At 47.2% G+C, this 56,863-nt stretch carries 57 protein-coding genes and 2 pseudogenes (2 of these 59 running past the window's edge); 34 read left to right on the top strand and 25 right to left on the bottom strand.

The window, feature by feature from the left end; translation table 11 throughout:
- From UNITIG_RS17875 to UNITIG_RS24575, 3 genes and pseudogenes are all read right to left on the bottom strand, one after another.
- On the bottom strand, positions 1–1,661 hold the 5' portion of the coding sequence (locus UNITIG_RS17875; protein ID WP_101760323.1) for an EAL domain-containing protein. It extends 475 nt beyond the left edge of the window; only the first 1,661 of its 2,136 coding nucleotides appear in the window; its start codon is at positions 1,659–1,661; its stop codon lies beyond the left edge, outside the window.
- A gap of 22 nt (positions 1,662–1,683) precedes the next feature.
- Positions 1,684–2,268, bottom strand: coding sequence for an ATP-binding protein (locus tag UNITIG_RS24580; protein WP_235015549.1), 585 nt, complete (start codon positions 2,266–2,268; stop codon positions 1,684–1,686).
- Positions 2,269–3,210: 942 nt separating this feature from the next.
- Positions 3,211–3,770 (bottom strand): annotated as a pseudogene (locus tag UNITIG_RS24575) (HDOD domain-containing protein); the annotation flags it as partial.
- A 426-nt stretch (positions 3,771–4,196) separates the two neighbouring features.
- Between UNITIG_RS24575 and UNITIG_RS17865 the strand changes: the two are divergent.
- Together UNITIG_RS17865 and UNITIG_RS17860 are read left to right on the top strand one after the other, a co-directional pair.
- Positions 4,197–5,699, top strand: a complete 1,503-nt coding sequence (locus UNITIG_RS17865; protein WP_235015486.1) for a MinD/ParA family protein — start codon at positions 4,197–4,199, stop codon at positions 5,697–5,699.
- A gap of 102 nt (positions 5,700–5,801) precedes the next feature.
- A complete protein-coding gene (locus UNITIG_RS17860) occupies positions 5,802–6,959 on the top strand; it encodes a sensor domain-containing diguanylate cyclase (RefSeq protein ID WP_101759727.1) in 1,158 nt (385 codons plus the stop codon).
- 45 nt (positions 6,960–7,004) lie between these two features.
- On the opposite strand, the gene UNITIG_RS17855 is transcribed toward UNITIG_RS17860, so the two are convergent.
- Positions 7,005–7,703 carry a TetR/AcrR family transcriptional regulator gene (locus UNITIG_RS17855; RefSeq protein ID WP_145999220.1) on the bottom strand — a complete coding sequence of 233 codons (699 nt, stop codon included), beginning with the start codon at positions 7,701–7,703 and terminating at the stop codon, positions 7,005–7,007.
- Positions 7,704–7,847: 144 nt separating this feature from the next.
- Between UNITIG_RS17855 and UNITIG_RS17850 the strand changes: the two genes are divergently transcribed.
- Positions 7,848–8,783 carry an NAD(P)-dependent oxidoreductase gene (locus UNITIG_RS17850; RefSeq protein ID WP_101759725.1) on the top strand — a complete coding sequence of 312 codons (936 nt, stop codon included), beginning with the start codon at positions 7,848–7,850 and terminating at the stop codon, positions 8,781–8,783.
- 6 nt (positions 8,784–8,789) lie between these two features.
- A complete protein-coding gene (locus UNITIG_RS17845) occupies positions 8,790–9,308 on the top strand; it encodes a nuclear transport factor 2 family protein (RefSeq protein ID WP_101759724.1) in 519 nt (172 codons plus the stop codon).
- A gap of 15 nt (positions 9,309–9,323) precedes the next feature.
- On the opposite strand, the gene UNITIG_RS17840 is transcribed toward UNITIG_RS17845, so the two are convergent.
- Complete coding sequence (locus UNITIG_RS17840; RefSeq protein WP_159931203.1) at positions 9,324–10,292, bottom strand: pentapeptide repeat-containing protein; 969 nt, start codon at positions 10,290–10,292, stop codon at positions 9,324–9,326.
- A gap of 186 nt (positions 10,293–10,478) precedes the next feature.
- On the opposite strand from UNITIG_RS17840, the gene UNITIG_RS17835 reads away from it, so the two are divergent.
- The gene (locus UNITIG_RS17835) at positions 10,479–10,895 is read left to right on the top strand and encodes a hypothetical protein (RefSeq protein WP_101759722.1); all 417 of its coding nucleotides are present in this window, start codon (positions 10,479–10,481) and stop codon (positions 10,893–10,895) included.
- A gap of 74 nt (positions 10,896–10,969) precedes the next feature.
- Here the strand turns inward: UNITIG_RS17835 and UNITIG_RS24570 are convergent, their stop codons facing one another.
- Genes UNITIG_RS24570 through UNITIG_RS17825 form a run of 3 tightly spaced genes read right to left on the bottom strand, consistent with a single transcriptional unit; the run spans position 10,970 to position 12,627 of the window.
- Complete coding sequence (locus UNITIG_RS24570) at positions 10,970–11,158, bottom strand: hypothetical protein (protein WP_235015485.1); 189 nt, start codon at positions 11,156–11,158, stop codon at positions 10,970–10,972.
- Between the two features lie 35 nt (positions 11,159–11,193).
- Positions 11,194–12,156, bottom strand: coding sequence for a lipid-transfer protein (locus tag UNITIG_RS17830; protein ID WP_235015484.1), 963 nt, complete (start codon positions 12,154–12,156; stop codon positions 11,194–11,196).
- Positions 12,157–12,180: 24 nt separating this feature from the next.
- Positions 12,181–12,627, bottom strand: a complete 447-nt coding sequence (locus UNITIG_RS17825) for a Zn-ribbon domain-containing OB-fold protein (protein ID WP_101759721.1) — start codon at positions 12,625–12,627, stop codon at positions 12,181–12,183.
- Between the two features lie 338 nt (positions 12,628–12,965).
- On the opposite strand from UNITIG_RS17825, the gene UNITIG_RS24565 reads away from it, so the two are divergent.
- From UNITIG_RS24565 to UNITIG_RS17815, 3 genes are read left to right on the top strand one after another with little or no spacing between them, the layout of a single operon-like run.
- The gene (locus tag UNITIG_RS24565; RefSeq protein WP_235015483.1) at positions 12,966–13,241 is read left to right on the top strand and encodes an acyl-CoA dehydrogenase family protein; all 276 of its coding nucleotides are present in this window, start codon (positions 12,966–12,968) and stop codon (positions 13,239–13,241) included.
- Positions 13,211–14,152 (top strand): acyl-CoA dehydrogenase family protein, encoded by a 942-nt coding sequence (locus UNITIG_RS17820; protein WP_235015482.1) that lies wholly within the window; start codon positions 13,211–13,213, stop codon positions 14,150–14,152. The genes UNITIG_RS24565 and UNITIG_RS17820 overlap by 31 nt, the downstream gene beginning before the upstream one ends.
- Before the next feature lie 13 nt (positions 14,153–14,165).
- On the top strand, positions 14,166–15,227 hold the full coding sequence (locus tag UNITIG_RS17815; RefSeq protein ID WP_101759720.1) for an acyl-CoA dehydrogenase family protein: 1,062 nt from the start codon (positions 14,166–14,168) through the stop codon (positions 15,225–15,227).
- Between the two features lie 103 nt (positions 15,228–15,330).
- Here the strand turns inward: UNITIG_RS17815 and UNITIG_RS17810 are convergent, their stop codons facing one another.
- Entirely contained in the window at positions 15,331–16,347 is a 1,017-nt protein-coding gene (locus UNITIG_RS17810; RefSeq protein ID WP_235015481.1) for a YheT family hydrolase, read from the bottom strand.
- A gap of 179 nt (positions 16,348–16,526) precedes the next feature.
- On the opposite strand from UNITIG_RS17810, the gene UNITIG_RS17805 reads away from it, so the two are divergent.
- The 11 genes from UNITIG_RS17805 (at position 16,527) to UNITIG_RS17760 (ending at position 24,247) form a co-directional block, all read left to right on the top strand.
- Positions 16,527–16,820, top strand: a complete 294-nt coding sequence (locus UNITIG_RS17805; RefSeq protein ID WP_101759719.1) for a hypothetical protein — start codon at positions 16,527–16,529, stop codon at positions 16,818–16,820.
- 252 nt (positions 16,821–17,072) lie between these two features.
- Complete coding sequence (locus tag UNITIG_RS17800; protein ID WP_101759718.1) at positions 17,073–17,522, top strand: hypothetical protein; 450 nt, start codon at positions 17,073–17,075, stop codon at positions 17,520–17,522.
- Entirely contained in the window at positions 17,509–17,739 is a 231-nt protein-coding gene (locus UNITIG_RS17795; RefSeq protein WP_101759717.1) for a hypothetical protein, read from the top strand. The genes UNITIG_RS17800 and UNITIG_RS17795 overlap by 14 nt, the downstream gene beginning before the upstream one ends.
- 138 nt (positions 17,740–17,877) lie before the next feature.
- A complete protein-coding gene (locus tag UNITIG_RS17790) occupies positions 17,878–18,258 on the top strand; it encodes an amidohydrolase family protein (RefSeq protein ID WP_159931202.1) in 381 nt (126 codons plus the stop codon).
- 90 nt (positions 18,259–18,348) lie between these two features.
- On the top strand, positions 18,349–19,155 hold the full coding sequence (locus tag UNITIG_RS17785; RefSeq protein WP_101759716.1) for an SDR family NAD(P)-dependent oxidoreductase: 807 nt from the start codon (positions 18,349–18,351) through the stop codon (positions 19,153–19,155).
- Between the two features lie 303 nt (positions 19,156–19,458).
- Positions 19,459–19,917, top strand: a complete 459-nt coding sequence (locus tag UNITIG_RS17780) for a 5'/3'-nucleotidase SurE (protein ID WP_101759715.1) — start codon at positions 19,459–19,461, stop codon at positions 19,915–19,917.
- A gap of 29 nt (positions 19,918–19,946) precedes the next feature.
- Positions 19,947–20,513, top strand: coding sequence for a hypothetical protein (locus UNITIG_RS17775; RefSeq protein ID WP_101759714.1), 567 nt, complete (start codon positions 19,947–19,949; stop codon positions 20,511–20,513).
- 214 nt (positions 20,514–20,727) lie between these two features.
- Positions 20,728–21,573 carry an alpha/beta fold hydrolase gene (locus UNITIG_RS17770; protein ID WP_101759713.1) on the top strand — a complete coding sequence of 282 codons (846 nt, stop codon included), beginning with the start codon at positions 20,728–20,730 and terminating at the stop codon, positions 21,571–21,573.
- An 82-nt stretch (positions 21,574–21,655) separates the two neighbouring features.
- Complete coding sequence (locus UNITIG_RS24560) at positions 21,656–22,816, top strand: NADH:flavin oxidoreductase (RefSeq protein WP_235015480.1); 1,161 nt, start codon at positions 21,656–21,658, stop codon at positions 22,814–22,816.
- On the top strand, positions 22,816–23,784 hold the full coding sequence (locus UNITIG_RS24555) for an FAD-dependent oxidoreductase (protein ID WP_235015479.1): 969 nt from the start codon (positions 22,816–22,818) through the stop codon (positions 23,782–23,784). The genes UNITIG_RS24560 and UNITIG_RS24555 overlap by 1 nt, the downstream gene beginning before the upstream one ends.
- Before the next feature lie 46 nt (positions 23,785–23,830).
- Positions 23,831–24,247: a nuclear transport factor 2 family protein gene (locus UNITIG_RS17760; RefSeq protein WP_101759712.1), complete on the top strand. Its 417-nt coding sequence runs from the start codon at positions 23,831–23,833 to the stop codon at positions 24,245–24,247.
- Positions 24,248–24,319: 72 nt separating this feature from the next.
- On the opposite strand, the gene UNITIG_RS17755 is transcribed toward UNITIG_RS17760, so the two are convergent.
- On the bottom strand, positions 24,320–25,165 hold the full coding sequence (locus UNITIG_RS17755) for an ABC transporter substrate-binding protein (protein ID WP_159931201.1): 846 nt from the start codon (positions 25,163–25,165) through the stop codon (positions 24,320–24,322).
- A gap of 164 nt (positions 25,166–25,329) precedes the next feature.
- Positions 25,330–26,466: a helix-turn-helix transcriptional regulator gene (locus UNITIG_RS17750; RefSeq protein WP_101759710.1), complete on the bottom strand. Its 1,137-nt coding sequence runs from the start codon at positions 26,464–26,466 to the stop codon at positions 25,330–25,332.
- Between the two features lie 142 nt (positions 26,467–26,608).
- On the opposite strand from UNITIG_RS17750, the gene UNITIG_RS17745 reads away from it, so the two are divergent.
- The 6 genes and pseudogenes from UNITIG_RS17745 to UNITIG_RS17720 all read left to right on the top strand — a co-directional run bounded on the left by UNITIG_RS17745 (position 26,609) and on the right by UNITIG_RS17720 (position 33,083).
- The gene (locus tag UNITIG_RS17745) at positions 26,609–27,073 is read left to right on the top strand and encodes a PaaI family thioesterase (protein WP_101759709.1); all 465 of its coding nucleotides are present in this window, start codon (positions 26,609–26,611) and stop codon (positions 27,071–27,073) included.
- Positions 27,074–27,169: 96 nt separating this feature from the next.
- On the top strand, positions 27,170–28,012 hold the full coding sequence (locus tag UNITIG_RS17740; RefSeq protein ID WP_101759708.1) for an SDR family NAD(P)-dependent oxidoreductase: 843 nt from the start codon (positions 27,170–27,172) through the stop codon (positions 28,010–28,012).
- Between the two features lie 277 nt (positions 28,013–28,289).
- Positions 28,290–29,054 carry an SDR family oxidoreductase gene (locus UNITIG_RS17735; RefSeq protein WP_101759707.1) on the top strand — a complete coding sequence of 255 codons (765 nt, stop codon included), beginning with the start codon at positions 28,290–28,292 and terminating at the stop codon, positions 29,052–29,054.
- 213 nt (positions 29,055–29,267) lie between these two features.
- On the top strand, positions 29,268–29,921 hold the full coding sequence (locus UNITIG_RS17730) for a methyltransferase (protein WP_101759706.1): 654 nt from the start codon (positions 29,268–29,270) through the stop codon (positions 29,919–29,921).
- Positions 29,922–30,162: 241 nt separating this feature from the next.
- Positions 30,163–31,858 (top strand): annotated as a pseudogene (locus UNITIG_RS25745) (MFS transporter).
- A 244-nt stretch (positions 31,859–32,102) separates the two neighbouring features.
- The gene (locus tag UNITIG_RS17720; protein ID WP_235015477.1) at positions 32,103–33,083 is read left to right on the top strand and encodes a CNNM domain-containing protein; all 981 of its coding nucleotides are present in this window, start codon (positions 32,103–32,105) and stop codon (positions 33,081–33,083) included.
- 119 nt (positions 33,084–33,202) lie between these two features.
- Here the strand turns inward: UNITIG_RS17720 and UNITIG_RS17715 are convergent, their stop codons facing one another.
- Together UNITIG_RS17715 and UNITIG_RS17710 are read right to left on the bottom strand one after the other, a co-directional pair.
- Complete coding sequence (locus UNITIG_RS17715; RefSeq protein ID WP_101759704.1) at positions 33,203–33,655, bottom strand: isoprenylcysteine carboxylmethyltransferase family protein; 453 nt, start codon at positions 33,653–33,655, stop codon at positions 33,203–33,205.
- Positions 33,656–33,859: 204 nt separating this feature from the next.
- The gene (locus UNITIG_RS17710) at positions 33,860–34,765 is read right to left on the bottom strand and encodes a patatin-like phospholipase family protein (protein WP_159931200.1); all 906 of its coding nucleotides are present in this window, start codon (positions 34,763–34,765) and stop codon (positions 33,860–33,862) included.
- Positions 34,766–35,066: 301 nt separating this feature from the next.
- Here UNITIG_RS17710 and UNITIG_RS17705 point away from each other — a divergent pair, with 301 nt between their 5' ends.
- The 3 genes from UNITIG_RS17705 to UNITIG_RS17695 all read left to right on the top strand — a co-directional run bounded on the left by UNITIG_RS17705 (position 35,067) and on the right by UNITIG_RS17695 (position 37,250).
- Positions 35,067–36,038, top strand: a complete 972-nt coding sequence (locus tag UNITIG_RS17705; protein ID WP_101759702.1) for a transposase — start codon at positions 35,067–35,069, stop codon at positions 36,036–36,038.
- Positions 36,039–36,316: 278 nt separating this feature from the next.
- Positions 36,317–36,841, top strand: a complete 525-nt coding sequence (locus UNITIG_RS17700) for a hypothetical protein (protein ID WP_145999217.1) — start codon at positions 36,317–36,319, stop codon at positions 36,839–36,841.
- A gap of 205 nt (positions 36,842–37,046) precedes the next feature.
- Positions 37,047–37,250: a hypothetical protein gene (locus UNITIG_RS17695; protein WP_145999216.1), complete on the top strand. Its 204-nt coding sequence runs from the start codon at positions 37,047–37,049 to the stop codon at positions 37,248–37,250.
- Positions 37,251–37,884: 634 nt separating this feature from the next.
- Here the strand turns inward: UNITIG_RS17695 and UNITIG_RS17690 are convergent.
- The 9 genes from UNITIG_RS17690 to UNITIG_RS17655 form a co-directional block, all read right to left on the bottom strand.
- The gene (locus UNITIG_RS17690; RefSeq protein WP_101759699.1) at positions 37,885–39,432 is read right to left on the bottom strand and encodes a hypothetical protein; all 1,548 of its coding nucleotides are present in this window, start codon (positions 39,430–39,432) and stop codon (positions 37,885–37,887) included.
- Between the two features lie 11 nt (positions 39,433–39,443).
- Positions 39,444–40,955 carry a ShlB/FhaC/HecB family hemolysin secretion/activation protein gene (locus UNITIG_RS17685; protein ID WP_101759698.1) on the bottom strand — a complete coding sequence of 504 codons (1,512 nt, stop codon included), beginning with the start codon at positions 40,953–40,955 and terminating at the stop codon, positions 39,444–39,446.
- 504 nt (positions 40,956–41,459) lie between these two features.
- Positions 41,460–42,218, bottom strand: coding sequence for an SDR family NAD(P)-dependent oxidoreductase (locus UNITIG_RS17680; RefSeq protein ID WP_101759697.1), 759 nt, complete (start codon positions 42,216–42,218; stop codon positions 41,460–41,462).
- A gap of 29 nt (positions 42,219–42,247) precedes the next feature.
- Positions 42,248–42,439, bottom strand: a complete 192-nt coding sequence (locus UNITIG_RS25195; protein ID WP_255399642.1) for an SDR family oxidoreductase — start codon at positions 42,437–42,439, stop codon at positions 42,248–42,250.
- A gap of 38 nt (positions 42,440–42,477) precedes the next feature.
- Positions 42,478–43,062 carry an SDR family NAD(P)-dependent oxidoreductase gene (locus UNITIG_RS17675; RefSeq protein ID WP_255399641.1) on the bottom strand — a complete coding sequence of 195 codons (585 nt, stop codon included), beginning with the start codon at positions 43,060–43,062 and terminating at the stop codon, positions 42,478–42,480.
- A 22-nt stretch (positions 43,063–43,084) separates the two neighbouring features.
- Positions 43,085–44,080, bottom strand: a complete 996-nt coding sequence (locus UNITIG_RS17670) for a MaoC family dehydratase N-terminal domain-containing protein (RefSeq protein WP_101759696.1) — start codon at positions 44,078–44,080, stop codon at positions 43,085–43,087.
- 10 nt (positions 44,081–44,090) lie between these two features.
- Positions 44,091–45,152, bottom strand: a complete 1,062-nt coding sequence (locus tag UNITIG_RS17665; protein ID WP_101759695.1) for an alkene reductase — start codon at positions 45,150–45,152, stop codon at positions 44,091–44,093.
- A gap of 22 nt (positions 45,153–45,174) precedes the next feature.
- Complete coding sequence (locus UNITIG_RS17660; RefSeq protein ID WP_101759694.1) at positions 45,175–45,810, bottom strand: nuclear transport factor 2 family protein; 636 nt, start codon at positions 45,808–45,810, stop codon at positions 45,175–45,177.
- Positions 45,811–45,831: 21 nt separating this feature from the next.
- On the bottom strand, positions 45,832–46,632 hold the full coding sequence (locus UNITIG_RS17655) for an SDR family NAD(P)-dependent oxidoreductase (RefSeq protein WP_101759693.1): 801 nt from the start codon (positions 46,630–46,632) through the stop codon (positions 45,832–45,834).
- Positions 46,633–46,774: 142 nt separating this feature from the next.
- On the opposite strand from UNITIG_RS17655, the gene UNITIG_RS17650 reads away from it, so the two are divergent.
- Positions 46,775–47,647, top strand: coding sequence for a LysR family transcriptional regulator (locus tag UNITIG_RS17650; RefSeq protein WP_101759692.1), 873 nt, complete (start codon positions 46,775–46,777; stop codon positions 47,645–47,647).
- On the opposite strand, the gene UNITIG_RS17645 is transcribed toward UNITIG_RS17650, so the two are convergent.
- Positions 47,624–48,514 carry an RluA family pseudouridine synthase gene (locus UNITIG_RS17645; protein WP_101759691.1) on the bottom strand — a complete coding sequence of 297 codons (891 nt, stop codon included), beginning with the start codon at positions 48,512–48,514 and terminating at the stop codon, positions 47,624–47,626. The genes UNITIG_RS17650 and UNITIG_RS17645 overlap by 24 nt on opposite strands.
- A gap of 416 nt (positions 48,515–48,930) precedes the next feature.
- Here UNITIG_RS17645 and UNITIG_RS17640 point away from each other — a divergent pair, with 416 nt between their 5' ends.
- From UNITIG_RS17640 to UNITIG_RS17620, 5 genes are all read left to right on the top strand, one after another.
- Positions 48,931–50,358 carry a cytochrome c oxidase subunit II gene (locus UNITIG_RS17640; protein ID WP_101759690.1) on the top strand — a complete coding sequence of 476 codons (1,428 nt, stop codon included), beginning with the start codon at positions 48,931–48,933 and terminating at the stop codon, positions 50,356–50,358.
- Positions 50,359–50,378: 20 nt separating this feature from the next.
- Positions 50,379–52,127, top strand: coding sequence for a cbb3-type cytochrome c oxidase subunit I (locus UNITIG_RS17635; RefSeq protein ID WP_101759689.1), 1,749 nt, complete (start codon positions 50,379–50,381; stop codon positions 52,125–52,127).
- A complete protein-coding gene (locus UNITIG_RS17630; protein WP_200821368.1) occupies positions 52,124–52,807 on the top strand; it encodes a cytochrome c oxidase subunit 3 in 684 nt (227 codons plus the stop codon). The genes UNITIG_RS17635 and UNITIG_RS17630 overlap by 4 nt, the downstream gene beginning before the upstream one ends.
- A 67-nt stretch (positions 52,808–52,874) precedes the next feature.
- Positions 52,875–53,558: a heme-copper oxidase subunit III family protein gene (locus UNITIG_RS17625; RefSeq protein WP_101759688.1), complete on the top strand. Its 684-nt coding sequence runs from the start codon at positions 52,875–52,877 to the stop codon at positions 53,556–53,558.
- Positions 53,559–53,577: 19 nt separating this feature from the next.
- Positions 53,578–53,916: a cytochrome C oxidase subunit IV family protein gene (locus UNITIG_RS17620; RefSeq protein ID WP_101759687.1), complete on the top strand. Its 339-nt coding sequence runs from the start codon at positions 53,578–53,580 to the stop codon at positions 53,914–53,916.
- Between the two features lie 96 nt (positions 53,917–54,012).
- On the opposite strand, the gene UNITIG_RS17615 is transcribed toward UNITIG_RS17620, so the two are convergent.
- Both UNITIG_RS17615 and UNITIG_RS17610 read right to left on the bottom strand, forming a co-directional pair.
- Positions 54,013–54,570 carry an NAD/FAD-utilizing enzyme gene (locus UNITIG_RS17615; protein ID WP_101759686.1) on the bottom strand — a complete coding sequence of 186 codons (558 nt, stop codon included), beginning with the start codon at positions 54,568–54,570 and terminating at the stop codon, positions 54,013–54,015.
- A 290-nt stretch (positions 54,571–54,860) separates the two neighbouring features.
- Positions 54,861–56,863, bottom strand: the 3' portion of a protein-coding gene (locus UNITIG_RS17610) for a hybrid sensor histidine kinase/response regulator (RefSeq protein ID WP_101759685.1). 790 nt of this gene lie beyond the right edge of the window; 2,003 of the gene's 2,793 nt are visible here — the last part of the coding sequence; its start codon lies off the right edge, out of view; it ends in the stop codon at positions 54,861–54,863.

Genomic DNA, 56,863 nt, shown 5'->3' with positions numbered 1-56,863 from the left:
AATGACGCTTTTTCGATCATTACCGGTGAAAGGTTAACGGCTAAACGCAAGCCAGGTAGTTCCTGATGATAACTTAGTATCTCCCGACAGGCTTTGCGCAGGGTTAATTTATCAATATCAATAATCAGTCGGCTATCTTCTGCCACCGGGATAAACTCGGTTGGGGATAAGCGCCCCAGGGTTGGGTGATTCCAGCGAATTAAGGCTTCTACGCCGTAAATTTGTTGGCTGATGGTATCGATTTGCGGTTGGTAGCAAATTTCAAATTCGTCATTTTCAAGTGCGCGTCGCATATCCTGCTCCAGCATAAGCCGCTCGGCAGATTCGCTGTGCATTTCGCTGTTGAAAATCTGATAGCCGTCTTTGCCGGTTTTCTTTACCCGGTACATTGCAATATCTGCATTTTTAATCAGCGAGTCCATGCTGTCGCCAGACTCGGGGTATATAGCTATACCAATACTGGCACCCACATAGACGTCGTGATCGCCTAACTGAAAGGGCTTTTTTATATCGTTAAGAATTTTTTTAGCAATGGTGACGGCAGAGTTGGCATCCTTAAGATCGGGCAATAATAACGTAAATTCATCACCACCAAAGCGGGAAAGGGTGTCGCCTTTACGAATACAGCCCTGTAAGCGCTGGCTGACCGCTTGTAATAAGCGGTCGCCCATAGTGTGGCCTAGTGAATCATTGATAACTTTGAAACGATCCAAATCAATAAACATGACAGCTAGTTCAGTATTATTTCGCTGTGCTTGGGTGATGCCCATGCTGAGGCGATCTTTAAATAAAGCGCGGTTGGGAAGGCGAGTAAGTAAGTCGTGATAAGCCTGAAAATTAATAAAAGCTTCCGCTTCCATGCGCTCACTAATATCGCGAGCAGTGCCATAAACGCGATAATGATGGTTACTATCGGCTTTGCTATCTTCGAGTTTATATAACGAAAGTTCAAAGTGACGGGCGTTACGGCCAGGGCCGCTGGGTCGCAGGGCCAATTCTATCGTTTGAATACCAGGTGCGTTATTTACCGCATGCTGAAAAAAATAATTCGCTTTTTCTTGGTCGTCCGGTTCAACAATAGTCGTAATATTTTTTCCGAGCAGCTCGCTCTTGGAATATTGCAGCAGCTCTTCAATTTTTGAATTAAGAAAACTAAAGCGACCTTGTTGATCAAGTATAAAAATAATATCCGGTGAGTTGTTAACAATAAAGCGATGTAAACGCTCGGAGCGTTTTAGTTGGGCCTGCATTATTTCATTGGAGTTTTCTAACAGTTTTTTACGAATTGCGTTGTTGACTGTTGCGGTAAGTTCTTCCGGTACATAGGGTTTCTTAAGGTAGTCGTAGGCACCATGTCGGAGGGCTTTGCTAATATCTTCAAGCGACGTTTCACCACTGACTACAATTGTCATGGTGTGAATGTTGTTGCGGGACATAAAGCTCATGACGTCATGCCCGGTGACTTGTGGCATTTTCAAGTCAAGTAATAGCAGGTCATATTCGTTACTGGCGAGTTTGTCGATGGCATTTTGTCCGCCTAACGCAGTTTCAACTTGATAGTTATACAGTCGTAATAAGCTGCTAAGGCTATCAAGCATACGAGGGTCGTCATCCGCTAATAAGATGCGAGCATCACTGGTGTTATTGTTACTAGGGCTCATAGTGTCTCGATTTAAGTCATTATTATTGGGGTAAAAGGATTTGAAATTGGGTGCCTTTACCAAGCTTGCTACGGCACACAATTGAGCCGTCCATATCATCAATTAATTTTTTAACAATGCTCAATCCCAGCCCCGAATGCCCTTCGCCTTTGGTGGTGGCAACGGGGCTGAATAACTTTTGTTTGATGTCGGTAGGAATACCGGGGCCATCATCATCGATATAAATAGCAGTATATTTGCGGCCACTGACGCTCACCGTCGCTTCAGTACTAATGGTAATGATTTTATTGGGTTCAAGTGCTTCCACCGCATTTTTGATCAGATTAGTGAGAATTTGTTTCAGGTGTTCGGGGTTGCCATTAATGGTCGTTGTTTGCCTATCCAGTTCCAGTTCCAGCTTGATTTGATGTGTCGCGCAAACTGATTCAGAAAAGATATGTGCAGTGGATTGGATGACAGAATTTATATCTACGGTGCCACTACTGTCAGCTGCTTGATCAGGGTCTTTTAATCGCAGCAAGATACTTCCAACACGGTCAATTTCGTCTTTTATCAGACTCAGGCCTTCGTTGGCGCTGTGCTCATCCCCCAGTTTTATGCGTAACATTTCCAGATAGTTGCGAATGATGCTGAGAGGGTTGCTGGCCTCGTGAACGGCTTCGCTAATATGTTGTAAAAACTGCTCGGCAGTTGGACCTTGCTGGTCTATCAATTTAAAACGTTGTTGGCTATTGACTATAGCATTGGCAATTTCACGGCATAGATTAGCCACCATTGGGCCGCGTTGCTCCAAAACAGTTAATTGGGCTGCTTTAACGGCGCAAACCAACACCCCCACTTTTTCTTCGTGGGGTTTAGTGGCGGTTAACGGCCAGCATAATAAAATGTCCGATTGGCAATAACGTAGCATTTGGCGGTCAATGATTGTCAGTGGTTGATCGCTATCCTGACTGCTTTTAGCTCTAGCTTGTAAGAACGCATCACTGATTAAACTGCGGTCAGGCTTCAGTGGTAGGTGGAAATCCAGCGCAGGAGTGTCACCGGGTTGTTGTTCCGTGGCAGGAGACTGTGCGCTAAGCTGATTGCTCTCATCATTCAGTAAGAACAGTACGCTACCGCTGATGCCCAGCGTTAGGAACAATGACCGTTGCGCGGCTTGCTGCAAACCATCATGGCTCTGGGCTTGCCACAGGGCGGCATTGATTTGTGCCAGCTCGCCAATATCGCTGAGTTTATTACCCAGTTGTGTTTGCGCGTGCTGCCAGTGTTCCGCGCTGGCTTGGTTGCTAATATCGATGTTTAAACTGCTAGCTAGTTTATCTACATCGTTATTAATCCGGCTGAGCAGTTCGCGAGTGAGTGCTTCGTTTAAGCCGAATAGCTGATTGGCGCTGGCAAGTGCCTGGTCAGAAACATCGCCAACGGCACTCAGTTGGCTGGCTAGATTAACGATTTTAACTAAGTGGTGCGCATCTTGAATAAGGTTGTCAGGCTCGTGATGGTAGCGGACCGCATCGGCAATAAAGCTATCGATACCCCAGCTATCCACTAATTCGGCGCCGGTAAGGCAATGGTTGCTGCCCAGTAACTGCTCCTCTGCGGCCAATAATTGGGCATCATTTTTTGCTGTTTGCAGCATGTCTAAATATTGTTGTTCATTGCTGGTCAACAAAACCAGTTGGCCAACATCAGCTAACAAGCCACATAAGTAGGCTTCATCAGGCGCGCTATAACTAGTGAGGGTGGCGATTACTTGCGCGCAGTTGGCGGTGATTAAGGATCGGCGCCAAAAGGTTTGCAGGAATTCGCCGTGTTGTTGATTAAAATTGCCGTAAAACTGTTTGATGGAGGCGGTGATAGCCAGAGTTTTGACCGTGTCAGTACCTAGAAACAGTAGTGCTCGCTCAATGCTTTCACAGCTCTTGTTTTGACCGCGGTTGTAGTAGCTTGAGTTGGCGACGGAAATTAATCGTGTAGCAACCCCGCATCGTGGCGGATTATGCTGGCGATTGTTTGATAATCAGTATTATCACTGTGTATCGCATTAAGAATTTGAACCAATACCTGAGGTAAGCTCGGTAGTTGGTCAATAGCTGCTTTAGTTACCACTCGCAGGTCCTACGGTTTTGTTATCTTGTTGATTATTCTGTGTAATTTTTGCGATTGCGTGATGACTCAGGTCTGGAGAAAGAGTCAGGTCTGGCAATCAGCTGAAAATCCTACCGTAAACCACCTATTGGTGGGCAAGCAACGCAAAAACAATGGGCTTCAGTATAGACAGGGTGTTTGGTTCTAGCCACTGTTTGCTTAATATTCACGCAGAATTTATGATGGTGTTCGCACAGGGATTAAAATTATAAATAACGGCTCAGCTAGGTAATATCTGCCCAAAATTTGTTAACATTGACCCGCTGGGTGGATGGCCAATAATGATAACAACCGGGATGGCTGTCATCGACGCCAATAAATGACATAAGTAACTAATTAGTAACTATAAAAATAGCTAACGAGTGACCACTGGGAGCTGGTAAATCGGTGCAGAAAGCACAACCACAACAGCCTGAAAAGGATACTCATCCTGTTATGCCCAGAGTGATTGCTATTAGCAGTGGCAAAGGCGGAGTGGGTAAGTCGAGTATTGCCGTGAATTTGGGGATATCGCTGGCAAAGGCCGGTGCCCGTGTTTGTCTGCTGGATGCCGATACTGGCTTGGCCAATACCAATATCTTATTAGGTTTGACCCCTCAGTATAGTTTGGAGCACGTCCTCTACGGGGCTAAAGCTATTGAAGATGTAATGGTGGATGGACCCCATGGCTTAAAAATTATCCCAGGGGCTAACGGTATCAGTGAGTGTGTCAGTTTGCATCCGCGTCAGCAGTTGCGCCTGACCCGGGAGCTGGCGCGGATAGAAGGGGATTTTGATTTCCTATTAATTGATACCTCTGCAGGCATTGCCGAAGGCACATTGGATTTTGTCAGTGCCGCTCAACACGCGTTAGTGGTGATTACCCCCGAGCCTACCTCGCTCACTGATGCTTTTTCTCTGATCAAATTGCTAAAACGTCGCCGCGGCAGTATTCACTATCATGTGGTGGTGAATATGTGCAGCAGTGCCAGCCAAGCCAAAGAGGTGTTTCATCGTTTTGGGGCGGCGGTAGAAAAATACATTGGCGTTCAGTCGCAATATCTGGGTTTCATTCTTCGTGATGAAAGTATGCGGGCGGCGGTGGTGTTACAAAATCCGGTAGCTATGTTTCCCGATGATGATCCTTCCAGTCGCAGTTTTGTTAAATTGGCCGATAAACTGGATAGCGCAACTGCGGATATGCCCGTTACGGGCACGTTCAGTGCTTATTGGCATCGTCAGTTCAAAGATAAGCGTGGTCAAGAGGTCAAGCCCCGAGCAGCAGTGGTTGCTGCGCCCACTGTCGAAGAAAGCGCCGAAGCGCGTGATAATGACTATTTGTCCGAGTTGCGTTCCCGGTTGTTATTAATGATTGAACAGGGGCACACGGAAGCGGAATCGATCCAGTCATTGTTAGCTGAAAGTATTGCCGCCTTTATCAAGCGTTTTGAGTTCTCCCCGGTTGAATTGTTGACGTTGGTGGAGCAAGTTGTGCATTCTCCCGAGCGCGACGATCAATTATTGCGGGAAGTCGCCGAAAGAGTCAGGCCCTGGTCCGGTTTGGCCCATAGTTCGATGATGGATTCATTGTCACTACGAGACTTGCCCGTTGATAACAGTGATCAGGATTCTGCTGAAGATCAGGCAAATGCTGCGGCGGAATTACCCTTGACGCCAATGGAGAAAATTCCACCAGCATTGGATTTTGAGTTGGTAGATGAATTGCCTTCTGTCGAGCCTTCACCTACTTCAATAGTTGCCAATGATAATAATTCAGTTGCTGCGGCTATCGAGAGCCCGCATCAATATGATAGCAGCCGATTTGGTTCTCAAAGTAATTTGTTGGATATTTTACAGCGGCAACAAGATAGCGATCAGCCATTAACGGAACTGTTAGACAGTTTTTTATAAAAGCCAGGAATATTTTAATGACAGTTAAGGTATTCAATATTTCAGCATTACTTTTCTACGGTATACTCAATATTGCATTGATGAACATGTCAGGAGTTGTAGGTGCGTCGTAATAGTGGGCGGTTAGAGCGAAAATCAGGTTCACTGGCAGGCCGCAGGTTAGAAAACCTTAGCACAACCGTTAGCGAGTTGTTTCAGAAGGCAACACAGAATGAGCAAATTCTGCGTCGTTACCAACAGTTTGAATTAAAGCTATTGGACCATAGTGGTTTGGAAGAACTACTGGATATGTTGCTCCGCAACGCTATGGATTATTTTCAGCTGGATGCGGTGGAGCTATGGCTATACGATCCACAAAATACCTTGGCTGAGCTGCTTCCTGAAGATTACCTCGGTATCCCCGGCTTACATTTGTTCTCGAATACTGCGGCGATGGATCGTTTGTATGGTAAAAATCCTGCGGTAAGATTGGTGTCCACTAACGAAGGTAAATCCTTACCTGTTTGTGTGGGTAAAGAATTGCGATCAGCGGCTTTACTACCGTTGGTGCGGCAGGGTGTGTTAGTCGGGAGTTTGCATTTTGCGTCGAAAGGGCATCAACGCTTTACGCTGGATAAGTCTACCGACTTTATTGCCCATTTGGCGTCAATTGTATCGGTGTGTTTTGAAAATGCGGTCAATCAAGAGCGTCTGCATCGCCTCAGTATGTATGACATGTTAACCCGGGTGAAGAATCGCCGCGCCTTTCATTTAGCCTTGGATAAAGAAGTGTCCCGTGCCACTCGCAGTGGCGACCCGCTGAGTTTATTGTTTATTGACCTGGATTATTTTAAACAGATCAACGATACCTATGGCCATCCGATGGGCGATAAAGTATTAAAAGAGGTGGCGCAATATATCAACGAAATGTTGCGCAAAACGGACCATGTTTGTCGCTATGGTGGTGAAGAGTTTGCACTGGTATTGCCCAATTGCGGTCAGCAGCGAGCGATGGAAATTGCTGAACGTATTCGCCAGCAAATTAGTGAATTGTTGATTGAAAACGAAGATGCTGAAGAGGATAGCTGTCGGGAAATCAGTGTCACCTTATCCATGGGTGTCTGTTGTTGGTTGCCGCAGGGCGAAGAAGATATCGAAGCTGATATTGCCAAGGATCTGATCGCTTGTTCTGACCAAGGGGTTTATCTATCCAAGGCGGCAGGTCGTAATGCCATCCATTATGTGGCTTTGAATAAGGCTACAGCGCCGGCTTCTGTTTAGTCGCTGAGTGTCACAGGCCGTGTGGTGGCTGAACTCGATAATTATTCAGGGTTTATCCCAGATATCATCAAGCAAACGAGAGGCAATTTTTTCCATCTGTTGAATGATTTTGCTACTTTGGGTCTTACCGGCGTTAAGCAAAATTAAATTGGATATCAGCACATGTTGCAAGGTGTCTGCTGCCAGCTCCAAATTATCTGATTTTACTTTACCCACGGCACTATTGATGATGCCGGGCATTAGCGTCTTTAATTGACGTTGATCTACCTGCAGCGATTCGGCGTCGGCAATCATTGTTGAAATATGGGCGGCCATTAGCTTGGGGTGATCGGCTGAAGCTTTCACTGTCTCGCGAATAACCATACAGATACGTTCGCCTACTGTACCGCCCTGAGGTGGGTTTTGCCGCATATGGTCAACAAAATTCATGCCCCATTGAATCGATACATCACTATAGAGTTGTTCTCTAGTCGAATAGTAACGGTAGAGCGTTGCCCGTGACACATTGGCGCGATCCGCGACTACCGTCATGGTAACGTTGGCGTGGCCAAGTTCCATTACCAAATCGCGAGCGGCATTAATGATATGGCGGCGCGATGCTTCTCGCTTGGAGTAAGTCGGTTTGGGTTTGTTAGTGAGCTGTGCTGAGGGTTGCAATGGAGTGTCCTGAATGTATTTAGCGCTGTTCGGCAGCTGAAAATTAGTCTGCTTGGTTTGAATTATTGAACCGGCAATTGTAGCCACTTTTGGCGCGGATTGAAATCCCAGTTTTATAACCACTATACGTTATTATTGCGCTTCACCCAGATGGAGGGGGTATGCTTACGGGCAATTGTTTACAGTAGTTATCCAAGCTTGGGGCGCTAAGCTGTTGTTAAGGAGAATATTATGGCTGTCACACCTGTTGATTTAACCGGGAAAAAAATTCTGATTACTGGTCCCACTGGGCAAGTCGCCCTGCCGGTAGTTGAGCATTTTGCCCGTATTGCTGATGTTTATGCGCTTGCTCGCTTTAGCAAGGCTGAAGATAGGGCGGTCATAGAGGCGCTCGGGGCTAAAACCTTGCAGGCCGATCTGGCTGATGCCAGGAGTGTTATGTCGATTCCTGATGACTTCGACTATGTACTAAATTTTGCGGTGGTGAAGAGCGGTAACTTTGATTACGACCTGGCGGCGAATGGTGAAGGCATTGGTTACTTAATGACCCGTTGCAAAAGCGCCAAGGCAATACTGCACTTTTCTTCAACAGCGGTTTATGAATACGATGGCCTGGAACCAAGAAAAGAAACTGACCCCTTGGGAGATAATCACCGGGTGATGTTCCCCACTTACAGTATTGCCAAAATTGCTGCCGAAACAGTGTGTCGCTTCGTTGCCCGCCAGCATCAAATCCCGACCACGATTGCTCGTTTGAGTGTGCCTTATGGTGATAATGGCGGCTGGATGTATTTTCATATGTTGATGATGAAAGGCGGTATTCCGATTGAAGTACATCCAGACGCGCCTAATTATTATAATTTACTACACGCTGATGACTATATTGCAAAAATTCCTTATTTATTGGCGGCAGCTACTCCGGAGGTGACGACAGTAAACTTTGGTGGATCACAGCGTACCAGTATTGAAGAATGGTGTGCCTATATCAGCGAGCTGACGGGTTTTGAACCGATCTTTAAAAACAATCCAAAAGCCTTTGGCAGTCTGTGTATTGATACAGAAAAAATGCATTCATTGATTGGTGAAACAGCAGTGGATTGGAAACAGGGTATTAAGCGGCAATTAGAAAAGTTAGCGCCGGAAGTTTTAATCAACAAGCAGGGTTAAGTTTATATGTCTGACATCGAAGCACGCATTACGGCATTAGAAGATATAGCGGCGATTGAGCGATTGAAATATGATTACTTTTTTTTCTGTGATCATAAGCAGCCGGAACATGTTCGTGAATGTTTTGCAGAGGGGCAGGTGCATATTGATTATGGCCGGATTGGAGTTTATACCGATCGCGAACAACTGGTGGATATTTTTTCGCAGCTGGCCTGCGCTGAGCACATTGTGGAAATGCATCATGCGCAAAATCCACGAATTGATTTATTGGATAGTACTCATGCTAAAGGCTTGTGGAGTCTTTATTATTTTATGATTGATACCAAGCAGAAAGTAGCGACTCAGTTAGGCGGCTATTATGATGATAAGTATCAAAAAATTGCTGGTCAGTGGAAGATGACTGCAACCACTTTTCATGTTACCTCAACGCAATTAATGGATGTGGGTGATGCCATGGCGAAGATTATCTTTGCTGGCCGTAATGCGCCTGCTGAGTTAGATGATCCCTCAAAACAAGCTGGTTAATATCAGCTTGCAGTGCTAGCGGGTCATTTTTTTTACGAATACCACCACGAATAAAGCCATGGTAAAACTACCGCCAAAGGCCTCAATGGCCGCTAATGCTCTGGTTGATCCCAATGGAGTGATATCTCCATAGCCAAGGGTAGTGAAGGTCACAACACTAAAATACAAGCAGGATATGAATTGGCTGAAATTTTCGCCAACTGATGTCTGGCTGTTAAAGCCCAGTTCCACTCCTTGATATAGAATACCTGCAGAAAAAAAGTAAATGCAGGCGCAGAGTAAAATAAAACTCATTGAAAAGAACACTACACGAAGTGGTTTTTCGCCGTAGCCAGAGAATAAATCCACCAGTAAAGAGAGTCCCCGTGCTACTGATAGTAAGGGTAGTTGCCGGCGTCGCATCACCATTTCTCGATGGAAAAAGTGCCCGGCATTTTCAGGTAGTCCCGCTTTTTCTAAATTGATACGTAAATTTCTATAGGTTTCTTCGGCTTCCTGGTAGAGCTCTTTAGCCAGTGCTTCATCGCCTTTTTTTTCGGCGGCGATAGCTTGCTTTTCCTGTAGCACTCGCTCGCCCCAATGCACATTGTCAAGTCGGGTTTTATTGAGGCTAATCCCTAATAAATTAGCATTCTCCATATTGGCACCGTGTAAATTGGCACCATCAAAATTGGCTTTCATCAGTACCGCACTGCTGAAATCAACAGAATAGAGGTGAGCATTGGAAAAATCGGCGCGATAGAGGTCGGCATTACAAAATTGAAAAGCTTCTGGATGTTCTGCAGTTCTTGCAAGGTTGATTCCACTGAGATCGCAGCGGCGTAAAATAAAACCACTGAGGTCATGGTGATCTTGTATCCAAGCTTCCAGTCGTTGGCGGGTGCCCTTACCCAGTTTGTCGGTATTGGGAGTAATCCAGTACTGATGCTCAGTGTCTTCATCGCAGTACTGAGGGGGATCCAGGCTAGCGTTGGTGTCAGTCATTGTGGCCTCCATATAACAATTGATAGTAAACCAAGCCGAAGCCAGTGCAAGCTATTAACCGCTGCTGCTTTATTGTTATAACAATAGTTGAAAATAAAATGCAAAAAAAGTGTGATCTTAATACCTAAGCTCGCCGTACATAACTCGACATTTGATGAAACGCCAAAGGCGTAATGGAGATTTATAGTGAAATTATTTAAAACAGTGTTTATTACTTTATTGTCGGCAGTAACGTTGTTTTCGTTTAATGCCGTTGCCGAGCTGCAAACTAAAGATACGGCAACATTAACCGTCATTCGCGGTGCAGAATCCACGAAAACTCGTAGCACCAATTTTAATGTATACCTTGGAAGTGAGAGCCTGGCTCGATTTAAGGTTAATACGGCTAAAACATTTACTGTGGCTGCTGGTGAAACTGTAATTTATAGTAATTTTTATAAAGATAAGCCGCTGAAGATAGAGCTTCAGCCAGGCAAGAATTATTACATTTTGGCCACTATGAAGAAGGGCGTTAATAAATTGACTTCAGTTTATGAGTTGATTACAGAGGATTACGCTTTATCTGTTGCGCCAGAGCTATCGGATACTGCTTCTTCTATCTAAGCGTTACCCTTAGTAAAATAAAAAAGCCGCAACTGTAATACAGTTGCGGCTTTTTTGTGGGGTAAGCTGTGGCATTACTTTTTAACAATCACCGAAGAGCCATGGCCAAATAAACCTTGATTGGCAGTGATTCCGACTTTGGCGTTAGCGACTTGTCGATCCCCGGCCTGACCACGTAACTGCCAGGTTAGCTCGCACACCTGTGCTAGCGCTTGAGCGGGTACTGCTTCACCGAAAGAGCCTAGACCGCCCGAGCAATTCACCGGAATTCTGCCGCCTATGGCTGTGTCGCCTGCCCTTAATAATTGTGCCGCAGTACCGCGTTCACATAGCCGTAAGTCTTCAATCCAGTCCAGCTCCAGTGCGGTTGATAAGTCGTAAACTTCAGCCAGGCTGATATCTTCAGGCCGATGCCTGCTTGCTCATAAGCTTTAAGCGGTAATGAGGCGCGAAAACTTTGTGCGGTAACGGCTGCAGCCGCTGCTGAATCCGTTGCAATGTCCGGCATTTCTACCACGGCATTGGCAAAGCTTGGGGTGACGGTTGAAATGGCTGCCACTCTGGGGGCGTCGCCCTTACCAATTTTTTTGGCGTATTCCACGCTGGATACAATCATTGCGGCACCGCCATCGGAGGTGGCGCAAATATCCATGAGTCGTAAAGGGTCTGCCACCATGGCCGATGCAGCGACATCTTCAGCCGTAAAGGCTTTTTTGTAACGGGCATTGGGGTTCAGTGCGCCAATGGCTGCATTTTTGACTTTCACGGCAGCAAAATCGGCCTGAGTGTCGCCGTACAAGTCCATCCGTCTGCGAGCGTAGAGTGCAAAATAACTGGGGTTGGTGATGCCTAAATAAAAACGCACCCAATCAGGGTCTTCCGGGCGATAACCTTTGGCGGGCGCTAAAAAACCTTTTGGTGTAGTGTCTGCGCCCACCACCAATGCCACTTCGCATTCACCGGACAAAATTTTCTGCCGAGCGGCGGCGAGTGCTTGTGAGCCAGAGGCGCAAGCAGCATACGACGTGTTGACTTCCGCACCCTGCCAACCTAAAGCCTGGGCAAAAGTAGCACCGGCAACATAACCTGGGTAACCACAGCGCATGGTGGCAGCACCGGAGACAAACTGGACTTCTTTCCAGTGCACCCCCGCATCAGCTAGCGCGGCACGGGCAGCATGGACGCCGTATTCGACAAAGTTTTTACCCCATTTCCCCCAAGGGTGCATGCCGACGCCGAGAATCGCTATATCTTTACTCATGGTTTTCTCCTGATTCTCGTTAAATTAAGCAGAGGCAGAAGCCATTGGCTTCCACTTCCAGGTGAGTTTCTCACCGTCTTCGCTGTCGTGTAATACTTCCAGTACCAATTCCATATCATCGCCCACTTTTAGCTGGTCGACACTGACTCCAGTGATGACCTGGCCTAATACAATCATCTGCTCTTTTGCCAGCTCGACGGCAGCGATTGTGTATGGCTCAAACGGCTCGGCGGCGACAAAAGGCTCGGGTGGCTTATAGCAAGCGTTTGTGTATGACCAGACTTTACCGGTGCGGCTCAGTTGCACTTCATCAAAAGCAGTGCTGTCACAGTGAGGGTTTTTGCAGAAATTGGATTGCTTGGGAAAATAGTAAGTGCCGCATTCAGTGCAGCAGCTGCCAATCAAATGGGGCTGATCGACATCCATGGTGTGCCAGCCTTCGATGGCGGCTAGTTGAGGCTTATCGCTCATGTGGATTCTCCGCTGATAATGAAGCCCTGAGTGTGGTTGGGATCTCAAAGCCGAGCTAGCATACTACTGGATATTGTGATCTGCAAGTTACGCAATATGGCTATCATGTAAATACTATCTTCTATTTTGCGTAATTATAGTGGGTATATTTTGTTTTTAGTACTTGTTCGCAGACGCTGCGCTCTGGTTGAGAGTGGTGCCTGGCGGGCTGATCTCATTTGTCAGTGCGGTGACAGTTTCTGCACTTGTTCAATTTACCTTAGGCCTTAGTATAAGCCGTTGTTAGTAATTTCTGGTTTGGCCTGTATTGGGTTAAGCCTTCTACCTTGAGGATGACCATGAAAGTCGAATTTACACCGGAACAGGACGAGCTGCGTAAAGAGCTGCGGGCCTATTTCAAGGAAATAATGACGCCGGAGTTAAAGCTTGAAAGCGAGGAAACCATGGGTGAGGGGGGTGGCCCTTTATGGAAGGCTGCGCTGGCTAAGATGGGGCGCGATGGTTGGATCGGGCTGGGCTGGGAAAAAGAGCTGGGGGCAAAGGCAAGAGTCCTATCGAGCAGTTTATCTTCGTTGAAGAATGTATGCGCGCAGGCTACTCCTTTCCATTCCTGACTACAGAAGCGGTTGGGCCACAGTTAGCGACCCACGGTAATGAATTTCAAAAAACCGAAATCGTGCCAAAAATTATGGCGGGTGAATGCCTGATTGCGATCGGCTATTCCGAGCCGGGTGCTGGCACGGATTTGGCTGCAGTGAAAACACAGGCGGTACAAGATGGTGACGAGTGGGTCATCAACGGTCAAAAAATGTGGACTAGTTTGGCGCACTTTTGTGATTGGGTGTGGTTGGCATGTCGAACCGATAATGACAACCCTAAAAAACATAAAGGCATCACTATGTTTTTGGTGCCGACCTCTGATCCAGGTTGGAGTTGTACACCTGTCGTCACTTTGGGCGGGGTTCGCACCAATGCGACCTATTACGACAATATTCGCGTCCCCGATAAATACCGGGTTGGCGAAATTAATGGTGGTTGGAAATTAATTACCGGGCAGTTGAATCGCGAGCGTTTAAGTTTGGTAAATTACGGTCCGACTGCCGAGATGTTCAATATCTTGGTTAAGTGGGCGCAGGAAACGGAATTACCCGCCGGAGGCAAGGTAATTGATCAACCTTGGGTGCAAATGAATTTAGCCAAAATTCGCGCCGGGGCGGAAGTGTTAAAGCTAATCGCCTATAAGCAGGCATGGGCGATGACTGAAGGTAATTTGGAAATGGCGGATGCCTCTGCTGCGAAAGTGTATGGCTCGGAATTTTTTATCGAAGCCTATCGCATGATGGGTGAAATTATGGGGCAGGCTGGATTGATTAAAGGTGAATCAGAACGCAGTGCCATTTTACGTGGCCGTATCGAGCGTTTATACCGCACCGCATCCATTATCACCTTTGGTGGTGGTACCAATGAAATTCAACGCGATATTATTTCTGCAGCGGGGCTGTGGATGCCGCGCGCATCGCGCTAAGGGGATTTGACTGATGGACTTTGGATTTAATGACGAACAAAAAGACGTACAAAATCTGGCTAGACAGATTTTGAGCGAACAAGTACTGCCAGAAAAATTGGCTGAGTACGATGAGTTTAAACATGAGCGCTTTGACCAAGCTTTGTGGCAGCAGTTGGCTGAAGCTGGTTTATTAGGCGTGGCAGTGGCGGAAGAGTATGGCGGAATGGGGTTTGGCTTTACCGAGCTGGCACTGTTTATTGAAGAAATTGGTCGCTCGATCGCGCCCGTGCCGGTCATTCCGCATTTGGTATCAGCGGCTTCGGCCATCCAGCATTTCGGTAGCGCTGAACAAAAACAGCGATTGTTGCCAGGTGCAGCTAGTGGTGAGTTGATATTAACTGCGGCGTTGATGGAAATGTTGAATGAAAATGCCGGCGCGCCCTTGTCGGTAACGGCTACCAGCGCTGCCGATGGTGTGGTGCTTAACGGGGTTAAAACCTGTGTCCCTTTTGCTGATCATGCGGAGCGGGTTTTACTGTCGGCTGCAACTGCTAAAGGTGTTGTCGTAGTGCTAGTGGACCCGAAAGCTAGCGGAGTCAGTTTAACCGAAGTAAAAGTCACCACTTATGAGCCGCAGTTTGAGCTGAATCTAAATAATGTCACAGTAGCCGCTGCGGATATTTTAGTTGCCGAGGCTGAAGGTAGCGCGGCCATGCAGTGGATTAGCGAGCGTACCAGTGCAGCAATTTGTGCACATCAATTAGGCGTGACGGATAAATCCATGCGCATGACCGCAAGTTACACTGCTGAGCGGCAACAGTTTGGAGTACCCATCGCGACGTTTCAGGCAGTAGGGCATCGCGCAGCGAATTGCTTTATTGATGTCGAAAGTTTACGGCTTAACACCTATCAGGCGGTGTCGTTGTTAGATAGTGGCCGCGACGCAACCAACGAAGTACATATTGCAAAAATCTGGGCGGGGGATGTCGGTCACCGGGTGAGCTATGCTTCACAGCATTTGCATGGGGTATGGGCATTGATCGCGATTACCCCTTGTGGCGATTATGTTTATGGGCGCGACACAATGAAATGATGCTAGGCAGCTCGGCGCAACAATTAGCGGCACTGGGGCAGCGCATTGCTGCGGGTGATGCTTTTTGTAGTTAAATTATAGCATTGGGATGTAGTGGGTTTAGTCAGGTGGATTGTGCAATAATTTCGGCGATTCGTGGATTAATCCAGCTGTTTAAATTAAAGCCTTCAATAAAACCACAGTGACCTCCAAATCGAGTCACCTCGATGTGGAGGTTTTTATTGTCGGGCAACTCCTGTAGATCCTCTGCCATAATTACCGGGTCGTCTTCGCTGCTGACAATATGGCAGGGAATCTGTAACTCGGCCAAATAGTCCCCACCTATTGAGTAACCTTGCAGATAGTCTTCTACCGTATCGTACTCAGTATGATTGGGGACAAAATAATGATTCATTTCATCCAGTGTTTTAAAAAGACTAAGTTTTTCGCGGTAATCATAGTCGGGAAAATGATCCAGTTTTTTTAGTAGCGAACGCCGCCATTTATTGCGAAAGTAGTGGTGATAAATTATAGGCCCTTCGTTCAGGTTGCGATTGGTTTTACTCGGGTTTATTACCGGGCAGACAGCGACTACCTTATTCAAACGAATATTATTGTCAGGTGCTTGTGCAGCAACCCGCAAAGAAAAGTTTCCGCCTAAAGAAAATCCACATAGATAATTATTGTCGTGTGGAAATTGTTGTTGAATAGCACGTACGGCATTCACGACTTCCTCTAGGCGGGTAGAGTTAAACAGCCCTTGATTCAAGTGAGCGCTATCGCCATGGTCGCGTAAATTCAGCCGAAAAATAGTATAGCCCTCAGCAAATAATGTGGCCCCCAGTGATAATAAATACAGCGAATCATTACAGCCCAGCCAGCCGTGAATCATGATTACCAACCCTTTCGAGCTATTCGGTTGAGGCGAATACTCACCTTGTAAACGAATCCCCTGGTCACAATCGAGCACAATCGTGCTGGACGCACGCATTAATGCGCTTGCGCGACGACGCACTAATAGCTTGCGAGGTCCGGTGCTGGCACAGATGGATTGGATATGCGGGTTTTTAAATAAAGTGGAGGGTAGGAAAGGCTGCATTGAGGTGGCGAACTCTTGATGGAAGTAGTCAAAACTGGACATTAGTTTAGCAGAGGCGCTATAGAGAGGTAATAGAGAGCAGTTCAGTTTGACGGAAACCCTGACATCACACTTTTAAAAAGGTTAACAAGAAATAATATTTCTATCGGTTTTGATCGCTGTTTTCGTTTTAGCAAGGGAGTATGCTTGGCTGCTGAATTAGCGCTACGAGGTTTTTTGGTATGTACGACTTGATTATTCAAAATGGCAAGATTGTTGATGGCACCGGTAAGCCGGCCTTTATGGGGGATATTGCGGTTAAGGATGGCATTATTTCAGCGATAGGGACAGTCACTGGCGGTGCCAGTAAAACCATCGACGCCAACGGTCAACTGGTCACGCCGGGTTGGGTAGATGTGCATTCGCATATGGATGGTCAGGCGACTTGGGACCCACTGTGTAGCCGGCAGCCAACCACGGTATTACCACTATTATTATGGGCAACTGCGGTATTGGCTTTGCGCCCTGTAACCTGATGCAGAGTCGCGGGATCAATTGATTTCGGTGTGTGAGGATGTTGAAGATATTCCGGGTGCCGCCTTGCACGAAGGTATTAGTTGGGATTGGGAAAGCTTCCCTGAATACCTGAAATGCGCTGGAAAAATTTCCCCGCGCCATTGACGTCGGTGCACAGGTACCTCACTGCGCAGTGCGTACTTATGTGATGGGTGATCGCGGCACAAATAATGAACAGGCTAACGAAGACGATGTGGCGCAAATGATGGAAATTGTTAAGGGGCGGAATCAATGCCGGCGCACTCGGTTTTACTACCTCACGGACAGAATTACACACCACTCGTTTGGACCAACCCATGCCGGGTACTTATGCCGATGAGGCTGAAATATTAGGCATCGGCAAAGCCATAGGCGAGTTGGGTAAAGGTATTTATGGCGTTGTTTCTGATTGGAACAACTGGGAACAAGAGATGGATTTGTTGAAGCGTCTGTCGATAGAGAATAAATGCCAAATTAATTTTGTGATGTTTTTCCGCGAGGAGGAAGACTGGCCAAAAGGTGGTGAAACATTACAGTATGTCAAAGAAGCCGCAAAAGGGAGCGCGATTAATTCCTCATGTAGGTGCCCGTCCGGTGAATTTATTACTCAGCTGGGAAAGTACCATCCACCCATTCAGTTTCAATCCCAGCTATGCCGAGTTATCGATTATGGAGCCGGCTGATCGATTAGTACGCCTGCGTGATCCTGAATTCCGCAAAACGATATTGTCTGAGCCTGCGCCTTTATTGGGTGATGAGTTTATGGATACGATTATTGCCGGTTGGGACAAACTTTACGAACTGGGTACGCCACCAAACTATGAGCCAGCCCCGGAAGACAGTATTGCGGCTAAAGCAAAAGCGCGGGCATACCTGCGGCCGAATATGCCTATGACGTGATGATGAAAAACGATGGCAAAAATGTCATTTACTTCCCGTGTTTTGGCTATAGCGCTGGTGATTTAAACCGTCAGCAAATTATGTTGGAAGATGAAAGTACGGTGATCAGTTTGGCGGATACCGGTGCTCATTGGGGTGTTGTCCGATGCAAGTGTGCCCACTTATATGCTGACGCATTTTGTACGAGATCGTAGCCGCGGTAAAAAGTTTGAACTGGAGTGGGCGGTGAAATTACATACCCATGATACGGCTCGCTGCGTTGGTCTGGAGGATCGTGGCACGCTGGAAGTCGGTATGAAGGCGGATGTAAATATTATTGACTTCGATCGATTACAAGTTCATGCCCCGCAAATTATTAATGATTTACCTGCTGGCGGTCGTCGTATGTTTCAGGGGGCAGATGGTTATATCGCGACGATTGTTAGTGGAGAAGTGATTATGGAGAATGGTCAGTATACCGGCGCAGTACCGGGCGCTTTGGTGCGGGGGGCGCAGCCTGCGCCCACGATCGCTGCTTGATCAACCACCGATTTACCACAGCGGCTATTGTTAGCCGCTGTATTCAATTTCACGTTTAATTAACATAATAAAATTTAACGAGTTATTACCATGTCTGAACAATCTTCTTCGAGTCCACGCCTTGCGGGTAAAGTTGCTTTTATTACCGGTGCAGCCTCTGGCATTGGTTTCGCCTGTGCCAAACGTTTTGCCTTTGAAGGGGCTAAAATTTTAGGCTTCGACCTCAACCCATGCGCTAAGTGGAGTGAAATAGAGGCGCTGACCAGCGCCCAGTTTGTGCAGGGTGATGTCACCAGTTTATCGGCGCAACAAGCGGCGGTTGATTTGGCTGTAGCGGAATGGGGGCGTGTCGATGTGCTAATGACGGCCGCAGGTATTGCTGATGCCGGCCCAGTCCATATGGTGACTGAAGACGCCTGGGATAAAGTGTTGGATATTAATTTAAAGGGCACATTTTTATCGATTAAAGCAGTACTGCCACAAATGATGGAGCAGGGTGGCGGCAGCATTATTACCGTTGCCAGTATTGAAGGGTTGATCGGTTCAGAAGGCGGTAGCTCTTATAATGCTTCCAAGGGTGGCGTGGTCTTACTGACTAAAAATGTCGCGCTGGATTATGGCCGCAAAGGTGTTCGCTGCAATTGTATCTGTCCCGGCTTTATTAATACTGAAATGTTGCGCGCGACTATAGACCATGATTTTATGGCCGACTATAAGCAGGCAGTCACCAACGAATCAACGTTTGGGCGGCTGGGTAAACCAGAGGAAATCGCTGGTGCCGCATTCTTTTTGGCGTCGGAAGATTCATCTTTTGTCAGCGGCCAATCGCTGGCTGTGGATGGGGGTTATACTGCTGGACACAATCATGGTCTGGTTGAATTGATGGGATTGGCTTAGATAGAACCGGATTCGCCATAGTGTGATCGCTTGGTTTTTATATGTTATGCCGCTTTTTTGCGGCATTTTTTATGCCTGCCTGATACTGATGATTATCTATAAAACATAAGCCTGTCGTTATTATCCGCGCTCACTTTGTTATCTTGTAAATACTACTTTGTAATAAAATTTGACATTGCAAGATATTACTATGTAGTATCCGCCGAGCTACATCGTAATACTATATTGTAGCATTGGGTTAAAATCTGAAGATTGGAATTTCTTTAGCTGTAAAAAAACAATAAAACTTGAGAGGTAAAGAGCATGTTGAATGTAATGAAAAAGGCGGCTTTGGTCGCAGCGGTCACTGCGGTGGCACTACCGGTATCCGCGCTGAATATTCTGTTAACCAATGATGATGGCTACGGTTCTTATGGCATTACCGCGATGCAGTCGGCGCTGGAGTCAGCAGGTCATACGGTTTATGTGTCGGCACCGGCAGAAAATCAAAGTGGTAAAAGTGGTGGTATTAACACCCACTACGGTGAGTCTGTTGGTTTTATTGAGTATGTCGGCGGTAAGCAGTGGGCGGTTGAGGGAACACCAGCGGATGCCGTAAGTGCCGGTTTATTCGGTTTACTCCCCGCCGTTTTGCCGGAAGGTGAAGCCATTGATTTAGTCGTATCCGGGATCAATGATGGTGAAAATATCGCGCGTTTTGCCAATGCTTCAGGCACCGTAGGTGCAGCGATGTTTGCGTTGCGTCGAGGGTACCATCCATAGCAATAAGTGTTGGTCAGGATATCGGTACATTGCGCGCAGTAGGCGAGTTAAATGATCAGTTGAATGCTGCTTTGGCTGCCGGCGATTACGCGGCAGCGGCTGCGTTGGGTCAACAGCTACAGCAGCTGTACGGACAGTCAATTGTTAATTCCCATATTGGTGCTGATCGAGCGGCTGCGTTGGTAGTGTCATTGATTGATGATTTAGGTGACGATGGTTTGGCCGATGGCTTGGGCTTGAATGTGAATGTACCTTCCGGGGCTTTTACCCCTAAAGGCGTACGCATCGTACGCAGTGGTAATGATCAGGCGTTTGATTTATTAATTAAACCTGATGGTGACGGTGGTTTAGTTTTGGATAGTGACGCGAATGACTTCTTGGCCGCCGCGCAGTTAGGTCAACCGGTTCCTGAAGAATACTTTAGCCCGGACCTAAATGATGAAGGGCATGCCTTCGCTTATGGCTATAGTACAATAGTGATTGTGGACGGCAATATCGATGCCTCGTTGTTTACCAGTTTTAAAGCCAATTACACTGCGTGCAAATTAAAATCTTCTGCTGCAGTAGAAATATTCTGGTGTCCTAGATGGCGTTAAGATTGTTAACTGCTTAAACTTATCAAAAGCCTCTATTCAGAGGCTTTTTTATTGCGAGTAAATGCTGCGGCGGCTCTTGCTGCAAGGTTTCACTCTCTAAAATCGAGTTTACTCTTCTATTGCCTTTAACTTTTAGTAATGGTGACACCCTCTCATACTGATTACACTGGTAGCCTGATATACAGGTAGCCCAGATAATTAAGTAGTTTATTGTATGCGTCCCACACCTATGACTTTCTCTGTCGCCGATGGCGTCACCTTGGTTGCCGATAGTTGGGGTGACCCCAGCCACCCGCCGGTAATTTTTTCTCATGGCGGTGGGCAAACACGGCATTCATGGGGCGGCACCGCAGCAAAGTTAGCTGAGCTGGGTTGGTTTACGCTGTCCTATGATCATCGCGGACATGGTGATAGCGATTGGTCACCGCAGGGTATTTACAGCTTCGACGAATTTGGCGGTGATATGCAGGTTATTGCCAATAGTTTTAAGGTGAAACCACATGTCGTGGGTGCGTCACTGGGTGGTTTATCGGCTATGGTCAGTGCTGGTGAATTTGAACAGGGTTTATTCGCGTCGATAACGTTGGTCGATGTTACTCCAAATTTAAATCGCCAGGGGGTTGAACATATCTTCACTTTTATGAATACGCATATGGAAGAAGGTTTTGCTGATCTTGAGGAGGCAGCTGATTTTATTGCGCAGTTTACCGGTCGTCCCCGGCGTGATGACCTATCGGGCTTGGAAAAGAACCTGCGCCTGCGTGATGGCCGTTATTATTGGCACTGGGATCCTGATTTTTTTAATGTAAAGCAAGATCGGGTGGCTAACCCTAATCGCATGAGTGATGCCGTAAAAAATATTCAAGTGCCTATGTTGCTGATTCGCGGTCGCTTGAGTGATGTAGTGACGCAACAGCAAGTCGATGAATTTATGCAGTTGGCTCCCCACGCTGAATATGTTGATGTTGAACATGCGCGGCATATGGTGGCGGGCGATCGCAATGATATTTTTACCAGTGCAGTGACAGACTTTCTTAATCGGCAGCTGCTAGCAGAGTAGCTACCACTACTAGCCTGTTTGGGTGAGGAGATAGAGAGAGTAATTGCCTATGCTGGTCACTAAGTAAACCAAGGCGTTCATTATGGCTACAACTACCTTTTCGCACCTGCTATCGCCAGCCAATATTGGCAAGCTAACGTTGCGTAACCGTATTTTAATGACGCCTATGGGTTCTAATTTGGCACAGGCAGATGGCCATTGTGGCGAGCGTATTCAGCGCTACTACGAAGAGCGGGCTAAGGGGGGGGCTGGTTTGGTCACCGTGGGGGTTGGTGCCATTACTTGGCCGGAAGGTTCCTGCAATCCCAACCAAGTGGCAGTTTCGGATGATATTTTCTTACCCGGTTTGCAAGCGCTGACCCAGCGAGTGCATCAACACGGGTGTAAAGCGGCTATACAACTACAGCATGCGGGCAAGGTGGCGGTTTGTGATATTGCTGCCGGTAGGCCAATGCTGGTGCCTTCGATTCCGCCTCACCAAAGCGGCGATATGATGCAAGCGTTAACGCCTGCCGAGATGGCTGCTTTCGTATCTAACTATACCGCTGAGGGGGCTAAGGTTGCTTATAAAGTGGCGACTCAGAGCGACATAGATTGGTTGGTGGAAAAGTTTGCCGAGGCGGCTGATCGCGCCAAACGCGCCGGCTTTGATGCGGTGGAGTTACATGCCGGTCATGGTTATATCCTGTCAGAATTTTTATCGCCGAATATCAATAAACGTGAAGACCACTATGGCGGTAGTTTAGAAAACCGTGCGCGCTTATTGGTTGAAGTGATTCAGGCAGTCAAGCAAAAAGTGGGTGCAGATTTTCCAGTGTGGTGCCGGATTGATGCCAAAGAATTTCGGGTGGAAGGCGGTATCGTGTTTGCTGATGCTCAACGCACCGCTGAAATTGCCGAGGCCGCAGGTGCTGATGCCATTCATGTGAGTGCTTATGGCAACCCTGCGATTGGTGTTGCGTTTACTGATGCTCCGCTGGTACAAAAGCCCGCGGGATTTGTTGATTTTGCGGCGGGTATCAAGCAGCGGATATCAATACCCGTTATTGCTGTGGGGCGGATTGAACCAGAACTCGCCGATAAAATTATTGCTGAGGGCAAGGCCGACTTTGTCGCTATGGGGCGCAAATTATTGGCCGACCCTGAGTTACCGAACAAATTGTCAGCGGGCCGTGCCGGTGATATACGCCCTGTATTTACTGTTATACCTGCGTTAGCCAGATATTTATTAATAAGTCGGTGATGTGCGCTATTAACCCGCAAACAGCCTTTGAAGATGAGCGCGTCTTGACTCCAGCGTTAGAGAAAAAGCATATTTTGGTCGTCGGTGGTGGGCCTGCCGGAATGGAGGCGGCCAGAGTTGCTGCGTTGCGAGGCCATATTGTAACGCTCTGTGAGCGTTCGCAGCGTTTGGGTGGCACGGTCTTTTTCTCTTCGCTGGCCTATGCAGAAAATGCCAGATTGGTGGAATACCTTGAGCGTCAAGTGCGGCAATTACCGATTGAGTTAAAGTTGGGACAACTTGTAGACAAGGAGTTGGTCAAGCAATTAAGTCCGGACGAGGTGGTGATCGCCACCGGCTCTAAGCGAGATGCTCCTGCTATTCCCGGTGCGGAAGGAAAAAACGTTTTCAGTGGCGATGAGTTGCGAAAATTATTGACTGGTGAAGACCCCGCGATCGCCAAGAAAAAATTGTCAATAACACAGCGAGCGATGATGACCGCGGGCAGTGTAATTAGCGTGACTGATAGTGCGGCTAAAATGCGTGAATTGAGTAAATTATGGATGCCACTGGGTAAGCGAGTAGTCATTGTTGGTGGGGGATTGGTTGGCGTGGAATTGGCCGAGTTCCTGGTTGAGCGTGGCCGTATTGTGACGGTGCTGGAAGAGGGCGAAAAATTCGGTGTGGAGTTATCGATTGTTCGCCGTTGGCGCGTCTTACATACATTGAAAGAGCATCAGGTGAATTTGATTGCTGGCGTTACAGTGGCGGCAATCAACGATGGCTCAGTTACTTATAGTGTGGCGGGTGAAGCTGCTGTGGTATCAACCGATAGCGTTATCTTGGCAGTAGGTGCGACAGCGAATCATGATTTAGCATCCCAGTTAAGTGATTTATCCATACCGCTCACGCAAATTGGTGACTGTGGTGGTGTCAGTTATATCGAAGGGGCTATGCACCAAGGTCATCAAGTGGGTCGGGAAATTTAGCAAAAATAAAAATAGTGTCAATAATTTTTCATAGAGGAGTATAAAAATGAGTAATTGCTACAAAGCACAAGAAATGAGTATGAAGTCAAAAGAGTATGCCTTAACTAAAAACCGCGAGGGTTGGCTGGGGATGTTCACCGACGATGCCGTGGTGATGGATCCCGTTGGTGTTTCACCGATGGATCCCACTGGCTTAGGCCATAATGGTAAGGCAGCCATCAGTGCCTTTTATGATAAACATATGGCTACTGCCAATTTAGTTGAGTTTGAAATTCAACACTCGATTCCTGCCGGGGATTCCTGTGCAAATTTAGTGTATCTAAAGAATCAAATTACAGATGATTTGGCGATTACCCAATATATGATTGTGGTGTATACGGCAAACGATGAAGGGATGCTGACTTCATTGAAAGCGCATTGGGAATGGAAAAAATTGGAAGAACAACTGTCCGGGGCCGCTTAGTTTTCTGGTTAATAACAGCTTATAAGCGAGACTAAAACTACAGCTTGAGATAACTTGGCGCTCAGGCTGTCGTTATGTCGGATTGAACGCTTGGTCACCGGAATTATTTTCGCAGTCTTCACGAATCCAGCGTAGTAAAGATTCGCGGCTGAACTTATCGAGTAAGCCGCTTTTACGGTATTCGATAAAATGTTTATCCAGCGCTGCAGGTAAATTGGCATAGGGGCCATCGATTCTGGCGCCAACATAGAGGCCTTTGCCTTGGCCTTGTTGAGTGATCGATAAATTTCCGTAATTGCCCATTACTTTGCTGACACCCAATAAATAATAATGGTCACCCACAATATAATCGATAGTGCCCGCCGCTAGCATTTTAAATCCTTCAATGGCTTTAATGGTGTTAAATACTTCACTGCCTTTTTCTTTTAATTGCGTAAGCAGGTGATAGCCAGAACCATATTCTTCGGCATCAAGCACTATGCCACGGGTACCCGTTAATGCTTCTGCACTGTTCAGGTTGAGCGATTCACCCTTGCGCGTTACCAGCGATGTTTTTTGGTAAATAATCGGCTCTTTCCCTATTACAATTCCTGCAGCTGGAGGGTCAAACATGGCAATAGAAATATCGTAACCACCGGTTTGTAACCCGGTAATCGCTTTCTGCCAGGCGTCTTTATCGACAGGAATAGGCGGTTGATAACTGACACTGTAGCCTTCTTCTGAAAGTGCTTTATTCGCAAGATGGGGGAGCACCCCACGAAATTCACGGTTGCAACTGTCAACCCAGATATAAGGCGCGGTGGCCATATCCGGTAAGCCACCAATAGACACTGTGTTGCTATCGCTGGCTAGAACACCGCTAGAGACAATCAGTAATAGCGCACTGGCAAGGCGTTTATGTAGGTCTCGATAGCTCATAGTATTTAACTTAATCATTTAGTAAATCTAGTTTATTAAATGTTATCTAGATATAGGTATAAATGCCTATGGCCATGCGGCTGGCTTCCATCTTGAGGCTTCTATTTGTCTGTATAAATTGAGAGTTTAGCGGTTTGGCTGGTGGTAAAAACTAGTCAACTCACTCAGCCCAGGCTTGCCACGCTTTTTAGTATCAAGCTTACTAATTGAGTTTGCTGTTTAACTTCGGTTTTGGCAAAGATTGAACGCAGATGTGCCCGGCCGGTATTGCGGCTGATGTTTTGCTTTGCAACGGCTTCATCCAAACTTAAACCGTTGGCCAGCAATAATGCCAGCCGTGATTCGGCAGCGGTTAGGTTAAACAGTTGTGACAAAATGTGTTGGGAGGCCTGGGATTTTTGTTCCGGATCACTGATAAAAATAGCAATAGTGGGATTGGATTGATCCTCTGCCCATTCATTGATAGGGATAGGGCGGATGATTAAGCCGAGTGGTGATTTGCCCGCTGTCCTCGGCACCGACATGGCTTGCACCAGACTACAGGATGGTTGCTCTTGTAGGGCCTTGTTTATAATTTCACGGAGTTGGGTGTTGGCATGGTTATTATCCAGTTCCAGTTTATTCGCACGCAGCTTCACCCCATCTTTTTGCGCCAATAATTGTTTGGCGATGCCATTGGTTTTGATGACTTGTTGTTTGTCATTCAACAGGAGGGTGGCGACCGACATTTGCCCAACTGCGCTGGCATACAGCGAGCGTTCAGATTCCAGCTCGTTTAAGCGGCTGTGAATGGTTATGGCCTGTTGCAGATGCGGAATTAATAGTGCACAAAAATCCTTTTGCTGCTGATCAAATGGTTTATGTTCAGCTCGGCGGCTTAATCTAAAGCTGGCTTTAAAGCCGCCAGGTTCATAAATATCGATACCCAGTAAATGAAAAATCCCAAAAGGTTGCAGTGCTTGTTGGTAAAACGCGCTGTTGCTTAGCTCATCACTGCCAATATGTTCTTGCAGTGTCACTACTTTACCGGCGGGTAAGTTAACAAAAGGGTCGAGCGTGTATAAATTTTCAGAGTACAGTGTATTTTTTTTCTGCCCCAACTCGGGAAAACCATCAGTGATCATTGCACCAAAATCATGTTCGGAGGGGTGGCGCAAAATTAAAATAGCGCCATCGGCATTCAATGTTGTGCGAATGGTTTGCAAAAAATATTGCCAGGGAATGGTTTCCAGCGGGCCCGCGTAGAGTGCCTGTAGTAGCGCACTTAAATTGTTGATGTTGGTCAGTGAGGAGGTTGTCATGGGCTTAGCTTAAACAGCCTTGCCGGGCTTGGCTAGCAAAGATGATCAATTGTTAAGTTGTTTCTGCGCGGCTTGTCGCTACCATTAATAACAGCCAACATTACGCCCTCAACCAATAAAATAGTATAGCGAGAATAATACGATGAGCGATTTTCAGCCTCCCGCCGGTTTTAAACCACTGCCGCTTGATAATAGTTTTAATGACTGTTTTGCGCCGGTTTATATGCTGATTGATGACGATGGTCCGCGTATTGGCATGCGGGTTGAGAAGAAGCACCTGAATTCGATGGGTATTGTTCATGGTGCTGTGTATATGACTTTGTTGGATATCGCCTTTGCTACGCTTGTTGGCCATGCACAGGGTAAATACACGGGTACTCCGACAATCAATATTAATATCGACTATATGGCTTCTACTAAAGAAGGTGAGTGGTTGTACACCGATTGTGAATGTTTAAAGCTAAGTAACACCATGGGTTTTACCAAAGGGATAGTGCGTAGCGCCGAAGAAGTGAAGGTGGGTGGCAGTGGTATTTTTAAACGACCTAATAATCTCGAGGCTGCCGCGGGCATGAGCGTTGACGAGGTCAGAAAAATGTGGAGTTAGGCTTGCAGCAATTGGGGCTAGTCCATATTGACGATGTACAGGAAATTAATCGCGTTAGTATACCTGATGAGTTTTTAATCATGGCGGGGAACGAGCATGCAAGAGTTTAAGGGTAAGGTTGCAGTAATCACCGGGGCGGCCAGCGGTATTGGGTATGCTCTCGCAAAACAGGGCGCGGGTTTAGGTATGTCGCTGGTGCTGGCTGATATTAACCAGCAGCGCCTGGATGAATTACGTGAGGAATTGAGTGCGCAAGGCGCCAATGTCCTGGTGATGAAAACCGATGTCTCAAAACCCGAAGCACTGGATGCGCTGGCCGATGCTGCCTATCAACGGTTCGGCCAAGTAGATGTGTTATTTAATAACGCCGGAGTGTTAATCAGTGGCTTTAGCTGGGAGCGTTCAGTAGCCGACTGGCGTTGGATATTGGATATCAATTTAATGGGCGTAGTCCATGGTATCCGCAGTTTTGTGCCCAGAATGTTAGCGCAGGGGACTGAGGGTCATATCGTTAATACGTCTTCCTTGGCTGGTTTGTTAGCGGCACCGCTAATGGGACCATATACCGTCAGTAAGCAAGCTGTGGTGGCATTAACTGAGACCTTGCACTATGAATTACAGAGTATCGGCGCGCAGCTCAGTGTGTCTGTTTTGTGTCCCGGTCCTATTGCTACCGATATTGCTCAGTCAGGGCAGTCGCGGGAAATAAAGTCGGCGGTGTCGGATCAGGCCAATGATCAACTGATGGGTTTTCTTACTGATGGTATTGCCGCCGGGATGTCGGCCGCGGAATGTGCTGAACGGGTATTTGCTGCTATTCAGGTCAGGCAGTTCTGGATTTTCACCCATGAAGACTTCAAGCCGGAATACCAACAGCGAATGGACAAAATAATCGCCAGTCAAAACCCCGAGTATCAACTTTACACAGTGACAGAGTAGTACTCGACTTATGCACGTTAGTTTTAGATGTTAATTAAGTTTGGCCTTTATCCACAGTGCTAAGCGGGATGGCGTTAGCTATGCTTGCACGCTTCGACAGCGCCCGGAAAGTCAGCTCATTGGTGCGGGTATTGGCCGGTTTTTTTACACGTAGGGTTCACAGTAAGGCCATATACCGGGTGTTGAAAATAGGGCGTTAACGTAAATTGGTCATTAAACTAGTCGCTTACACTGTCGAACAGCTTAGCTAAATATTATTCAATAGCAGGGGAATATAATGGGAATTTATGCCATGACGGGTGGTGCTACGGGTATTGGTGCCGCGGTAAAAGAGCAATTACGGGCTGGCGGAAATACCGTTATTGTTGTTGATATTAAGGACGCTGATATTATTGCGGATCTGTCCACTGAAGCAGGCCGCCAATCGGCTATTGATGGTATTCGTGCTGCCGCTGCTGAGGGCTTGGACGGCTTTATCCCCTGCGCCGGTTTGGGGCCAAACGTTAATCCCTATTCATTAATTTCAAAAGTGAATTACTTTGCTGTGGTCGCCACGGTTGAGGGTGTAAAAGATTTAATCGCGAAAAAGCGTGGTGCGCTGGTGCTTATTTCTTCTAACTCGGCGTCTATGCCGGGCATGAATGAAAACTATATAGATTTATTGTTGGCCGGTGATGAGGCCGGGGCATCATCACTCATTGATACACTGGATGGTCATAGCGCCTATGCTGGTTCCAAGTGCGCACTGACTCGCTGGATGCGTCGAAATACCGCAGCCTATGCCGCTGAGGGGATTCGCATGAATGCCGTTGCGCCTGGTTTCACGCAAACGCCGTTAACCGAGAAAGTCATGGCCGATGAAACGCTTGGTGCGGTCATTAAAGAGTTTAATGAAAGCATTCCCGTGGGTCGTTCCGGTCAGCCGGTTGATATCGCCAATGTCATTTGTTTTATGTTATCGCCAGCGAGTAGTTTTGTCTGTGGCTCGGTATTTTTTGTAGATGGTGGTCACGATGCGATGTTGAGACCTGATCAGTTCTAATGGATTTATTGAAATAAACGACGATTTAGCGTTGTTGCTATTGCTTTAATTAAGCAGCCAGCGACATACAGTGGCCGAAGGTCTCTAGGCAAAATATTTATTAGTAAATTTCAATGCGGGCGCTTATAGTGGGGCCTCTTTACGTGGCGAATCGATTTCGATTATGGCTTGTTACGTGTTCACCACACAGTGAGTCACACAACGAGCCACACTATGCCTGCCGTCCGTATCCGCTACCAAACCATCACCATTGATAATTTTGATATTCACGTCCGCTCGCTGTGGGATAAGCAGCAATATGCCGATGATTTAGGCGAGGCACAATCGCTGGGTATCTCTTCTGCGCAGTGGCCACTATTCGGCGTCGTGTGGTTATCAGGGGAAGTGCTGGCCCACGAAATGGCAGACTTTCCTATTGCCGGCAAGCGTATTTTAGAAGTGGGTTGTGGCATGGCGTTATCGAGTTTACTGCTGAATTTACGTCATGCGGATATCACTGCTACCGATATTCATCCTGAAGTAGGCGCTTTTTTAGCTGAAAACACGCGTTTGAATAATGGTGCCAAAATCCCTTTTCTACGAACTGGCTGGGATAATTCCAGTGATGGTTTAGGTAAGTATGATGTCATTATCGGCTCTGATGTTTTATACGAGCCGGACCACATTGAGTTGTTATCCCATTTTATCGATCGGCATGCCAGCGCAAGCTGTGAAATTATATTAGTCGACCCAGGGCGTGCTAATCATGCTTCATTCAGTAAAAATATGGTGGCGCGTGGCTATATTCATACCAAATCCAAACCAGTGAACGAGGCCGTACTTGCGGCGGGTTTTAAAGGGCATATATTGCGCTATCAGCGCCAATGATTAGCTGTTGGTTCGCGCCGCGCCTTTGTTATTGTTGTTAAGGGTGCTGGGTTTTTACTCATCCACTATTCCTACACAGTCTCTCTCTAGCTATGAGTAGCTTGTCCGCTATTTTACTTCGACTAATGTGTTAAAAAAATGCTTAAATACTCTATCCTGATCGCACAGGGTATTCGCTTACTGGTCGGTGTAAGAAACAGGCGCCAGTACAGTCACTTAATACCGGAATAGAGCAGCTATCGTGAGCGAAAAGTTAGAACCAACTCCTGCCAATGCCGCTGACCCAAAATCTGCAGCTGGTAGAGGCACGGCATTTGCGCCGCTGCGTGAACCGGTTTTTTTTCGTATTTGGGCGGCCAGCTTCCTGTCTAACTTTGGCCAGTTAATTCTGGGGGTGGGTGTCGCCTGGGAAATGACCCGGTTGACTTCTTCAGTCAGCATGGTTGCTTTGGTGCAGACAGCAATGATGTTGCCGCTCATGTTAGTCGCGCTTCCTGCCGGGGCCATTGCAGATATGTTTGATCGCCGCAGAGTGGCAATGTTAGGTTTGGGTATTGCGGCTTTTTTTGGTTCAACCTTATCGGTGCTGGCATTTTTAGAATTGACCACACCGTGGGTGTTACTGACTTTTTGTTTTTTAATTGGTACCGGGGTCGCACTCTATAGCCCTGCCTGGCAGTCTTCTATTGGCGAGCAAGTAAAGCCGGCGGATCTTCCTGCTGCAATTGCACTGGGTACAATTAGCTATAACGTGGCTCGCAGTTTTGGGCCGGCCATTGGTGGTTTGATTGTGTTGTCTGCGGGAGCGCAAGCAGCTTTTGCTGTCAACGCTTTAGGGTATTTACCATTGATATTAGCGTTCTATTTGTGGAATCGTGGCGTGGTACTGTCGCGTCTACCACCGGAACGTATCACCCGTGCAATGGTGTCAGGTATGCGTTATGCCTTTCATTCGCATCCCGTGCGTACCATTCTTATCCGTTGTTTTATTTTTGGTTTAGCGGGCGCTACAGCGACAGCGTTAGCGCCACTGATCGCCAAGGATTTACTCGGCGGTGACGCCAGTACTTTTGGTATCTTGTTGGGGCTGGTGGAGTTGGTGCGGTAGCGGGGGCGTTAATGCTCAATGCGTTCCGCAATTATTTTGGCACTGAAAAAGCAGTATCTATATTGGCAGTGCTGGGTGGCTTGGCGTTAGTGGGGGTGGGTTTAAGCCGTTCATTACCGCTGACGTGTTTGGCCATGTTTATTACTGGCGGTGCCAGCATGGTGACTATTTCACTCTTTAATATTTCAGTGCAGCTGTCAGCCCCTCGTTGGGTGACTGCCCGGGCACTTTCACTGTATTCCTCCGCGTTGACTGGCGGTGTGGCTTTCGGTGCCTGGTTTTGGGGGATGGTGGCAAATCATTGGTCGCTAGAGCTGGCGATTATTGGCTCAGGTGTGTTTATGCTATTGCTGCCGTTACTGGCGCTCTTTCTACGTTTGCCTGAAGTCGATAATGCCGGTGCCGAATCGCTCCCCATTGTGCATGAGCCTGAAGTTGCTTTGGCGATTACCATGCGTTCGGGCCGGTAGTGATTGAAATTGATTACGCCATTGACCCAGACAATGCGCGCGCCTATTACCTTGCCATGTTAGAAATTCAACGCACGCGGTTACGCAATGGCGGTTTTGACTGGTCGATAAGTCGTGATATGGCTGACCCCACGCTCTGGATAGAGCGGTATCATTTTCCGACTTGGGCAGATTATTTACGTATGCGCGATCGGTTTACCCAGGCAGATTTTGATGCGCAGGAAGCGGTTGATGAATTTTTGATACCCGGTCGGCAAAAGCATATCCGCAGAAGATTGGAGCGACCATTTGGTTCCGTTCGCTTTAAAGTGGATACACCGGATCCGCATCAGGAGACATTGGTCTATATGGGGCCTTAGCATTAATATAAGTTGTGTAATAAGGATGCCTAGTTATAAGTCTAAAAATATTGACCATTGTTCCTTAGCATCTTTTTTTGCATTAAGTGGCGACACACTGTTAAGTTGACAATATTGTTTTCCAGAAATTGATGGCTGGGCCATTATTACATTGAACTTAAGCAACTCAGTATATTATGTGGTTATTGATTAGTTATATTTTCATTGCGTTATTTTTTTTTTTCTGTGCTCCATTGCCGAGGCTGTGCTGCTGAGTGTCAGCAACGTTTATATTGCGTTGCTGGAACAGCAGCAAAAGAAAGCAGGGCGGCTGCTAAAGCAGATGAAAGCGGATATCAACAAACCGTTGGCGGCTATTCTCACCTTAAATACTATTGCCCACACGATTGGTGCAGCTGGCGCCGGTGCACAAGCTGCAGCGGTGTTTGGCAGCGGTTACGTTGGCATTATTTCAGCGGTATTAACCCTGTTGATATTAATCTTTTCGGAGATTATTCCTAAAACCCTGGGAGCCCATTACTGGCGTCAATTGGCACCTCTTACCGCCTATTTGCTGAATTATCTGGTGATTGTGCTGTACCCTTTTGTGAAGTTTTCTGAGTGGTTAATTGGTAAATTACCTCATGGGCCGACCATGCTGGGGTTTAGCCGTCAGGAATTCGCCGTGATGGCTGACATTAGCAGCGAGGAAGGGCAGCTTGCTGAACAGGAATCACAGATATTAAAAAACTTATTATTGTTGCGCGAGACCGGAGTTACTGCGGCCATGACACCGCGCACCATGGTTTTCTCACTTCCGGAAACTGAAACCGTTGAAGGCTTTTTTCATAAACATAATCGGGTGCCTTTTTCTCGTATTCCCGTCTATCAAAATGAACAGGAAAATATTACCGGTTTCGTCTTTAGAAGTGACCTGTTGCTCGCCAAGGCGCGTGGTAATGGCGAAAAACAATTACTCAACTATCGTAGAAACCTAACAGCTATTCCCGGCAGCACCACGATTTCAGTAGCCTTCAACAAATTACTGGAATTACGTGTGCATATGCTGATGGTCGTAGATGAATATGGTGGTGTTGAAGGTATTGTTACCTTGGAGGATATGCTGGAAACGCTGCTGGGCTTGGAGATAGTTGATGAAAAAGATAATACGGTGAGCATGCAAACCGAGGCGCGAAAATTATGGCGACAACGAGCACAGCGGATGGGGATAAAGCTAGAGGGCTAACAAGGCGGTCGTACAATAGTTGTGAGTTCGGGGTCAGAGTAAAAACTGCTGAGTCTACTCCAAAAAGGCAGTAATTTTTACTCTGACCCCGAACTAATCTTATTTGAATTGAGCATCAGCTAAAGCCAGCGCCTAACCTGACTTTTGAAGACTCTGTAATCTTCACCAAAAGCTTCCAGTAAACGCTGTTCTTCGCTGCAGATAAATAGTTTTTCTATAATTAGCATATAAAGGACCACCGGCAACAAAGCAGAAAGCGAACCTAGGAGCATGGCAAAGCCTAATACAATTAATGTCATGCCAAGATACATAGGGTTGCGGGTAAACTGATAAAGGCCGGTAGTGACTAATTTTTCAGGCGATCCCGAGGGTGAGATGGTTGTTCCTGATTTAGCCAGTAATTTTGCGGCAGCTCCAGTAAGTACAAGGCTGAGCAGCAAAGGAACAAAGCCAAGATAATGCCAAGGCGTTGGTAAATATAAATAGATGGGAAATAAATAATGCAAAGCCAGCATAATTAGCAAGCAGGGCAGCATCCAAAAGGGAGGAATATATTTTGGAAAATTATTCATAAGGTTTCATTTCTATTGCCGCACTCAGCTCTTTAATAAGTAATATAGACCATCCCATATTATAGAGAGTATTTCTACGATGACATTGGTTGCTGTAAAGAACCCAAGCGCGGCCATAGTAGCAGTAAAAGAGTTCGGGGTCAGAGTAAAAACTAATGATTCTTTAGGTTTTTATCAGTAGTTTTTACTCTGACCCCGAACTACTCATTCTTTAAAAAAATTTCCGATTGTTTCTCGATTATTGTTGAACCAGGATTCGCCTAATTTTTTGAGCGCATCAAGGTTTTGATTGCTAGTGTCATCCATTTCGTCTTTTATGCCAATCAGTTCAGAGTTGGCCCGGATATATTTGTCTCCCAGAATTACGTTTATCTGATACTCAACAACTGACTCATCCATGACAACGCCAAGTAAGTCGTGTCTCATCCACTCAATAGAGCCGTAACCCTGGGATTCTTTGCCGTCGATTTTCCTGGTGCGGTAACCGGTTCCAACAGAGAGTATTTTGATCTCATCGCCGGGGAACCGTTTAACGGCTTCTGCATAAGCGCACATGGCCGGATTGTTGGCAACAACGCCACCATCAATTAGCCACATTTTTTCAACGTTTACGGTAGGGAAATAAGTGGGCGCCGCACTAGAGGCATCAGCTGCTGCTGCGAGAGTGATGTTTCCTGGTTTAAAGCTGCTAGAGGAGTAAGATTTTAGAATTCTGGACCTACGTTTCTCTACATCATAGGTGCTAATTAAAATAGGCTTTTTAGCGTTGGCTAGTTTAGTTACGCCGAGTTTTTTATTGAGTAGTCTTCTTTTACCTTTGCCGTCATATTTGGGCTCTGTTTGAATAGCACCTAGCATTTTATCCCAAATCGACTTATCAAAAATTTTGTTTGCATTCTCATAATTGTACAGTTCAGCCACTTTTTTTGCCGTCCAGCCTTTACCTCCAATACCGGCAACAATGATCGCTCCCGTGGAAGTGCCTGCAAAGAAATCAAACTTCTCTGCCAGATTGATGCCTAGCTCAGATTCCAGCTTTTCTAAAAAAGCAGCTGAAGCAGCCCCGCGTATACCACCGCCATCACAACTCAAAATATATCGTGTAGCCATTTTCATTCTCCTTTTTGTAAATGTTACTACCTGCTGTGCATAGCAGGAGTAAGAGTGAGTTCGGGGTTCAGAGTAAAAGCGATTGACTCTTTGAATCGGGCTCAGTAGTTTTTACTCGGTTAACCAATATATTTCCTTGGTTTATGGCACTATACCAACTAGCCAGTAAATAAACAGTAATGGAATATTGATAAGAGCCAAAGGCAAAAAATCACAAAAATCACAAGGACAGGCACTCAACATTGACAAAACAATAACACCGCTTTAACGTCAGCGCACATACTTCGTAAAAGGAATTACGATGACACTTCCCAGAAAATCACTCATCTGTGTCGATGACACGCCCTTCTATCATATTACTTCCCGCTGTGTGCGCCGCTCGTTTCTGTGCGGGGTTGATCATGCCACAGGAGCGGATTACTCCCACCGCAGGCTCTTTATCGAACAGCGGATTCATTTACTCAGTTCGATATTTGCCATTGATATTGCTGCTTATGCGGTGATGTCCAATCACTTGCATCTGGTCGTTAAGCTTTCTCCTGAAGGGGTGGATGATTGGACCCATCAGGAAGTCGTGGAACGCTGGACCAGTCTATTTAAAGGACCTTTGCTGATTCAACAATACAGCAAGGGGGTATGGCTTGATGACGCGGAACGACAGACAGTGAACGAGATTATTCACACCTATCGCCAGCGGTTAGGGGATATTAGCTGGTTTATGAAATGCCTTAACGAGCCCATCGCCCGCATGGCCAATAAAGAGGATGGTTGCCGAGGCCACTTCTGGGAAGCCCGTTACCACTCGCAAGCTTTGTTAACGCAAGAAGCACTGCTGAGTTGTATGACCTATGTGGATCTCAACCCAATACGCGCAGCAATGGCGCCCACCCCAGAGGAATCAGAGCATACCAGTATTAAAGAGCGAATCAGCCCATCGCTAAACCTCGCAGAATCCATTAGCGAGCTGCTCGCCTCACAGCAGCTCAATACCTTTAATGTTCCCCTCAAACCGCTGCTGCCATTTGAGGGCAATATCACCCTCAATACACAACAGGGCTTACTCTTCAGCCTGGATGATTACCTGACCTTAGTTGATTTTACCGGCAGAGCCATCTGCGATGACAAGCGCGGGGCTATTGCCCTGCACTTGCCACCGATACTCGAACGGTTAGGCATAGAGCGGAAAACCTGGCTGATCAATGCCACGGCCTTTGAGAAAATCTATCACAAACGTTTTGCTAAAAAACGGCAACGCGTTAAAAACACCGCCTAATCTCCCAACTAGGTCACTATTGATATTGATGAGCGTTATGGCTCAGGGATAACGGCTGCTGAAAAACAGGGATTTGTGGTTGGGGCTGTGTTTGTCCTGTGATCTCTGACCGGGTTAACTACTTGGTGTAGAAATCCGGTATTTTTTTTAGATGAGAATGGAAGTCAGTTTTTTAATTATTGGTCAGTGCCTGTCCAGTATTATTATTGACCTTTTTTAGATGAGAATGGAAGTCAGTTTTTTAATTATTGGTCAGTGCCTGTCCAGTATTATTACGCATGGCCAATAAAGAGGATGGTTGCCGAGGCCACTTCTGGGAAGCCCGTTACCACTCGCAAGCTTTGTTAACGCAAGAAGCACTGCTGAGTTGTATGGCCTATGTGGATCTCAACCCAATACGCGCAGCAATGGCGCCCACTCCAGAGGAATCAGAGCATACCAGTATTAAAGAGCGAATCAGCCCATCGCTAAACCTCGCAGAATCCATTAGCGAGCTGCTCGCCTCACAGCAGCTCAATACCTTTAATGTTCCCCTCAAACCACTGCTGTCATTTGAGGGCAATATCACCCTCAACACACAACAGGGCTTACTCTTCAGCCTGGATGATTACCTGACCTTAGTTGATTTTACCGGCAGAGCCATCTGCGATGACAAGCGAGGGGTTATTGCTCTAGACCTGCCACCGATACTCGAACGGTTAGGCATAGAGCGGAAAACCTGGCTGATCAATGCCACGGCCTTTGAGAAAATCTATCACAAACGTTTTGCTAAAAAACGGCAACGCGTTAAAAACACCGCCTAATCTCCCAACTAGGTCACTATTGATATTGATGAGCGTTATGGCTCAGGGATAACGGCTGCTGAAAAACAGGGATTTGTGGTTGGGGCTGTGTTTGTCCTGTGATTTCTGACCGGGTTAGCTACTTGGTGTAGAAATTCGGTGTTTTTTTAGATGAGAATGGAGGTCAGTTTTTTATTATTGGTCAGTGCCTGTCCAGTATTATTTTATGGATGATTACCTGACCTTAGTTGATTTTACCGGCAGAGCCATCTGCGATGACAAGCGCGGGGCTATTGCCCTGCACTTGCCACCGATACTCGAACGGTTAGGCATAGAGCCGAAAACCTGGTTGATCAATGCCACGGCCTTTGAGAAAATCTATCACAAACGCTTTGCTAAAAAACGGCAACGCGTTAAAAACACCGCCTAATCTCCCAACCAGGTCACTATTGATATTGATGAGCGTTATGGCTCAGGGATAACGGCTGCTGAAAAACAGGGATTTTTGGTTGGGGCTGTGTTTGTCCTGTGATTTCTGACCGGGTTAACTACTTGGTGTAGAAATTCGGTGTTTTTTTAGATGAGAATGGAGGTCAGTTTTTTATTATTGGTCAGTGCCTGTCCAGTATTATTATTACTGGTCAGTATTGGTCAGTGCCTGTCCAGTATTATTTCCCGCCCTCGAATTCACATGCGGATAGGGTCGCTTCTGAGCCCATGGACTCGGCCAAAAACAGGTACATCTTTGTTTCAAATTTCGAGAAATTCATACTTTATGGAAACGCATAACGCTCGGCTCCGGCGCTGCATGAAGAGCAACGTAATGCAGTCCCCAGTAGCCGCTTGTTATTTTTTTTTGCGTCACGGTTACTGGTTTTTTGGTTCCTTAAACCCGACAACAACCAAATGGAAGGCTGGATCCCCTGTTTGTATAGCATCGGCATAATCATAGGTGGCACCATGCAATGGGTGATACACCTCAACAGGACCGTTAGTATGCTGAGCAGCCTTGCTATTGCTCAGGTTCCCAGATAACAGAGGAGTTGGTAGAAGATTCGGTGTCGTTACTGGTTGTGGCGTGGGCACTTTATCCGGTGCTGCTTGGCCGGCGCAACCACTTGTTGTGGGGCTAGGTTGGGTGCTGCCACTTGTTGTGGTGTTGGTACTTTATCCGGAGCGGCTTGGCCCGGCGCAACCACTTGTTGTGGGGCTAGGTTGGGTGCTGCCACTTGCTGTGGTGTTGGTGCTTTATTCGGAGCTGCTTGGCCCGGCGCGACCACTTGTTGTGGGGCGAGGTTGGGTTGCGTCTGCACCGCCACGGAAAACCCATGATCAATACCCTGTTGAGTCAACGTACCATCAGGATTAACCGACGGGGTTCCGAGTAATTGACGAGTTTGTTGCGGCGTAAGTGCAATCAGCTGTCCATTCGGTCTACGCGCGTAGTACTGAACACTCGGCAACGGCGTTACAGTGCGAGTGATTGCATTCTGCCTCCCCGCATCGGTTAACGTGCCAGAAGGCATTGCCCATCCCCTGTCAATCATCTGTCGCAGGGTATAAGAACCGGTCACCATATGAGTGTCGTGGCCTTGTTTGAGCAGCTTTTGATTTTTATCAATCCCTCTTTGCTCATATACCACTGCCACATTACCAAGTATCGTTGGCTGCGCCGGTGTCACGCCCGGAGCCAACTGTGGCGGCGCCGTCTGCGGTGGTGCCTGCCCCAGCGCGGCCAGCTGCTGAGGCAGAGGCTCCGCAGGCCTGTTAATCACCATAGAATACCCATGATCTATGGCTGCTTGGTTCAGTGCGCCATCTATACCAATCGGGCCGGCTTGAATCAAGGCCTGGGTCTGCTGTGGCGTTAAAGGAATTTGCTGTCCGTTGTGAGTGCGGTAATACTGCACCCCAGGCAATGGGGTGATAGTGGTAGCAAAACCTTGTTGCCTGGCTTGTAGCGTTAACCTTCCAGTCTGATTGATAAGCCCTCGGCTGCGCATTTGCTCCACCGAATAGGAAGCGACAATTTCTCGATGCGCACCGGGCTTATTCAGTTTTTTAGGTTTCTCGGGGCTTAACTGATGATAAAAAACCTGCATATGTCCGTTGATGGATGACTGTGCAGGAGCCAATGCTGGCGCCCGTGGCGACGGCACGGCTGTGGGTGTAGGCACCACTATCTGCCCCGGCACTTTGACGGTAATGGTCTGCCAGCCCATATCAATGGCATGCTGGGTTAACGAACCATCAGGATTTACTATGCCACTCGAACTTTTAATAATATTGTTAGGTATCAAGTGTGGTGGGACAGGGGTACCATCAAGTTTAATCACCTGAGGCATGATATAAAAAATTTCTTGTGTTGAAGGGCTAACCTGTAGATCTGTGGTTGCGACCTGCCCGATGCCAACGGGCGCTGATGTGTGTGCTACCGCCCCCACATTGGCAGCCGGCGCCACTTTGCCTAGCTTCACTTTATGGTCAACTTTATTTGCAACAGTGCTGGTGCAATCTTTGCCTGACTTGGTGACGCAAGCTTGTGCGCATATTGGCAATAACGATGCCGCGACCAATAAGCCTGCACTGACAGCTAAAATATTCTTATTCATGCCTTAAACTCCTAAAAGTTGTAAACCAGTTGAATCCAACCGTGCAGTTTGTCGTTGGGGCTGCCATCGAGCAGCGCATCGGGAATTTCATTATTGATTCGCCACCCTACTGCTGCCTGCACCTGAAATGTGGAAAAAATCTGGCTAAATCCCAGCCCTGCGGATTGCAAAGTATAACTTTCTTCGTCAATGCCGGGCACAATCAGGCCGCCGACAATGTCTTTTGCATGGGTCTGAATCCATCCATAGCCATAAAAAACTGACCATTGTTGCTGCCCACCAAGCCAGGGATTCGGCACGTTATAACGCAAATCCCAGTGCAGGCGCCGACCTTCATCACCGAGCACTTCGCCACTGTAGTAACCAGGGAAATCATGTGCTCCACCAAAAGCAATGGCTTGGCTGCCATCAAGGCGCTTGGATGCCGCTTGCCCAGCAAACTCAAGCAGGCTCTGCCAGTTGCCCGTTAGATGTTGCAGACGAGAAAGTGTCCAGCTAAAACGTGCAAACTGGCCTTCAGTTTTTGCCGTTTGTGCATCCTCCAGTTCGTAGGGGGCATAACCGCTCAAATCAAGATTGCCAAAAACCAGATCAAGCTCCATTGTGTTGAGGCCGCCGCCCCATAGTCCATCGGCATAGTCGCCGCTCAGTTTGAATGAACTGGCATCGACCACGCGATCGGTCACGGTGGAAAGATCGGTCTTGTCTTCCATGCTTTCCCGCCCATAGCGCAGCTCACCCTGCAGATTCAGTTGCCGAGAGCGAATAAAAGGGTAAGTCAAATACGCCGAAATATGATCCGAAGTTCCACGTAGATTATTCGGTTCATTGGTTTTGTAATCCAATGAATCCACAGTAAATCCCGCCCGCAAGCCCGACACGAAAAGCGGCATACTGCCATCGAGATAACCAAAAACGGATCCTTCATCCGTGGCATTGGCACCGACACTGAACTTTTCACCCGCATGGAACGGGCTATTAATGTCGAGGCTTGCGCCGAAGCGATTACGGCCGGTATAGCTGCTGCCAAAGTTGTCGTAATACGCATGGCCATCAACAAGCTTGCCTTCTGCAGGATGTAATTCAAATTTCGCCTCACCCACCGTATCGGCAGGGAACAACACGCTTTCGGAGCCACCCACGCCGGGCAGATCATTGGTCAGCAAAATTGCGCGTTCGTATTTTCTGGCGGTGAGTGTACTGCCCGGCACAAGAATATTTTGCAGCTGACTCATAATAATCTTATCGTCAACACGCGGGCTGGAACTGCCCAGCACAATGCCGTCAGCGGCCAGTCGTCCTTCTATAACTGTGAGCGTGATGCGCTGAGTTGGCTCATCCCAGCTTGGATACACCTTGGCCGCAAATGCACCATTGTTTCGTAATGCGCGTTCCAACCCTGCCGCCGTCTGTACCGCGTCAGCTTCATCAGTCCGCTCTGAAGTACAGCCAGGCAGTGCCTGTATCACTGCATCGGCAGATATTTGCGTAACGCCAGTTACCATGCAGTTGCCCACTGTCATATCGTCAGCGGAAGCAGCTCCACAAAAGGCTAGGCTGGCGGTAAAAAAAAAAGGTTTTTATTCATGTGTCTAAACCTACCGTAAAAAAATAGAGCAATAATTCATTGGAAAATAACGCTTATTATATCGACCAGTCGGTATATGTATATTTACACAGACCAGTCGGTATAAGTTGTAAAAACAGAGGTAATTGCTGACTGGTCAGTATAAGTCTTTCCATCGGCATTAATATTTCATCCCTAAGCTTTTGATTTTTATTGTGAAAGCATCTTACCTGCAATCTTGAATAATTCAACCGACGCGTCCTATATAAGTAGTCGATAATCACTTACATAGGATGAGTCGGTATAAGTTGCCGAACATTTACAAACTGGCAACTCTAACACATTGATATCCTTAGTATAAAAATATTGAGCACTTATAATCCAACTTCTAGGGAAGGAGGCCGTTTTTTCTGATTTTTACTGATACTGTATAAATCATACAGTAATGGTGGCTAAGCCCTTATTTTATTGAGCCGCCACCATCCACCGACAAAATCTGTCCAGTAATAAACGACGCCCGTTCTGAGGAAAGAAAAACTACTGCCTCAGCAATTTCTTCCGGTTCCCCCAATCGATTCATCACCGCAGCACGTTTTAGCCCTTCCGCTATTTTTGGTTGCTCTTCAAAATATTTTTCTATGCCGGGTGTGCGAATGACGCCTGGTGAGACGGCATTGATACGAATGCCCTGGCTGCCATATTCCGCGGCGGAACTTTTGGTGAGAATATTGACGCCGGATTTGGCGGCGGCGTAGGCGGTGTTAAAGGCTTGGCCTTTGAGTGAGGCGTTGGAGGATATGTTGACGATGGCACCGCCGCCATTGGCTAGCATGGCGGGGATTTCATACTTCATACACAGCCAGGTATTGGTGAGGCACATTTCTAACGTGTGGTCGAAGACTTCGCGGTCGTATTCGTGAATGGGGCCTGAACCTCGGCTAACGGCGGCACTGTTGCAGGCAATATCCAAACGGCCGTAGTGATCGATGGCGGCTTTGATGGTGGCGGCGACTTGTTCTTCTTTGCTGACATCGCTTTGCACAAAGATAGCGTTACCGTTTTGCGCTTGAATCAGGGCAACCGTTTCCTGGCCGGCGTCACTATTGAAATCGGCCACGACCACGCTGGCACCTTCACGGGCGTAGGCAATGGCAATGGCGCGACCTATACCCATTCCGGAGCCGGTGACGAGAGCGATTTTATTGGCGAGTAAACTCATGGTATTTCCTCAAACAAAAAGTAATAAATTTATCGGTCTGCTGCCTGATTATCCAGATTGGTAATGTCAAAAGCAGGAACATACAGTTGTGGGGTTTTACCGCCATCGACGGGCAGAATGACGCCGGTAATAAACGAGGCATCTTCTGAAGCGAGAAAACAAATAGCGTGTGCTACTTCTTCCGGAGTGGCGGCCCGCTGCATCGGAATCGCATCACACATGATTTTTTTTACGGCATCATTTTTACCGGTTGCCGCATTCAGCCCGGGGTGTCGACAGCGCCTGGGGCGACGACATTGATGCGGACATTGTGGGGCGCTGCTTCCATCGCGGCGCATTGGCTGAATTGATTGAGTGCGGCTTTAGCGCCGCCGTAAGCGCCGGAGGCAATGCCAGCGCGCAGGCTACTGACTGAAGATATATTGATAATGGAGCCGCTACGCTGTGGAATCATAATGCGCATGGCGGCTTGTACGCCGATAAACACGGAATCGACGCCGATACCATAATTCGCTCGCCAGTCCGCCAGTGTTTGATTGACGACCATGCCACCGATCACTGAAGGGGCGTTGTTGATAAGCACATCCAAACGACCATGTTGGGTGGCAGTATCATGAATGAGTTTGGCGAAGGCATCAGTATCGCCAACGTCCAAACCGACGCTGGTAAAATGACCGCCGCGTTCGCTAATTAAATCGACCAGTTCATCCAGCTTCGGTTTTCTGCGCGCGCAGCCAATAACGATAGCGCCTTCATCGGCTAACTGAATCGCTGTGGCGCGGCCGATACCCATGCTGGCGCCGGTGACTATGGCGACTTTTCCTGCAAAACGTTGGTGACTCATCTTTAAAACCTCGTATTAAGTGTTAGGCGCTTAACAACAGTGTGGCGCTGCCGGTGACATGAAAGCCCAGACTGTTTTTACCCGCAAAGTCGACGGTGACTTTGGGTGCTTCAATATTTTTTATCTGACCCTGCATAGTCATGCAGTCGCCGGGATGGTTTGGGGCCAATAAATTAAAGCTTAGATGTTGCAAGCGACTGGCGGGCCCGGCCCAGTCAGTCAGGTAGCGGGTACAGAGGCCGCTGGTGGTCAGTATATTCATAAAGATATCGGGCATGCCTGCGGCTTGTGCGGCGGGGAGGTTGTGATGCACCGGAATAAAATCCTGGCTGGCAATGGCGCCGCCGACGATCAGCCGATGGTCAATGGTAATAGCCAGTTCAGGCAAGGTATCGCCAATGTTGAGCTGCTTGCTGTGAATATCTTTAAAGTCGGGTTGCCACTGATTTTCAACAGCGGATTCTTCTTTCCGCTCAGTGAGTGTGTTAGTTACCGAGCTGTTGTGATCGTTTTTGGGTTGGTATTGAAAGTAAGTAATAAGCGCTTCGGCAAAAGTTTGATCTTGTTCGGTGCTGTATTCGACTTTTTCCGTGACAAAAAAACCGTCACCTAAGGCTGTTGATTTTTTGTCGCTGATGGTAACCACGGTGGTGTGGTGTAGCGGACGTTCCCCTTCGGTTAGTAGTCGTTTGAAATGAATGTCATAGCTCACGGCGACATTACCGGGATAACCCAACGCTGTCATATCATCAAAAACTTGATAGGGACGGTCGCTGGTAGAGCCGGGGGCGTAGCAGTCATTAAAGTCGCGCATGGTCCACATTTGCATCATCGCCGGAGGTGCGACGGCTTGGCTAAATTCGGTTTTTGGGCGGTAGTCATCATTGAGGTAGAGCGGGTTGTGATCGCCCATCGCCGCGCACCACTGCCAAATTTGCGCACGGTTAACCGGATTGAAACTTTTATAAGGACCAAGCCGGTGGCCGATGAGCTGCTGTAATTTTTCAGTTTCAGTCATGTTGGTTTCGTTACTGTTTAGCTTCTGGATAGTCGGTATAACCTTTGGCGCCCGGTGTGTATAAAGTGCTGGGGTCCATGGTTTGTAGTGCAACTTTATTTTGGATGCGCTTGGGTAAATCGGGGTTGGCAATAAAGTCGCGGCCAAAAGACACGGCTGCTGCTTGCTCATTGGCGATCACTTGTTGCGCTTCATTGGCGCTGTAACTGTCGTTCACAATCAGCGGCCCGTTGAAATGCTGGCGCGCCAGTTTCAAGTTGTCTACCGGTCCTTGTGGCATCCGGATGACATGCAAGTACGCTAACTGTTTTGGCGATACTTTATCTAACAGGGCAGCAAAGGTTTGCTCGGGATCGTTGTCGTGTAAATCATTAAAGGGGTTACCGGGACAGATGCGCATGCCCACTCTGCCGGCACCAGCAACGCTGATCATCGTGTCCAGTACTTCAGTGACAAAGCGCAACCGGTTTTCCAGCGAGCCACCGTATTGATCGCCGCGTTGGTTGGTGCCGGTGGATAAAAATTGCGCCGGTAAATAGCCGCTGGTGCAATGCAGCTCTACACCATCAAAGCCCGCGTCCATGGCATAAATAGTTGCCTGTCGATATTCGTTGATGACGTCGGCGATTTCTTCAGTCGTCAATGCGCGCGGCTCGGCCATGGGTTTCATGCCGTCGCCGACAAATATTTTATCGTTGGCGCGAATAGCCGACGGCGCAACAGTTTCTGCATCGGGGGCTTTATTGTCGGGGTGGCCGATGCGACCGCAGTGCATAATCTGGCACACTATTTTTCCGCCAGCAGTGTGTACGGCGTCGGTTACTTTTTTCCAGGCATTGGCGTGGTCAGCGGAAAAAATACCCGGCGTGCGGCAATAGCCCTTACCATTTTTGCTGGGGTGGGTGCCTTCACTAATAATTAAACCGGCGCTGGCCCGCTGTCGATAATATTCGACGTGGAGTTCGGTTGGCATATCTTTTTCGTCGGCGCGGGAGCGGGTCATAGGTGCCATGACGATGCGGTTTTGCAGTTGCAGTTGGCCGAGTTTTATAGGGTCGAATAAAGTGCTCATAGTTTTCCAGTCGTGTTAAATATTAGCGAATGCGAATTTTAGGAAACGGGCCATCCCCGCGCATAGTGTTGAGGAATTGCCCCAAGGGTGCCGGCGCGGCTACTTCTGGCTGTTGATCGGTTGGTGGCTTATCCCAAAAGCGCTGCCAGCTGGGAAAAATCTCATGCCAGGCACCGGTATAGTGATCGCGGTCGGGCCAGCGCATTTTGTCGTCGCCCACCGGTGGTTTGTTCAAATCGGTAGCATACCAGTAGCAGGGAAAGCGGCGGCGGAAATACCAGCGGCCATTAATGCGCTGGTAATTATCCCAGTACAGCATTTGCATAATCACCCACTCATCGCCATTGGCGCTAGGGGTTTCGTGTTCGTTTTTGGAGTAAACCACGCCGTGAGCATTATCGGCATCATCGAATTCGATAATGTGATTACCGGTGTGATGAGAGGTGCCGGTAAATTGTAAGCGCAGGGTGTCATCCAGCCATTGTTTTAAATGTTGGCGGCCGACCTGTTCGCGACTAACGCGAATGTCTTCGGCAAATAAATTGACGTGGGCATCCAGATCGCGCATATCCAACGACAGTGAATATTTGGCGACCAGTTGCCGAATTTCCTCGATGGATTCCAATCGATCCAAACGTTTTTCAATGGACTCACTCAAAATGAATTCCTCGCAATAGGATTAAGCGACCGGGGGTTCCCAGCTCACGCCATTGATGTGGCTGCCACCATCGGCAAACAAGGTGTTGCCGGTAACATAGCGCGCATCTTCCGAGGCGAGAAAGGCAGCCACGCCGCCGATATCGGCTTCGGGGTCACCCATATAGCCCATAGGGTTTTGTTTGAGCATGTCGGCGATATTATCCGGCGCCACTTTTTCAAATAATTCATAGGCCGGTGTTTTGGCCGCAGGGCATAAAATGTTAACGCAGATGCCGTGTTTACCCCATTCGCGGGCGGCGGTTCTGGACAGGGCGCGCAAGCCTTCTTTGGCAGAGTTATATTCGGCGGTGTAAGGGTGCGCGTTGACCCCGTTTAGCGAACACAGGTTAATGATGCGGCCCCAGTGCTGCGCTTGCATGGTGGGGAAGGCGGCCTTCATTGCCCACCACGCCGACATAAAACCGCCGGTCATGGCCGCTTCAAAATCCTGGTCTTCCCGATTTTCCAGTTTGGCAGGGGCTGTAGTGGTGGGGTAGGCATTGTTAACCAGAATGTCGATACGGCCATAGCGTTCGAGAGTGTGTTCCACCATGGCGATCACTTGGTCGCGCTGGGTGATATCGGTGTGGATAAACGTGCTGCGGGTCAATTCGCTTGCTACTTGCTGGCCCGTCTGCTGTTGGAACTCGGCAATCACTACCGTCGCACCATCGTTATGTAAACGGCGGGCTATACCTAAGCCAACGCCTTGACCGGCTCCGGTCACAATAGCGACCTTATCCTGTAGTCGCGGGTTTTGTTGCGGTAAGGTGTTTGCCATTGCTTGCTCCGTAGCGATTAATAGTGAGGTTTTTATACATCTTTCATAACTGCATATAACGCGAAAGCGGTCATCAATATACTGTAGCCAAAATTAAAATCACACGATTTACTTTGCACCATGGGTGTGCAAATATGCAGCAATGCTAAATTGGAATGATCTAAAATATCTCCTGGCTACGGTACAGAGCGGCAGCTTTTCAAATGCCGCGCGGGAGTTGGGGGTGAATCGGACAACGGTCGCCCGTCGTATTGCGACGCTGGAAAAACAATTGGCGACACCGTTACTGGAACAGTCGGCTGGCGGTTTGCAGTTAACCAGTGCCGGTGAAGAGGCGATTGCCAGTGCTCGTCATTTACAACAGCAAGTGGATGGTTTGGAGCAGCGGATTTCAGCGACGGGTGGCGATGTGGCTGGCAGCTTGCGGGTGGCTGCGCCATTGGGCTTAGGGCCTGAATTTATTCCTGAACTGGCTCAGTTTTCAACATTGTATCCGCATGTGACGGTTGAGTTGTTGAATACGGTTGATCCCATGGCGAGCATCAATCAACGCAAGGCGGATGTGGGTATCGGCGTAGGACATCAGCTGCCGGATTATTTAACCGGCATCAGCGTTGGTGAACTTCAGCGCGCCATTTATGCCGCTAAATCCTATCTAAAGAAACATAAAAAGACTTTGCCTTACAGCGAACAGCAATGGGTAGGTTGGGGGCGAGACCTGGCGCATAGCCATGCCGCGCAGTGGATGCAGCGTTATGTAGCCGAAGAGGCGATCATTAGTTTGCGAGTCAATTCCTGGCATGCATTACGTGAGGCGGTAACCCATGGTGTCGGTGTTGGTCAGCTCTGGTGTTTTCTGGCGAAGCAAGAAAAATCGCTAGTGCAAATTAGTGAAGTAATCGATGAATTGGAAATTGGCTTGTGGGTATTTAACCATACTGACATTCAAAACAACCGGCGAGTCGCAGCGTTTATTGAAGTGGTCGCGCCGTTATTGGCCACGCGTATTCGTTAAGGGGTGGCTGCTAAATTGTACTTGCATGGCTTGTTGCAACTGAAAGTGTTTAGGCTCGCCACTGATAGGGCAAATAAAAGCCAGCGACTGGCAGCATAATTTTAAATTCTCGTCTTCAGTTTTGGCCGTGCCATAGAGGCGATCGCCAATGATAGGAAAACCCAGTTCACTTAGATGGCGACGCACCTGGTGCTTGCGTCCGGTTTCAATTTTGATGAATACTTTGCTTTGCTGTTGTTCTGCGTCATAGCTGCGCATAGCGACCTCACTAACGGCTTGCTTACCATCAATTTCGGTTTCAATACGGACCGGTTTTTCACTGCTGGGGAATTCACCCGCCACAATAGCAATATAGTTTTTATCGATAGTTCGCTGTGCAAACAGTTGCGACAGTGCAGCGGCCGTTTTTTTATTGTGGGCAATGAGCATCAGGCCGCTGGTGGCTCTATCCAGTCGATGTACGATGGCGGCATGGCGATTTAACTGTAAGGAAACCAGACGATCAATGGTGCAGTGGTCGCTCCACTTACTGCCTTGGCTGTACACGCCGTAAGGTTTAAACCAGACGCTGTAATCTTCCAGATCGGCTATTAGCTGTGGTGCTACTGGTTGTTGGGCCAGTACTTGTGGGTCAAAATAAAAGTGAATTTCGTCATGTATTTGTAGCGGTTTTTTGCCTCGGTGAAGGCGCAGCGTATTTTTTTTGCGGCTTAACCAAGTGCAGCCTTTAGCCATCGCCTGCTTAATCTCGGCCTTGCTGATTGGGTGACTATCGGTAGGGATGTGCTCGGCAATGGCATCAACGGCATTAAGCGTGCGCGAGTCTATGGCAAAGTGAAGTTCAAATTTTTGTTGGTTGCTGGTCATGGAATTTGGAAAAATACGTTTTACCGATTAATTAAGTCGAGGCTAACTTCTAACGCTAAACAAAATACCTAATATTATAAAACTGTCTAATAAATGGGGTGCCGAAGCGAACTTATTGTCTATAGACTTAAACACTACTTTCTTTGTAGCTGCATGGTATAGAGATAAGCGCTTGTCACAGGGCTCTACCAGATAATATTAAAAATTAAGAAATGAAGAAGTATCTTTTAAGTTCGCTGAGTTATTAAAAACGGCATTGTAACTCAATTTAATAAATTACCGTGCTTAATAAAGACTGAAAATCAAAAATAGTAAAAGTATCAAGTTAGCAACATTTTTGCTGTTTGTGTTGTACCAAAAACCTTAAACCTCAAGTGCTGTGTCTATAGCGCTGTTTAATCAAGGGTATTGTGGGTATGGCTTTAGCAATCATTTTAGCGCTCCTTCTGGTCGGCTCTGTCATTTTCAATTTTGTCAGCCCCTGGCAAGCGACTCCGGTGGCTTCAAATTGGGGGACGATTGATACCACTATTGTTATTACCGTCATCATTACCGGTATTTTCTTTATCGGGATCACGCTTTTTGTTGTGTATGCCCTCGTTAAATACCGTCATCGCAAGCCGCGTGGTGATGGCACGCATCAAGCCGCGTATACCCCGGATAATAAAAAACTGGAATGGTGGCTGACCGGCATTACCACCGTGGGTATCTGCGGATTATTAGCCCCGGGTTTGGTGGTCTATAACGATTTTGTGCATGTGCCGGATGGCGCTGATGAAATAGAAGTCATGGCCAAGCAGTGGATGTGGAGTTACCGCTTGCCAGGTGAAGACAAAAAGTTGGGGCATGCGGAAGTTAAGCGGATCGACGGCAGTAATCCCTATGGTATTGATCCTGATGATCCTAATGGGCAGGACGACGTGCTGATAAATAGCAATATTATTTATTTGCCGATTGATCGCCCGGTCAAAGTATTGCTGCGCTCTTTAGATGTGTTGCACAATTTTTACGTCCCGCACTTTCGCGCCAAGATGGATATGGTGCCGGGACAAGTCTCTTATTTTTGGTTTACGCCGACCGTATTAGGTAAGTATGAGGTGTTGTGCGCCGAGTATTGTGGCGTCGCTCATTACAATATGCGCGGCCATGTGATGGTGGTCAGCCAATCCGACTACGATCAATGGCTGGGACAGCAACCGACTTTCGCCAATAGTTTACTGTCGAGCGGTGGTCAGGATGGGGTTGTTGAGCAAGGTAAGCAGTTGGCAGAAAGCCGTGGCTGTCTGGCCTGCCATAGTATTGATGGCAGCAAAAGTTTGGGCCCAGGTTGGCAGGGCTTGATTGGCCGTACGGAAACTTTAACCGATGGCTCCACCATTGTCGTCGATGCAGAATTTTTTAAAGAGTCGATATTGGCGCCGGCGGAAAAAATTACTCAGGGATATTCGCCAGTGATGGCTCCCTACGAGTTTAGTGATGAGCAGCTGGATGCCTTGCTCGCCTATGTGCAATCCCTGACAGCTGAAGATAACAGTTCAGCAGCGCCAACAGCGGAAGACGGCGCCAGGGTGGCGCAAAACCTTGGCTGCTTGGCTTGCCATAGTGTCGATGGCAGCAAATCGCTTGGACCCACTTGGAAAAATATGCTCGGTCGTACTGAAACGCTGGTCGATGGCACTAGCATTGAAGTCGATGCTGCTTATATCACCGAATCTATCACCGACCCTAACGCTAAAATTGTTGGCGGTTACCCGCCGGTGATGCAGGCCTATAACCTGGAGCCGCAACAATTGGATGCACTACTGGCTTACGCTCGCTCCCTGAGTGAGGCTGCCACAGAATGAAAATGTTAGAGGAGTAGGGTATGGCCTACGCTGAAGTCGCAGAGCAGGAACACTTACATGAGCCACAAAGTTACTGGACCAAATATATTTGGAGTCAGGATCATAAAGTCATTGCGATTCAATATTCACTGACCGCAATATTTGCCGGTTTGATTGCGCTGGTGCTTTCCGGATTGATGCGGATGCAAATTGGTTTTCCTGGCAGTTTGGAATTTATGGATGCCAGCACTTATTACCAGGCAATGACCATGCACGGCATGATTATGGTTATTTATTTGCTTACGGCACTTTTTTTGGGTGGCTTTGGCAACTATCTAATTCCCCTGATGGTGGGTGCCAGAGATATGGTGTTCCCCTTCGTCAATATGCTCAGTTACTGGTTTTATTTGTTGTCGGTAATTATTTTAGTGGCCAGCTTCTTTGTGCCGGGAGGGCCGACCGGGGCGGGCTGGACCTTATATCCACCGCAGGCGATAAGTAGTGGCACCCCTGGTGTGGAGTGGGGCATTATCCTGATGTTGGTGTCATTGATTGTCTTTATCGTGGCAGCCACTATGGGGGGTTTGAATTATGTGACGACAGTCATTCAGGCGCGTACTTATGGCATGAGCTTGTTCAGAATGCCGCTGTCTGTGTGGGGTATTTTTATGGCAACGGTGTTAGCGCTGCTGGCATTCCCCGCGCTATTTGTTAGCGGCATTATGATGTTGCTAGATAGAACCATTGGCACCAGTTTTTTTATGCCGGAAATGATTTCGATGGGGCAACAGACGGACTATAACGGTGGCAGTCCAATTCTATTTCAACATTTGTTTTGGTTTTTTGGCCATCCGGAAGTGTATATCGTGGCGTTACCCGCTTTTGGTATTGTTTCTGATTTATTGAGTGTGCATTCGCGTAAAAAAGTATTTGGTTACAAAATGATGGTGTGGGCCATTATTGCTATCGGCGTGCTGAGTTTTATTGTCTGGGCTCACCATATGTATGTCAGTGGCATGAACCCGTACTTTGGTTTCTTTTTTGCTACTACCACTTTGATTATCGCCGTACCTACTGCGATTAAAGTGTATAACTGGGTACTCACTTTATGGCAGGGTGATATTCATATGACGGTGCCGCTGTTATTTGCCGTCGCTTTTATTTTTACTTTTCTTGCTGGTGGTCTTACCGGTTTGTTTCTGGGTAATGTGATTGTCGATGTGCCCTTGTCGGATACGTATTTTGTAGTAGCGCACTTTCATATGGTAATGGGGGTTGCTCCTATTCTGGTGGTGTTCGGCGCCATCTACCATTGGTTTCCAAAAATCACTGGCCGAATGATGAATGATACCATTGGCCATATACATTTCTGGATTACTTTTTTGGGCACCTATGCGATTTATTTCCCCATGCATTATTTGGGCGTGCTCGGCATGCCTCGCCGGTACTATGAGTCGGCTGATTATGAGTTTATTCCGCAATCAGCGCATGATTTAAATGCTTTTATCACGGTCTCTGCGTTGATTGTTGGCGTGGCGCAGATTTTGTTTTTATACAATATGTTTTACAGCGCGTTTAAAGGTAAAAAAGCCGATCCAAACCCCTGGCGTGCCGCCTCATTGGAGTGGCATACCCCGGATACTCCGCCAGTGCATGGCAATTGGGGAGCAAAATTACCGGTTGTTCATCGCTGGCCCTATGACTATAGCGTACCGGGGGTAAAAGAAGATTTTGTGGCCCAGCATGTGTCGGATGATGAAGTGGTTGTGACCAAGGAGGTGGTGTCATGAGTGCTGCTACGCTAATGAAGGATCAGGGCTTTGATGGCGCATCCGGGGGTGGTGGTCAATCCTGGCATGATGATCCTGCCGAAGTAGAAGCGCGACGGGCAAAAATGGGACTGCGGGTATTAATGGCAGTGATCAGCTCGTTGTTTTTTTTATTTATTATCGCTTTTATGATTCGTTCGCAGCTATCTGATTGGGAGCATTTATCGGCACCCTGGAAGCCTTTAGCTAACCCGTGGCAACTTTGGGTTAATACGGCAATGCTGGTGCTGGCGAGTGCTTGTTTGCAATGGGCGCGAGTGGCAGCCAGAGCTAATAAAGTACGACAGGCCATGGAGGGGCTGATACTGGCGGGCATATTTTCTTTGGTGTTTGTGCTCGGGCAATTATGGGTTTGGCAAACATTGATGGGTCTGGGTTATTACGTGGCGACCAATCCGTCCAATAGTTTTTTCTATTTATTTACCGGTCTGCATGCATTGCATTTGCTGGGTGGTTTGGTGGCATGGGTTAAAACAACCTTTAGGGCTTGGCGCGGAATTGATATCAAGCAGTTGCAGCTCAGTACGGATTTATGCGCCATGTATTGGCATTATTTATTAGGGCTTTGGCTGGTGTTACTGGGCTTACTTACCAGCTCACCAGAAACCTATGAATTTTTAGCGCGCCTATGCGGCTTTTAATTGGCGTGCTGGTTTCTGGTTTTTAACTTTCTGCGGTTAGCAATAACGAATAACGGGGGTAGGTACGATGAGTTCATTAGTAGACACTCCAGATTCAGCCGGCGCTGAGGGTTGGCAAGGCGTTACTAACGACTGGAGCGCTGACAAAGAAGCTTTTAAGAATGTGCCTTGGGGCAAGGCCATGATGTGGATTTTCTTGCTCAGCGATACGTTTATCTTTAGTTGTTTCCTCACCAGTTATATGACGGTACGTATGTCGACTACCGTGGACTGGCCATTAACCAGTGAAGTATTTGCACTAACGGTCGGTGGTGTACATGTGCCGCTGTTATTAATCGCGATCATGACATTCATTCTGATTACCAGCAGTGGCACCATGGCGATGGCAGTGAATTATGGATATCGCCGGAACAAACAAAAAGCCTTTTGGCTGATTACTGCGACAGCAATATTAGGGGCTTCTTTTGTAGGCATGCAGGCATTTGAATGGAGCAAGCTGATTGAAGAAGGTGTGAGGCCTTGGGGTAACCCCATGGGGGCAGCACAATTTGGCGCCTGTTTTTTTATGATCACTGGCTTTCACGGCTTGCATGTATCGATAGGGGTAATTTATTTGATGGTGGTCGCGTTTAAAGTAAAGCGCGGCGATTATGACCACACTAATTTTGAGATTGTTGAAATTGCCGGATTGTATTGGCACTTTGTAGATTTGGTGTGGGTGTTTATTTTTGCCTTCTTCTATCTTTGGTAATCGCTGAACAGGGGGATTTATGTCAGATACAACACATAGCGACAGTCTGGGACAGCAGCACCCAATAGGCATTTATCTTAAGATTTGGATACTGCTATTTGTGCTCAGCACTCTGTCTTACATGGTGGATTATTTCAACTTCCAAGGTTATTTGCGTTGGAGTCTTATATTAATTTTCATGACGTTAAAGGCCGGTTTAATTATTGCGATTTTCATGCATATGATGTGGGAACGGTTAGCGATGATCTACGCCATTTTATTGCCGCCGCTGTGTTTATTGGTGCTAATTGGTTTGATGGCGATTGAGGCAGAAACGACATTTTTATCCCGCGTGATTTTTTTCGGTCAAACTGGGTGACGTTATTGTTTGAGTTGATGTCTTAATACGGATTACTATCAATAAAAAAGGCTTATCAATATTGATAAGCCTTTTTTAGTGGATAAAGAAACATGTTTAAGGCATGGATTTAACAAAGCCATTCCAGTTTTTCTGCCATTCGACCACCCATTCCGGAGTGGATTCGCCTTCGCCAGCATCTTCCAGTTTTGGGTGGGCACTGACTACTTTTGCCAGTATGCTTTCTTGCTGCTCAGTGACATCAACAAAGAAAACGTGCTTGCCATCCTTTAGTGCGCCTTGGAAGCGTTTGAACTGGTAGTGGGGTTCCTGGATACCAAATAGACCGCCTTCCCACGTGCAAAAACCGAGTACCACAATGGATAAAAAGATGAATGGAATCCAACCTGCAGCTGATTCAGTCCAGCCGGCAACATAAGCGATAGCCAATATTAATGCGGCGGCGATAACTCCAAAAATTGCCCCCATTTCCATTGAATGCACGACATCTTTTTTGAGCACGGCTTCCACTTCGTGTAAGTGATGATGCTGAACATCTGCATCATTGGTGCTGAGTACGTGTATCTGTGGTGTGGCAACACCATTGCTTTCAAGCTCATGCTCAACCGCTTCCAATTCATCAAGATTATCACTGATATAGAAATGTCTCTTCATGGTCTACCCCTTACTTGTTGTTAACTTGGGTTGGGCATATTTATTTGGCCCTACAGTTGATGCCGTATTTTGGTTGCTGATGCTATATTGCTGCCATTAACAAGCGCGTTAAAAGGCAGCGCTCTCGGGGTTAAGTATAGCTTGAGGTGGCTTAGAATTAACCCCTGTTTAAAGCAGATAAAAGCATAAAAAAATCAGTTGATAGACGCTAAAGTGCTTTATAAATGAGGCCAAATCGGTTCTTGATATGTTGTTATTGGTTTATCTTTGTTACAGATAAAAGAGTGGTTTTACTCTTCCAGACTAAGATTGCTTAAGCAGTGGTGAAGCTGCTGTAATGTTACGGGTTTGTGCAATACCTGCGTCATGCCAGCTTCAAGGCAGCGCTTGGTACTTTTATCGGTTACATGTGCCGTTAGGGCGATAATAATGGGTTTTTTCGGTTCGTCCAGCGCAAGAATTTCTTTGCTGGCGGTAAAACCATCCATTATTGGCATTTCGCAGTCCATGAAGATAATCGGATAGCGGTGCTCTTTATAAAGATCAACGGCGATTTTGCCATTTTCAGCAACGGTTGCGTTCAAGCCAAGATGTTTTAGTAGTCCGATCGCAACCAATTGATTGGTAACGTTATCTTCGGCTATTAAAATCGGGGCCTGGCTGATTATATCGGGAATCGTTGTTAAATTAGTATCCGGGATAACGAGCTTATCCTCTTGAAATAACTGGCCAATAGACGTCATGACTTTTTGAATGGGGGCAGGGATTGGGAGCGTTATTAATTTAGCCTGCCATTCGTTTAGCAGCGGGTTGGGGGTTAGATCGTTGAGGTGCAGAATGATCAGCGGCAATTGCCGTATATTGATGCCTGCTAGCAGCTGCCAGAAATCAGTCTGGTGAAAAACTATTAGACCTTGGTAGTCGCCCTCATTGATTAGCTGATTGAGCGACGCCGTGGAATTACCTGTAGTTGCAGTGATTTCTGCGCCGTGGTGTTTGAGGTTAACGGCAAGGTTGTTGAAATAGTTTTCAGTGTCAGATATCAACAATAATTTTTTACCTTTCAGAATTTTTAATGCGTCAATTCGCTGTTGTTCTGCGGTTTGGTCAACTGAAAATGGTATGTGCAGGGTGAAAGTACTGCCTTTGTTGATTTGGCTGGTGGCACTTATATCACCTCCCATTGTGTGGACAATAGCGCTGGTAATGGATAAACCTAATCCTGTGCCGCCAAATTTTCTTGTAGTGGATGCGTCCTCTTGGCTGAACTCTGAAAATATTCTTTGGATGTTATTTTCCTCAATCCCAATGCCGCTATCAATAACTTCTATAGTTAGTAGAATTTTGTCGGGGATTCCAGTTGTGGTATTACTGCTGATGTTTAAGTTTATCTGGCCCTTTTCGGTAAACTTCATTGCGTTACTTAATAAGTTAAAGATAACCTGTCGCAAGCGATATTCATCGCCGATGAGTATTAAAGGGGTGTGAGGATTAATATAGGTGGATAATGGTAATCCTTTTTCTATCATTACCGCCAGAAAAGTCGATGTGCATTCAGAAACAACTCTATCCAGATTAAAACTTTTTTCTTCAAGTATCAGTTTTCCTTCAGTGATTTTGGTTAGGTCGAGAATGTCATTGATTAATGTGAGTAAAACATTGCCTGAGCTAATAATGATGTCAGAGTATTGCTTTTGTATAGACGTTTGCTCAGTTTGATTGAGTAATTGTGCCATCCCGATAACGCCATTCAGTGGCGTGCGTAATTCATGACTCATAGTGGCGATAAAGTTGGTTTTCGCCTTGGCCTCAATCAGTGCAGCTTGTTTTTCGATTTGAGTTTTACGTACTTCTAATAGCAGGGAAACATAGAGCGCTATTGCGAGTAAAACTTCGCCATTTCGGGTTTGAATCCAGGGGTTGGTATTTACTGATCCTGTAATTAGGTCGTAACCTAATAAACTAGTTTGATAGCCAACGTAAATAAGTAATGAAAAGGTAAAATAACGAGCCCGGAGGTCACCTCTATAACTACGTAATGCTGAATGTACTAGCACGGCTAATAAATATGGCGTGCTAAGCAAGGTGTTAATGATCACTAGCTTTAATGCGGTGCTTTTGAAATCTAATATTGCCAATAAAATAATAATTGTATTTACTGCCAGATAAAAAAGTGAGAAACGGTATAGTAAGTTATAGCTAAATCGTTTTAGGTCGAGAAAAAATAAGTAAAATAAAATACCGCCAACCGTTGACAGGTTGACTGTTGCTAACATCCAGTTGGTATTTATAT

The sequence above is a fragment of the Oceanicoccus sp. KOV_DT_Chl genome, assembly GCF_900120175.1.
Classification (GTDB): domain Bacteria; phylum Pseudomonadota; class Gammaproteobacteria; order Pseudomonadales; family Dasaniaceae; genus Oceanicoccus.
This window is presented reverse-complemented; position numbering and strand designations above follow the sequence as displayed.

Coding starts and splice junctions, on each gene's coding strand:
- UNITIG_RS17680 (WP_101759697.1), bottom strand. CDS start 42,218: ATGAGTTTACTCGCCAATAAAATCGCTCTCGTCACCGGCTCCGGAATG.
- UNITIG_RS17850 (WP_101759725.1), top strand. CDS start 7,848: ATGGCTGTCACACCTGTTGATTTAACCGGGAAAAAAATTCTGATTACT.
- UNITIG_RS17815 (WP_101759720.1), top strand. CDS start 14,166: ATGGACTTTGGATTTAATGACGAACAAAAAGACGTACAAAATCTGGCT.
- UNITIG_RS17655 (WP_101759693.1), bottom strand. CDS start 46,632: ATGGCAAACACCTTACCGCAACAAAACCCGCGACTACAGGATAAGGTC.
- UNITIG_RS17740 (WP_101759708.1), top strand. CDS start 27,170: ATGCAAGAGTTTAAGGGTAAGGTTGCAGTAATCACCGGGGCGGCCAGC.
- UNITIG_RS17665 (WP_101759695.1), bottom strand. CDS start 45,152: ATGAGCACTTTATTCGACCCTATAAAACTCGGCCAACTGCAACTGCAA.
- UNITIG_RS17735 (WP_101759707.1), top strand. CDS start 28,290: ATGGGAATTTATGCCATGACGGGTGGTGCTACGGGTATTGGTGCCGCG.
- UNITIG_RS17635 (WP_101759689.1), top strand. CDS start 50,379: ATGGCCTACGCTGAAGTCGCAGAGCAGGAACACTTACATGAGCCACAA.
- UNITIG_RS17770 (WP_101759713.1), top strand. CDS start 20,728: ATGCGTCCCACACCTATGACTTTCTCTGTCGCCGATGGCGTCACCTTG.
- UNITIG_RS24555 (WP_235015479.1), top strand. CDS start 22,816: ATGTGCGCTATTAACCCGCAAACAGCCTTTGAAGATGAGCGCGTCTTG.
- UNITIG_RS24560 (WP_235015480.1), top strand. CDS start 21,656: ATGGCTACAACTACCTTTTCGCACCTGCTATCGCCAGCCAATATTGGC.
- UNITIG_RS17620 (WP_101759687.1), top strand. CDS start 53,578: ATGTCAGATACAACACATAGCGACAGTCTGGGACAGCAGCACCCAATA.
- UNITIG_RS17625 (WP_101759688.1), top strand. CDS start 52,875: ATGAGTTCATTAGTAGACACTCCAGATTCAGCCGGCGCTGAGGGTTGG.
- UNITIG_RS24580 (WP_235015549.1), bottom strand. CDS start 2,268: ATGTTACGCATAAAACTGGGGGATGAGCACAGCGCCAACGAAGGCCTG.
- UNITIG_RS17805 (WP_101759719.1), top strand. CDS start 16,527: ATGTACGACTTGATTATTCAAAATGGCAAGATTGTTGATGGCACCGGT.
- UNITIG_RS17645 (WP_101759691.1), bottom strand. CDS start 48,514: ATGACCAGCAACCAACAAAAATTTGAACTTCACTTTGCCATAGACTCG.
- UNITIG_RS17745 (WP_101759709.1), top strand. CDS start 26,609: ATGAGCGATTTTCAGCCTCCCGCCGGTTTTAAACCACTGCCGCTTGAT.
- UNITIG_RS17640 (WP_101759690.1), top strand. CDS start 48,931: ATGGCTTTAGCAATCATTTTAGCGCTCCTTCTGGTCGGCTCTGTCATT.
- UNITIG_RS17810 (WP_235015481.1), bottom strand. CDS start 16,347: ATGTCCAGTTTTGACTACTTCCATCAAGAGTTCGCCACCTCAATGCAG.
- UNITIG_RS17780 (WP_101759715.1), top strand. CDS start 19,459: ATGTTGAATGTAATGAAAAAGGCGGCTTTGGTCGCAGCGGTCACTGCG.
- UNITIG_RS17840 (WP_159931203.1), bottom strand. CDS start 10,292: ATGACTGACACCAACGCTAGCCTGGATCCCCCTCAGTACTGCGATGAA.
- UNITIG_RS17670 (WP_101759696.1), bottom strand. CDS start 44,080: ATGACTGAAACTGAAAAATTACAGCAGCTCATCGGCCACCGGCTTGGT.
- UNITIG_RS17755 (WP_159931201.1), bottom strand. CDS start 25,165: ATGAGCTATCGAGACCTACATAAACGCCTTGCCAGTGCGCTATTACTG.
- UNITIG_RS17675 (WP_255399641.1), bottom strand. CDS start 43,062: ATGAGTCACCAACGTTTTGCAGGAAAAGTCGCCATAGTCACCGGCGCC.
- UNITIG_RS25195 (WP_255399642.1), bottom strand. CDS start 42,439: ATGTGTGATGCGATTCCGATGCAGCGGGCCGCCACTCCGGAAGAAGTA.
- UNITIG_RS17785 (WP_101759716.1), top strand. CDS start 18,349: ATGTCTGAACAATCTTCTTCGAGTCCACGCCTTGCGGGTAAAGTTGCT.
- UNITIG_RS17705 (WP_101759702.1), top strand. CDS start 35,067: ATGACACTTCCCAGAAAATCACTCATCTGTGTCGATGACACGCCCTTC.
- UNITIG_RS17795 (WP_101759717.1), top strand. CDS start 17,509: ATGGAGCCGGCTGATCGATTAGTACGCCTGCGTGATCCTGAATTCCGC.
- UNITIG_RS17830 (WP_235015484.1), bottom strand. CDS start 12,156: ATGAGTAAAGATATAGCGATTCTCGGCGTCGGCATGCACCCTTGGGGG.
- UNITIG_RS17710 (WP_159931200.1), bottom strand. CDS start 34,765: ATGGCTACACGATATATTTTGAGTTGTGATGGCGGTGGTATACGCGGG.
- UNITIG_RS24565 (WP_235015483.1), top strand. CDS start 12,966: ATGAAAGTCGAATTTACACCGGAACAGGACGAGCTGCGTAAAGAGCTG.
- UNITIG_RS17685 (WP_101759698.1), bottom strand. CDS start 40,955: ATGACAGTGGGCAACTGCATGGTAACTGGCGTTACGCAAATATCTGCC.
- UNITIG_RS17630 (WP_200821368.1), top strand. CDS start 52,124: ATGAGTGCTGCTACGCTAATGAAGGATCAGGGCTTTGATGGCGCATCC.
- UNITIG_RS17730 (WP_101759706.1), top strand. CDS start 29,268: ATGCCTGCCGTCCGTATCCGCTACCAAACCATCACCATTGATAATTTT.
- UNITIG_RS17845 (WP_101759724.1), top strand. CDS start 8,790: ATGTCTGACATCGAAGCACGCATTACGGCATTAGAAGATATAGCGGCG.
- UNITIG_RS17715 (WP_101759704.1), bottom strand. CDS start 33,655: ATGAATAATTTTCCAAAATATATTCCTCCCTTTTGGATGCTGCCCTGC.
- UNITIG_RS17690 (WP_101759699.1), bottom strand. CDS start 39,432: ATGAATAAGAATATTTTAGCTGTCAGTGCAGGCTTATTGGTCGCGGCA.
- UNITIG_RS17695 (WP_145999216.1), top strand. CDS start 37,047: ATGGATGATTACCTGACCTTAGTTGATTTTACCGGCAGAGCCATCTGC.
- UNITIG_RS17615 (WP_101759686.1), bottom strand. CDS start 54,570: ATGAAGAGACATTTCTATATCAGTGATAATCTTGATGAATTGGAAGCG.
- UNITIG_RS17650 (WP_101759692.1), top strand. CDS start 46,775: ATGCTAAATTGGAATGATCTAAAATATCTCCTGGCTACGGTACAGAGC.
- UNITIG_RS17820 (WP_235015482.1), top strand. CDS start 13,211: ATGCGCGCAGGCTACTCCTTTCCATTCCTGACTACAGAAGCGGTTGGG.
- UNITIG_RS17825 (WP_101759721.1), bottom strand. CDS start 12,627: ATGAGCGATAAGCCTCAACTAGCCGCCATCGAAGGCTGGCACACCATG.
- UNITIG_RS17700 (WP_145999217.1), top strand. CDS start 36,317: ATGGCCAATAAAGAGGATGGTTGCCGAGGCCACTTCTGGGAAGCCCGT.
- UNITIG_RS17750 (WP_101759710.1), bottom strand. CDS start 26,466: ATGACAACCTCCTCACTGACCAACATCAACAATTTAAGTGCGCTACTA.
- UNITIG_RS17760 (WP_101759712.1), top strand. CDS start 23,831: ATGAGTAATTGCTACAAAGCACAAGAAATGAGTATGAAGTCAAAAGAG.